48 protein-coding genes, 2 tRNA genes and 1 pseudogene (1 of these 51 running past the window's edge) are annotated in these 57,671 nt (G+C 67.7%); 20 read left to right on the plus strand and 31 right to left on the minus strand.

The features are described from left to right. A protein-coding gene (locus WS89_RS11690; RefSeq protein ID WP_059501413.1) for an NAD(P)-dependent alcohol dehydrogenase crosses the window boundary here: on the plus strand, positions 1–51 show its final stretch. Its footprint begins 1,002 nt before the window's first position; only the last 51 of its 1,053 coding nucleotides appear in the window; the start codon falls outside the window, past its left edge; the stop codon is at positions 49–51. Between the two features lie 108 nt (positions 52–159). Here the strand turns inward: WS89_RS11690 and WS89_RS11695 are convergent, their stop codons facing one another. From WS89_RS11695 to gatC, 5 genes are all read right to left on the minus strand, one after another. Continuing rightward, on the minus strand, positions 160–933 hold the full coding sequence (locus WS89_RS11695) for an exodeoxyribonuclease III (RefSeq protein WP_059791076.1): 774 nt from the start codon (positions 931–933) through the stop codon (positions 160–162). Between the two features lie 41 nt (positions 934–974). Continuing rightward, positions 975–1,814 carry a polyphosphate kinase 2 family protein gene (locus WS89_RS11700; RefSeq protein WP_059501417.1) on the minus strand — a complete coding sequence of 280 codons (840 nt, stop codon included), beginning with the start codon at positions 1,812–1,814 and terminating at the stop codon, positions 975–977. A 118-nt stretch (positions 1,815–1,932) separates the two neighbouring features. Then, the gene (gene gatB / locus WS89_RS11705) at positions 1,933–3,405 is read right to left on the minus strand and encodes an Asp-tRNA(Asn)/Glu-tRNA(Gln) amidotransferase subunit GatB (RefSeq protein WP_059791078.1); all 1,473 of its coding nucleotides are present in this window, start codon (positions 3,403–3,405) and stop codon (positions 1,933–1,935) included. Between the two features lie 2 nt (positions 3,406–3,407). Continuing rightward, entirely contained in the window at positions 3,408–4,898 is a 1,491-nt protein-coding gene (gene gatA / locus WS89_RS11710; RefSeq protein WP_059791080.1) for an Asp-tRNA(Asn)/Glu-tRNA(Gln) amidotransferase subunit GatA, read from the minus strand. Positions 4,899–4,967: 69 nt separating this feature from the next. Continuing rightward, the gene (gatC, locus tag WS89_RS11715; RefSeq protein ID WP_006485929.1) at positions 4,968–5,267 is read right to left on the minus strand and encodes an Asp-tRNA(Asn)/Glu-tRNA(Gln) amidotransferase subunit GatC; all 300 of its coding nucleotides are present in this window, start codon (positions 5,265–5,267) and stop codon (positions 4,968–4,970) included. A gap of 367 nt (positions 5,268–5,634) precedes the next feature. Here gatC and WS89_RS11720 point away from each other — a divergent pair, with 367 nt between their 5' ends. The 5 genes from WS89_RS11720 to rodA all read left to right on the plus strand — a co-directional run bounded on the left by WS89_RS11720 (position 5,635) and on the right by rodA (position 11,928). After that, complete coding sequence (locus tag WS89_RS11720) at positions 5,635–6,678, plus strand: rod shape-determining protein (protein ID WP_004189550.1); 1,044 nt, start codon at positions 5,635–5,637, stop codon at positions 6,676–6,678. 138 nt (positions 6,679–6,816) lie between these two features. After that, positions 6,817–7,872 (plus strand): rod shape-determining protein MreC, encoded by a 1,056-nt coding sequence (mreC, locus tag WS89_RS11725; RefSeq protein ID WP_059791082.1) that lies wholly within the window; start codon positions 6,817–6,819, stop codon positions 7,870–7,872. Then, positions 7,869–8,381 carry a rod shape-determining protein MreD gene (mreD, locus tag WS89_RS11730; protein WP_059501424.1) on the plus strand — a complete coding sequence of 171 codons (513 nt, stop codon included), beginning with the start codon at positions 7,869–7,871 and terminating at the stop codon, positions 8,379–8,381. The genes mreC and mreD overlap by 4 nt, the downstream gene beginning before the upstream one ends. A gap of 101 nt (positions 8,382–8,482) precedes the next feature. After that, on the plus strand, positions 8,483–10,768 hold the full coding sequence (mrdA, locus tag WS89_RS11735) for a penicillin-binding protein 2 (protein WP_059501426.1): 2,286 nt from the start codon (positions 8,483–8,485) through the stop codon (positions 10,766–10,768). 11 nt (positions 10,769–10,779) lie between these two features. After that, on the plus strand, positions 10,780–11,928 hold the full coding sequence (rodA, locus tag WS89_RS11740; protein WP_034208688.1) for a rod shape-determining protein RodA: 1,149 nt from the start codon (positions 10,780–10,782) through the stop codon (positions 11,926–11,928). 67 nt (positions 11,929–11,995) lie between these two features. On the opposite strand, the gene WS89_RS11745 is transcribed toward rodA, so the two are convergent. The 14 genes from WS89_RS11745 to def all read right to left on the minus strand — a co-directional run bounded on the left by WS89_RS11745 (position 11,996) and on the right by def (position 24,840). Beyond that, positions 11,996–12,748, minus strand: coding sequence for a tetratricopeptide repeat protein (locus WS89_RS11745; protein WP_059791083.1), 753 nt, complete (start codon positions 12,746–12,748; stop codon positions 11,996–11,998). Further along, positions 12,745–13,530, minus strand: coding sequence for an HpcH/HpaI aldolase family protein (locus WS89_RS11750; protein WP_006495381.1), 786 nt, complete (start codon positions 13,528–13,530; stop codon positions 12,745–12,747). Before WS89_RS11750 ends, WS89_RS11745 begins: the two co-directional genes overlap by 4 nt. Before the next feature lie 331 nt (positions 13,531–13,861). Next, positions 13,862–14,314: a 6-carboxytetrahydropterin synthase QueD gene (gene queD, locus WS89_RS11755; protein WP_027785754.1), complete on the minus strand. Its 453-nt coding sequence runs from the start codon at positions 14,312–14,314 to the stop codon at positions 13,862–13,864. 18 nt (positions 14,315–14,332) lie between these two features. Beyond that, positions 14,333–14,965: a 7-carboxy-7-deazaguanine synthase gene (gene queE, locus WS89_RS11760; protein ID WP_006482565.1), complete on the minus strand. Its 633-nt coding sequence runs from the start codon at positions 14,963–14,965 to the stop codon at positions 14,333–14,335. A 76-nt stretch (positions 14,966–15,041) separates the two neighbouring features. Beyond that, positions 15,042–15,776 carry a 7-cyano-7-deazaguanine synthase QueC gene (gene queC, locus WS89_RS11765; protein ID WP_059501429.1) on the minus strand — a complete coding sequence of 245 codons (735 nt, stop codon included), beginning with the start codon at positions 15,774–15,776 and terminating at the stop codon, positions 15,042–15,044. A 351-nt stretch (positions 15,777–16,127) separates the two neighbouring features. Beyond that, positions 16,128–16,203: transfer RNA gene (locus WS89_RS11770), tRNA-Phe, on the minus strand. 60 nt (positions 16,204–16,263) lie between these two features. Beyond that, the gene (gene esaR, locus WS89_RS11775; protein ID WP_006495385.1) at positions 16,264–16,965 is read right to left on the minus strand and encodes a response regulator transcription factor EsaR; all 702 of its coding nucleotides are present in this window, start codon (positions 16,963–16,965) and stop codon (positions 16,264–16,266) included. After that, positions 16,966–19,380: a sensor histidine kinase EsaS gene (esaS, locus tag WS89_RS11780; RefSeq protein WP_059791085.1), complete on the minus strand. Its 2,415-nt coding sequence runs from the start codon at positions 19,378–19,380 to the stop codon at positions 16,966–16,968. It lies immediately after the preceding gene. Continuing rightward, complete coding sequence (locus WS89_RS11785) at positions 19,370–19,960, minus strand: DUF4390 domain-containing protein (protein ID WP_059501434.1); 591 nt, start codon at positions 19,958–19,960, stop codon at positions 19,370–19,372. Before WS89_RS11785 ends, esaS begins: the two co-directional genes overlap by 11 nt. Beyond that, positions 19,957–21,348, minus strand: coding sequence for a 16S rRNA (cytosine(967)-C(5))-methyltransferase RsmB (gene rsmB / locus WS89_RS11790; protein ID WP_059791148.1), 1,392 nt, complete (start codon positions 21,346–21,348; stop codon positions 19,957–19,959). Before rsmB ends, WS89_RS11785 begins: the two co-directional genes overlap by 4 nt. A 250-nt stretch (positions 21,349–21,598) precedes the next feature. Then, positions 21,599–22,456 (minus strand): zinc metalloprotease HtpX, encoded by an 858-nt coding sequence (gene htpX / locus WS89_RS11795; protein WP_006485774.1) that lies wholly within the window; start codon positions 22,454–22,456, stop codon positions 21,599–21,601. A 100-nt stretch (positions 22,457–22,556) separates the two neighbouring features. Next, on the minus strand, positions 22,557–23,198 hold the full coding sequence (locus WS89_RS11800) for a LysE family translocator (protein ID WP_059791087.1): 642 nt from the start codon (positions 23,196–23,198) through the stop codon (positions 22,557–22,559). A gap of 120 nt (positions 23,199–23,318) precedes the next feature. Continuing rightward, positions 23,319–24,302, minus strand: a complete 984-nt coding sequence (gene fmt, locus WS89_RS11805) for a methionyl-tRNA formyltransferase (RefSeq protein ID WP_059791089.1) — start codon at positions 24,300–24,302, stop codon at positions 23,319–23,321. Positions 24,303–24,336: 34 nt separating this feature from the next. After that, the gene (def, locus tag WS89_RS11810; protein ID WP_006477461.1) at positions 24,337–24,840 is read right to left on the minus strand and encodes a peptide deformylase; all 504 of its coding nucleotides are present in this window, start codon (positions 24,838–24,840) and stop codon (positions 24,337–24,339) included. Positions 24,841–25,025: 185 nt separating this feature from the next. Here def and dprA point away from each other — a divergent pair. From dprA to WS89_RS11825, 3 genes and pseudogenes are all read left to right on the plus strand, one after another. Next, positions 25,026–26,334, plus strand: a pseudogene (gene dprA, locus WS89_RS11815) (DNA-processing protein DprA). Between the two features lie 36 nt (positions 26,335–26,370). Continuing rightward, positions 26,371–26,751, plus strand: coding sequence for a thioredoxin family protein (locus WS89_RS11820; protein ID WP_059791091.1), 381 nt, complete (start codon positions 26,371–26,373; stop codon positions 26,749–26,751). A gap of 194 nt (positions 26,752–26,945) precedes the next feature. Then, positions 26,946–29,543 (plus strand): DNA topoisomerase III, encoded by a 2,598-nt coding sequence (locus WS89_RS11825; RefSeq protein WP_059791092.1) that lies wholly within the window; start codon positions 26,946–26,948, stop codon positions 29,541–29,543. Positions 29,544–29,658: 115 nt separating this feature from the next. On the opposite strand, the gene WS89_RS11830 is transcribed toward WS89_RS11825, so the two are convergent. Then, positions 29,659–30,708, minus strand: a complete 1,050-nt coding sequence (locus tag WS89_RS11830; RefSeq protein WP_034208702.1) for a LysR family transcriptional regulator — start codon at positions 30,706–30,708, stop codon at positions 29,659–29,661. A 427-nt stretch (positions 30,709–31,135) separates the two neighbouring features. On the opposite strand from WS89_RS11830, the gene WS89_RS11835 reads away from it, so the two are divergent. Next, positions 31,136–32,149 carry a D-2-hydroxyacid dehydrogenase family protein gene (locus WS89_RS11835; RefSeq protein ID WP_034208703.1) on the plus strand — a complete coding sequence of 338 codons (1,014 nt, stop codon included), beginning with the start codon at positions 31,136–31,138 and terminating at the stop codon, positions 32,147–32,149. Between the two features lie 49 nt (positions 32,150–32,198). Here WS89_RS11835 and WS89_RS11840 read toward each other — a convergent pair whose 3' ends face one another. Then, positions 32,199–33,065, minus strand: coding sequence for a patatin-like phospholipase family protein (locus tag WS89_RS11840; protein WP_059501446.1), 867 nt, complete (start codon positions 33,063–33,065; stop codon positions 32,199–32,201). Between the two features lie 8 nt (positions 33,066–33,073). Then, the gene (locus WS89_RS11845) at positions 33,074–33,478 is read right to left on the minus strand and encodes a PaaI family thioesterase (protein ID WP_027785770.1); all 405 of its coding nucleotides are present in this window, start codon (positions 33,476–33,478) and stop codon (positions 33,074–33,076) included. 190 nt (positions 33,479–33,668) lie between these two features. Between WS89_RS11845 and WS89_RS11850 the strand changes: the two genes are divergently transcribed. Beyond that, positions 33,669–33,744 (plus strand) — tRNA-Lys (locus WS89_RS11850). Between the two features lie 323 nt (positions 33,745–34,067). After that, a complete protein-coding gene (locus WS89_RS11855) occupies positions 34,068–34,973 on the plus strand; it encodes a DUF3592 domain-containing protein (RefSeq protein WP_059791095.1) in 906 nt (301 codons plus the stop codon). 36 nt (positions 34,974–35,009) lie between these two features. Here WS89_RS11855 and WS89_RS11860 read toward each other — a convergent pair whose 3' ends face one another. After that, positions 35,010–35,624, minus strand: a complete 615-nt coding sequence (locus WS89_RS11860) for a CGNR zinc finger domain-containing protein (protein ID WP_059791097.1) — start codon at positions 35,622–35,624, stop codon at positions 35,010–35,012. 81 nt (positions 35,625–35,705) lie between these two features. Between WS89_RS11860 and WS89_RS11865 the strand changes: the two genes are divergently transcribed. Beyond that, positions 35,706–36,521 carry an alpha/beta fold hydrolase gene (locus WS89_RS11865; protein WP_059791099.1) on the plus strand — a complete coding sequence of 272 codons (816 nt, stop codon included), beginning with the start codon at positions 35,706–35,708 and terminating at the stop codon, positions 36,519–36,521. 171 nt (positions 36,522–36,692) lie between these two features. On the opposite strand, the gene phnY is transcribed toward WS89_RS11865, so the two are convergent. Both phnY and phnA read right to left on the minus strand, forming a co-directional pair. Continuing rightward, complete coding sequence (gene phnY / locus WS89_RS11870) at positions 36,693–38,147, minus strand: phosphonoacetaldehyde dehydrogenase (RefSeq protein ID WP_059791101.1); 1,455 nt, start codon at positions 38,145–38,147, stop codon at positions 36,693–36,695. Between the two features lie 27 nt (positions 38,148–38,174). After that, a complete protein-coding gene (gene phnA, locus WS89_RS11875) occupies positions 38,175–39,413 on the minus strand; it encodes a phosphonoacetate hydrolase (protein ID WP_059501510.1) in 1,239 nt (412 codons plus the stop codon). A 209-nt stretch (positions 39,414–39,622) separates the two neighbouring features. On the opposite strand from phnA, the gene WS89_RS11880 reads away from it, so the two are divergent. The 5 genes from WS89_RS11880 (at position 39,623) to WS89_RS11900 (ending at position 46,251) form a co-directional block, all read left to right on the plus strand. Next, on the plus strand, positions 39,623–40,675 hold the full coding sequence (locus WS89_RS11880) for a putative 2-aminoethylphosphonate ABC transporter substrate-binding protein (RefSeq protein ID WP_059791103.1): 1,053 nt from the start codon (positions 39,623–39,625) through the stop codon (positions 40,673–40,675). A 94-nt stretch (positions 40,676–40,769) separates the two neighbouring features. Further along, complete coding sequence (locus tag WS89_RS11885; RefSeq protein ID WP_059791153.1) at positions 40,770–41,861, plus strand: putative 2-aminoethylphosphonate ABC transporter ATP-binding protein; 1,092 nt, start codon at positions 40,770–40,772, stop codon at positions 41,859–41,861. After that, complete coding sequence (locus WS89_RS11890; protein WP_059501460.1) at positions 41,858–43,585, plus strand: putative 2-aminoethylphosphonate ABC transporter permease subunit; 1,728 nt, start codon at positions 41,858–41,860, stop codon at positions 43,583–43,585. The genes WS89_RS11885 and WS89_RS11890 overlap by 4 nt, the downstream gene beginning before the upstream one ends. A gap of 47 nt (positions 43,586–43,632) precedes the next feature. After that, the gene (locus WS89_RS11895; RefSeq protein WP_059791105.1) at positions 43,633–44,763 is read left to right on the plus strand and encodes a 2-aminoethylphosphonate--pyruvate transaminase; all 1,131 of its coding nucleotides are present in this window, start codon (positions 43,633–43,635) and stop codon (positions 44,761–44,763) included. Between the two features lie 99 nt (positions 44,764–44,862). Then, positions 44,863–46,251, plus strand: a complete 1,389-nt coding sequence (locus WS89_RS11900; protein WP_059791151.1) for an FAD-dependent oxidoreductase — start codon at positions 44,863–44,865, stop codon at positions 46,249–46,251. A 98-nt stretch (positions 46,252–46,349) separates the two neighbouring features. Here the strand turns inward: WS89_RS11900 and WS89_RS11905 are convergent, their stop codons facing one another. Both WS89_RS11905 and WS89_RS11910 read right to left on the minus strand, forming a co-directional pair. Further along, entirely contained in the window at positions 46,350–47,075 is a 726-nt protein-coding gene (locus WS89_RS11905; RefSeq protein ID WP_059791107.1) for a phosphonate utilization associated transcriptional regulator, read from the minus strand. Positions 47,076–47,282: 207 nt separating this feature from the next. Further along, positions 47,283–49,454 (minus strand): phosphocholine-specific phospholipase C, encoded by a 2,172-nt coding sequence (locus tag WS89_RS11910; RefSeq protein WP_059791108.1) that lies wholly within the window; start codon positions 49,452–49,454, stop codon positions 47,283–47,285. Positions 49,455–49,682: 228 nt separating this feature from the next. Between WS89_RS11910 and WS89_RS11915 the strand changes: the two genes are divergently transcribed. Next, complete coding sequence (locus tag WS89_RS11915; RefSeq protein ID WP_059791111.1) at positions 49,683–50,600, plus strand: LysR family transcriptional regulator; 918 nt, start codon at positions 49,683–49,685, stop codon at positions 50,598–50,600. Between the two features lie 99 nt (positions 50,601–50,699). Here the strand turns inward: WS89_RS11915 and WS89_RS11920 are convergent, their stop codons facing one another. Next, positions 50,700–52,340, minus strand: a complete 1,641-nt coding sequence (locus tag WS89_RS11920; protein WP_059791113.1) for an L-lactate permease — start codon at positions 52,338–52,340, stop codon at positions 50,700–50,702. 490 nt (positions 52,341–52,830) lie between these two features. Here WS89_RS11920 and WS89_RS11925 point away from each other — a divergent pair, with 490 nt between their 5' ends. Beyond that, positions 52,831–53,154, plus strand: coding sequence for a DUF4148 domain-containing protein (locus WS89_RS11925; RefSeq protein ID WP_059791115.1), 324 nt, complete (start codon positions 52,831–52,833; stop codon positions 53,152–53,154). A 69-nt stretch (positions 53,155–53,223) separates the two neighbouring features. On the opposite strand, the gene gshA is transcribed toward WS89_RS11925, so the two are convergent. The 3 genes from gshA to ada all read right to left on the minus strand — a co-directional run bounded on the left by gshA (position 53,224) and on the right by ada (position 57,353). After that, entirely contained in the window at positions 53,224–54,837 is a 1,614-nt protein-coding gene (gene gshA / locus WS89_RS11930; RefSeq protein WP_059791117.1) for a glutamate--cysteine ligase, read from the minus strand. A gap of 465 nt (positions 54,838–55,302) precedes the next feature. Further along, positions 55,303–56,262, minus strand: coding sequence for a DNA-3-methyladenine glycosylase family protein (locus WS89_RS11935; RefSeq protein ID WP_059501479.1), 960 nt, complete (start codon positions 56,260–56,262; stop codon positions 55,303–55,305). Beyond that, complete coding sequence (gene ada, locus WS89_RS11940) at positions 56,259–57,353, minus strand: bifunctional DNA-binding transcriptional regulator/O6-methylguanine-DNA methyltransferase Ada (RefSeq protein ID WP_059501482.1); 1,095 nt, start codon at positions 57,351–57,353, stop codon at positions 56,259–56,261. The genes WS89_RS11935 and ada overlap by 4 nt, the downstream gene beginning before the upstream one ends. Positions 57,354–57,671 lie beyond the last annotated feature (318 nt).

Raw genomic sequence — 57,671 nt, forward strand, 5'->3', positions numbered from 1 at the left:
AGCGACGTGAAGTACCGGTTCGTGATCGACATGGCGTCGCTCAAGCAGTAAGCGTCGCCCCATGCGAAACGGGCCGCCTGTCGGAACAGGCGGCCCGTCTTTCATCCGGCGACCGGGATCACTCGCCCGGCGGCTGCGCGCGCGGCGCAGCGCCGGCCATCACTTCTTGTAGTCGTAGTCGACCGTCAGCGGCGCATGATCGCTGAACTTGATGTCCTTGAAGATCGACGTGCTTTTCGCGGTACCGGCCACACCCGGGGTCGCGATCTGGTAATCGATCCGCCACCCGACGTTCTTCGCGTACGCCTGGCCGCGGTTGCTCCACCACGTGTACTGCTCGGGACGCGGGTCGAGCGTGCGAAACACGTCGACGTAGCCGACATCGTCGAACAGCTTCGTGAGCCATTCGCGCTCTTCCGGCAAGCAGCCCGAGTTCTTCTGGTTGCTCTTCCAGTTCTTGATGTCGATTTCCTTGTGGACGATGTTCACGTCGCCGCACAGGATCACCTCGCGCTTCTTCTTCAGCGCGGCGAGATGCGGCATGAATTCGGCCATGAAGCGGTACTTCGCCTGCTGGCGCTCTTCGCCGCTCGATCCGGACGGCACGTACACCGACACGATCGACAGCTTGCCGTAGCGCGCCTCGACGTAGCGCCCTTCGGCATCGAATTCGCTGCTGCCGAAACCGATGATCACGTCATCGGGCTCGCGGCGGCTGTACACGCCCGCGCCGCTGTAACCCTTCTTCTCGGCGTGGTGGAAATAGCTCTTGAAGCCGTGCGGCTCGACGAATTCGGCCGGCAGGTCGTCGGCCGATACCTTGATTTCCTGCACGCACACGCAATCGGCGTTCTGCTCGCCGAGCCAGTCGAAGAAGCCCTTCTTCGCGGCGGAGCGGATGCCGTTCAGGTTGGCGGTAATCACTCGCATCATGTCGGGTTCCGTTCAGTTCGATGTTTTTACAGAGTGGCAGCTTAACGGATCTTCACGCCTTCGAGCTCGGGCTTCGGCGGCGGGAATTCCAGCTTCATGTCGGTCATCGTGCGCAGCAGCAGCTCGGCGATCATCACGTTGCGGTGCGTCTTCGAATTCGCGGGGATCACGTACCACGGCGCGTGCTCGGCCGACGTCGCGGCGAGCGCGTCGCGGTACGCGGACTGGTAAGCGTCCCAGTGCTTGCGCGCGTCGAGATCGGAGATGTCGAATTTCCAGTGCTTGGTCGGATCGTCGATGCGCGCCTGCAACCGCGCGCGCTGCTCGTCCTTCGAGATGTGCAGGAAGCACTTGACGATGGTCGTGCCGTTCTCGAACAGCATCGTCTCGAAATCGCGGATCTGCCGGTAGCGGCGCTCGCACTCCTTGTCGCCGATCGTGCCGAGCACGCGCGGCACCAGGACGTCTTCGTAGTGGCTGCGGTTGAAGATCGCGAGTTCGCCCGCCGCCGGCACCTGCGCATGCACGCGCCACAGGAAGTCGTGCGCGGCCTCGATCGGCGTCGGCGCCTTGAACGGCACGATGCGCAGGCCGAGCGGATCGACCTCGCGAAACACCGCGCGCACGGTGCCGTCCTTGCCGCTCGTGTCCATCCCCTGCAGCACGAGCAGCACGCGCTTCTTCTGCTGCGTGTGCAGGCGCTCCTGCTGGACGTCGAGCTCGGTCGACACGACCGACAGCCGTTCGCGATCGGCCTCCTTAGAACCGGACGAAAACGGCTTCGCGGCCGGGTCGAACGCGTCGAGCTTGAATGCGGCGGCTTCCTTCTCGCGCGTGCTGTAGGGCACGCGAAAATCGTCGAGCGACGGTTGTTTCGCCATTCGTTCCTCCGTTGGACGGTGCGATGCATACGATAACGCATCCACCAAACGCAACGGGCCGCCCCGAACTGGTCCGGAGCGGCCCGTCGTCAAGCGCGGTTCAGGCGCGCGCGCATGCTCAGCCGAGCTTCTTCTTCAGCAGTTCGTTGACCTGCTGCGGATTGGCCTTGCCCTTCGTCGCCTTCATCGCCTGGCCGATCAGCGCGTTGAACGCCTTTTCCTTGCCCGCGCGGAATTCCTCGACCGACTTCGCGTTCGCCGCGAGCACTTCGTCGATGATCGCTTCCAGCGCGCCGGTGTCGGAGATCTGCTTGAGCCCCTTCGCGTCGATGATGCGATCGGCCGCGCCTTCGTCGGTCGCCTTCTCGTCCCAGATCGTCGCGAAGATTTCCTTCGCGATCTTGTTCGAGATCGTGCCGTCGGCGATGCGCTGCAGCAACAGCGCGAGCTGTGCGGCCGACACCGGAATCGCGTCGATCTCGATGCCGTCGCGGTTCAGCTGCGACGACACGTCGCCCATCAGCCAGTTCGCGGCGATCTTCGCGTTCGCCGCGCCGGCCTTCGCGACCACCGCTTCGAAGTACGCGGCCATCGCCTTGCTCGACGTCAGCACGCCCGCGTCGTACGCGGACACGCCGTACTCGTCGACGAAGCGCTGCTGCATCGCGGCCGGCAGCTCCGGCATGCCGGACTGCACGCGCTCGACCCAGTCCCGGCCGATCACGAGCGGCATCAGGTCGGGATCGGGGAAGTAGCGGTAATCGTGCGCGTCTTCCTTGCTGCGCATCGAACGCGTCTCGCGCTTGTCCGGATCGTACAGGCGCGTTTCCTGCACGACTTCGCCGCCGTCCTCGATCAGCTCGATCTGGCGGCGCACTTCGTAGTTGATCGCTTCCTCGAGGAACCGGAACGAGTTCAGGTTCTTGATTTCCGCGCGCGTGCCGAACTTCTCCTGGCCGACCGGGCGCACCGACACGTTCGCGTCGCAGCGGAACGAGCCTTCCTGCATGTTGCCGTCGCAAATGCCGAGCCACACGACGAGCCCGTGCAGCGCCTTCGCGTACGCGACGGCCTCGGCCGCGCTGCGCATTTCCGGCTCGGTGACGATCTCGAGCAGCGGCGTGCCTGCGCGGTTCAGGTCGATCCCGGTCATCCCGGCGAAATCTTCATGCAGCGACTTGCCTGCGTCTTCCTCGAGGTGCGCACGGGTCAGGTTGACCGTCTTCTCGTACGCGGGCTTGCCGGCCTTTTCGTTGGCGGGCACCTGGATCGTGATCGAGCCGCCCTGCACGACCGGAATCTCGTACTGGCTGATCTGATAGCCCTTCGGCAGATCGGGGTAGAAATAATTCTTGCGCGCGAAGATGCTGCGCGGCGCGATGGTCGAGCCGATCGCGAGGCCGAAGCGGATCGCCCGCTCGACCGCGCCGCGGTTCAGCACCGGCAGCACGCCCGGCAGCGCCAGGTCGATCGGGCACGCCTGCGTGTTCGGCTCGGCGCCGAACTGCGTCGACGCGCCCGAGAAAATCTTCGAGACGGTCGACAACTGCGCGTGCGTCTCGAGACCGATAACGACTTCCCATTGAGTCATGCTTACACCCCCGCCGGAACTTGCTTGTGCCAGTCGGTCGCGCGCTGGAACGCGTCGGCGACCTGCAGCATCCGGGCTTCGTTGAAATAGTTGCCGATGATCTGCAGACCGACCGGGCGCTTCGCGTTCGCGCCCGCTCCGAAGCCGCACGGCACGCTCATGCCGGGCAGGCCAGCGAGGCTCACCGACAGCGTGTAGATATCGGCGAGATACATCGCCACCGGATCGTCGCCCTTCGCGCCGAGATCCCATGCGACCGTCGGCGACGCCGGGCCCATGATCACGTCGCAGGACTTGAACGCTTCCTGGAAATCGTTCGCGATGATGCGGCGGATCTTCTGCGCCTGCAGGTAGTACGCATCGTAGTAGCCGTGCGACAGCACGTAGGTGCCGACCAGGATCCGGCGCTTCACTTCAGGCCCGAAGCCTTCGGCGCGCGACTTCTTGTACATGTCGAGCAGATCGCCGTATTGCGCGGCGCGGTGGCCGAAGCGCACGCCGTCGAAACGCGACAGGTTCGACGACGCCTCGGCCGGCGCGATCACGTAGTACACGGGGATCGACAGTTCCGTCTTCGGCAGCGACACCGGCACGAGCGTCGCGCCGAGCGCTTCGTATTGCTTGAGCGCCGCGTCGATCGCCGCGCGCACGTCGTCGGCGAGGCCGTCGCCGAAATACTCGTTCGGCAGCCCGATGCGCAGCCCCGCAAGCGGCTTCGCGGCGTCGTTGCCCGGCGCCCACGGCTGGCCGAGGTGGCGCGTGAAGTCCTCATCGTCGCGCTCGAGGCTCGTCGAGTCGCGCTCGTCGAAGCCGGCCATCGCGTTCAGCAGCAGCGCGCAGTCGGACGCGCTCTGCGCCATCGGGCCGCCCTGGTCGAGCGACGACGCGAACGCGATCATCCCGTAGCGCGACACGCGGCCGTAGGTCGGCTTGATGCCCGTCACGCCCGCGAACGACGCGGGCTGGCGGATCGAGCCGCCGGTGTCGGTGCCGGTCGCGGCCGGCGCGAGGCGCGCGGCAACGGCGGCCGAGCTGCCGCCCGAACTGCCGCCCGGCACCGCGTTCGTGTCCCACGGGTTCTTCACCGCGCCGAACGCGGAATTCTCGTTCGACGAGCCCATAGCGAACTCGTCCATGTTGGTCTTGCCGAGCGTGACCATGCCGGCCGCCTGCAGGCGGGCGACCACGGTCGCGTCGAACGGGCTCTCGTAATTCGCGAGCATCTTCGAGCCGGCGGTCGAGCGCCAGCCGCGCGTGACGAAGACGTCCTTGTGCGCGATCGGCAGGCCGGTCAGCGCGCCGCCCGCGCCGCGCGCGAGTTCGGCGTCGGCGGCTTTCGCCTGCGCGAGGGTGAGGTCGGCGTCGACATGGACGAACGCGTTCAGGTCGCGCGCGGCGTCGATCCGTTTCAGGTAGTGCTGCGCGAGCTCGACGGCCGAGCATTCCTTGGCGGCGAGCGCGGCGCGCAGTTCGGTCAGGCTTTTTGCGTGCATTGAGTGGTTTTCCTGGGAATTCTGGGTGGCGCGCGGCGCCGGACGGCCGGCGCGCTTGTCATCGAATGCTTACTCGATCACCTTCGGCACGAGATAGAGGCCGTCCTGGACGGCCGGCGCCGGACGCTGGTTGTCGTCGCGATCGACGACTTCCGTCACGGCGTCGTCGCGCAGGCGCTGCGCGACTTCCTGGATCTGTTCGATCGGGTGGGCGAGCGGCGCGATGCCGGCGGTGTCGACCGCCTGCATCTGCTCGACGAGGCCGAAGAATTCGTTGAGCTGGCCGAGCATGTGCTCGGCGTCGGCATCGGCCATTTCGAGTCGCGCCAGGTGCGCGATGCGTTTCACATCGGTCAGGGTCAGGGCCATGCGATCACCGGAAAAACAAGACTGCGCAGTGCGTCGAAAGCAGCACTGCGGCGGGGGGTTGGAGGGTGCGATCCCACCCTCAAAAATCGGGGCCGAAGCGGCAAAAATACCGCCCGTTTCGATTCAAATACCGAGAAATTATAAGGTATCATTACGCGTTCGACCCAAACCCGGCAGCCTTTTCCCGCACCGTTTCGCCCCTCTTCGGCAAGCCGTGCGTGCTTCGTGCGATCCCCGGTAGACATCACTCGCAGCTTCGTGCGCCGCGGCGGCCGCTTCCGCCACGCTTCCCGAGGCTGTTATTTTTTCCGCTGCCGCCCTCAGCGCTCGCTATGCAGGGCCGGCCCAGAGCGAAACAGGATTCTGAATGTTCGGTTTTTTGCGCAGCTACTTCTCCAACGATCTCGCGATCGACCTCGGCACCGCAAACACCCTGATCTACATGCGCGGCAAGGGCATCGTGCTCGATGAGCCGTCCGTCGTGTCGATCCGCCAGGAAGGCGGCCCCAACGGCAAGAAGACGATCCAGGCGGTCGGCAAGGAAGCCAAGCAGATGCTCGGCAAGGTGCCGGGCAACATCGAGGCGATCCGCCCGATGAAGGACGGCGTGATCGCCGACTTCACCGTCACCGAGCAGATGATCAAGCAGTTCATCAAGACGGCCCACGAGTCGCGCATGTTCTCGCCGTCGCCGCGCATCATCATCTGCGTGCCGTGCGGCTCGACCCAGGTCGAGCGCCGCGCGATCAAGGAAGCCGCGCACGGCGCCGGCGCATCGCAGGTCTACCTGATCGAGGAGCCGATGGCGGCCGCGATCGGCGCGGGCCTGCCGGTGTCGGAAGCCACCGGCTCGATGGTCGTCGACATCGGCGGCGGCACGACCGAAGTCGGCGTGATCTCGCTCGGCGGCATCGTCTACAAGGGTTCGGTGCGCGTCGGCGGCGACAAGTTCGACGAGGCGATCGTCAACTACATCCGCCGCAACTACGGGATGCTGATCGGCGAGCAAACCGCCGAGGCGATCAAGAAGGAAATCGGCTCCGCGTTCCCGGGCTCCGAAGTCAAGGAAATGGAAGTGAAGGGCCGCAACCTGTCGGAAGGCATCCCGCGCAGCTTCACGATCTCCAGCAACGAAATTCTCGAAGCGCTGACCGATCCGCTGAACCAGATCGTGTCGTCGGTGAAGATCGCGCTCGAACAGACGCCGCCGGAACTCGGCGCCGACATCGCCGAACGCGGGATGATGCTGACGGGCGGCGGCGCGCTGCTGCGCGACCTCGATCGCCTGCTCGCGGAAGAAACCGGCCTGCCGGTGCTCGTCGCGGAAGATCCGCTGACCTGCGTCGTGCGCGGCTCCGGCATGGCGCTCGAGCGCATGGACAAGCTGGGCAGCATCTTCTCGTACGAGTGATCGCCCAGTGATCGCCTAGGCAGTCCCGTTTGATATGACGCACCCGCGGCGTGGCCGGATCGCTCGTTCAGAACGAACCGCCGCGCCGTTTGCGCGTCTGAGCATTATTTAACCGATCACACGCGCCCGGCGCCGACCATGGAATACAGTCCGCCGCCCCTCTTCAAGCAAGGTCCGCCCGCGCTCGCGCGGCTCATCTTCTTCGTCGCCCTCGCCATCGCGCTCCTCGTGTCGGACGCGCGCTTCAGCACGCTCGAAATCGTCCGCGGCGTGCTCGGCACCGTGCTCTATCCGCTGCAACGCGCGGCGCTCGTCCCGCGCGACCTGTTCATGGGCGCGGCCGACATCGCCGTCACTGGCGCGTCGCTGCGCCACGAGAACGACGACCTGCGCAAGCGCAACCTGCAGCTGTCCACGCAGGCCAACCAGGCCGCCGTGCTCGCGCAGGAAAACGCGCACCTGCGCGCGGTGCTCGAGCTGCGCCAGCACATCGCGACGCAATCGACGCCGGTCGAGATCCAGTACGACACGAGCGATCCGTTCACGCAGAAGATCGTGGTCGGGCAAGGCTCGCAGCAAGGCATCCAGGACGGCTCGCCCGTCGTCAGCGAGGACGGCGTGGTCGGCCAGGTAACGCGCGTGTTCCCGCTGCAATCCGAAGTCACGCTGGTCACCGACCGCGATCTCGCGATTCCCGTGCAGGTGCTGCGCACCGGCCTGCGCAGCGTGATCTACGGCACGCCGAAGGGCGATTCGCTCGACCTGCGCTTCGTGCCGACGAGCGCGGATCTCGTCGCCGGCGACGAGCTCGTCACGAGCGGCCTCGACGGCGTCTATCCGCCCGGCCTGCCGGTCGCGAAGGTCGTGCGCGTCGACAAGCTCGCCGATACCGCGTTCGCCCGCGTGACGTGCGCACCGGTCGCGGCCGTGCGCGGCGCGCGCCAGATGCTCGTGCTGCATTACCGGAACGACATCCCGCCGCGCCCGGCCGAGCCCGATCCCGCCGCCGACAAGAACGCGAAGGGCAAGAAGGGCGCGAAAGCCGCCGCGAAGGCCGAAAAAGCCGACAAGGCCGAGAAGGCCGACGCGAATGCGAAACCGGCCGCCGCGGCCCAGCCGGCCGTTGCGAAACCGGCGCCGGCCCCCGCCGCGCCGGCCAAGCCCGCCGCGGGGCAATCGGGAGCCCAGCGATGAACCGCCCGCAATACATCCTGCAGCCGGTCAATCCGTACTTCATCGTCTTCAGCCTCGCCGCCGCGTTCCTGCTGAACCTGATGCCGTGGGGCCGCCTGCCCGGCGTGCCCGATTTCGTCGCGCTCGTGCTGCTGTTCTGGAACGTCCACCAGCCGCGCAAGGTCGGGATGGGCGTTGCGTTCGCGCTCGGCATCCTGATGGACGTGCATGACGCGGGGCTGCTCGGCGAGCACGCGCTCGCCTATACGCTGCTGTCGTACGGCGCGATCACGATCCACCGCCGCGTGCTGTGGATGCCGATCGGCGTGCAGGTGCTGTACGTCACGCCGCTGCTGGTCGGCGCGCAGCTCGTCCCGTTCGTGATCCGCCTGATGATGGGCGCCGCGTTCCCCGGTTGGCGCTATCTGGTCGACGGTTTCGTCGAAGCCGCGCTGTGGCCGATCGCGAGCCATCTGCTGCTGATGCCGCAACGCCGCCCGGTCGACCCGGACGATACGCGCCCGATCTGAGCCGGACCGACCTTGAATACCCGCCGCCCCCACGCCCGCCGCGCGCCGCGCTCCGGGGCGGCACCTCGCCTGCGCCTGCGCGCGGGCCAGATTGCCCTTAAATGACCGAATTCAACGACACCCAACAGCAGCTCTCGAGGTTCCGCCTGCGCGTCGCGGCGGCGGGCGTGTTCGTGTTCGTCTGCTTCGGGCTGCTCGCGAGCCGCTTCTTCTACCTGCAGCTGATGCAGCACGGCAAATACGCGCTGCAGGCCGAGGAAAACCGTATCTCGGTCGCGCCGATCGTGCCGAACCGCGGGATCATCACCGATCGCAACGGCGTGATCCTCGCGAAGAACTACTCGGCGTACACGCTCGAGATCACGCCGTCGAAGCTCGACGACACGCTCGACAACACGATCGACAAGCTGTCCGAGATCGTCCCGATCGACGCACGCGACCGCCGCCGCTTCAAGAAGCTGCAGGAAGACTCGAAGAACTTCGAGAGCCTGCCGATCCGTACGCGCCTCACCGACGCGGAAGTCGCGCGCTTCACCGCGCAGCGTTTCCGGTTCCCCGGCGTCGACGTGCGCGCGCGGCTGTTCCGCCAGTACCCGCTCGGCATGACGGCCGCGCACGTGATCGGCTACATCGGCCGGATCTCGAAGCGCGACCAGGATCGCATCGACGCGATGAGCGACGACAACGACAGCGACCAGGAACACTACGATCCGCGCCGCGACGCGAACAACTACAAGGGCACCGATTACATCGGCAAGATCGGCGTCGAGCAGAGCTACGAAACCGAGCTGCACGGGCTGACCGGCTTCGAGGAAGTCGAGGTGACGGCCGGCGGCCGGCCGGTGCGCACGCTGTCGCGCACGCAGGCGACGCCCGGCAACAACCTCGTGCTGTCGCTCGACATCGGGCTGCAGCAGGTTGCCGAGCAGGCGTTCGCGGGCAAGCGCGGCGCACTCGTCGCGATCGAGCCGAAGACGGGCGACGTGCTCGCGTTCGTGTCGTCGCCGAGCTTCGACCCGAATTCGTTCGTCGACGGCATCGACCAGCAGACCTGGGACGAGCTGAACAACTCGCCCGACAAGCCGCTGCTGAACCGCCCGCTGCACGGCACCTACCCGCCCGGCTCGACGTACAAGCCGTTCATGGCGCTCGCCGGCCTGACGCTCGGCAAGCGCACGCCGGGCTGGGGCTTCCAGGATCCCGGCTACTTCACGTTCGGCGGCCACACGTTCCGCAACGACGTGCGCTCGGGCCAGGGCTGGGTCGACATGAACAAGGCGATCATGGTGTCGAACGACACCTACTTCTACATGCTCGCGCGCGACCTCGGCGTGAACGCGATCGCGAACTTCATGAAGCCGTTCGGCTTCGGCCAGATCACCGGTATCGACATCCAGGGCGAGGCGCGCGGGATCCTGCCGTCGACCGACTGGAAGAAGAAGGCATTCAAGAAGGCCGCGCAGCAGAAGTGGTTCGACGGCGAGACGATCAGCCTCGGGATCGGCCAGGGCTACAACTCGTTCACGATCCTGCAGCTCGCGCACGCGACCGCGACGCTCGCGAACAACGGCGTCGTGATGAAGCCTCACCTCGTGAAGGAAGTCGAGGATCCGATCTCGCGCGCGCGCCACCTGACCGTGCCGAAGGAAAGCGACGTGATCCCGCTGAAGGCGGCCGACATCGACGTCGTGAAGCGCGGGATGGAGAACGTGATCGAAAACCCGTCCGGCACCGCGTACAAGGTGTTCCGCGGCGCGCCGTACCTCGCTGCCGGCAAGACCGGCACCGCGCAGGTGTTCTCGCTGCAGGGCTCGAACTACAAGGGCCACCTGCTCGCCGAACACCTGCGCGACCACGCGCTGTTCATCGCGTACGCGCCGGTCGACCACCCGCAGATCGCCGTCGCGCTGGTCGTCGAAAACGGCGGCTGGGGCGCCCAGGCCGCCGGCCCGATCGCGCGTCGCGTGCTCGACTACTATCTCGTCGAGCGCCAGAACCCGAAAAACGAAGCTGCGGCCGTGGCCGCCGCGGCGTCGGCCACCGAGCCGGTGAGCGCGCCCGTGGTCGGCGACACCTCGAAGCCCGCCACCATCGCGGCCGGCTTCACCGCGCTGCCGCAGCCGGTCGTGCCGTCGGCGGCCAGCGCGGCCGAGGCGGCATCGGCCGCATCGGCGGCCTCCGGTACGGCCGGCGCCGGCGCCACTGCCACGCCGCCGGCCGACGCGAGCGCCGCGGCGCCAATGGCCGCAAGCCTGCCGCCGATCCGGCGCCCGCACCGGCCGCGCCGGCCCGCGAGCGACGCGCAACCGCTCGTCGCCGCGCCGCGGGACGACAACCACCGTGCGACGGCCCCCGCGAAAGCGGCGGACGCCGGCACCGCTCATTGACGGAGAAAGGCATGCAATTCGACAAGCGCGCCTGGCTCGACAAGATCAAGCAGATGTTCGCGGGGTTCGACCGCCCACTCGCGCTCATCGTGTTCCTGCTGCTGTGCGTCGGCATCGTCACGCTATACAGCGCGTCGATCGACGTGCCGGGCCGCGTCGAGGACCAGTTGCGCAACATCCTGCTGACGTTCGTGCTGATGTGGGTGATCGCCAACATCCCGCCAACCACGCTGATGCGCTTCGCGGTCCCGCTCTACACGTTCGGGGTCACGCTGCTGATCGCCGTCGCGCTGTTCGGGATGACCAAGAAGGGCGCGAAGCGCTGGCTGAACGTCGGCGTCGTGATCCAGCCGTCGGAAATCCTCAAGATCGCGACGCCGCTGATGCTCGCGTGGTACTACCAGCGTCGCGAAGGCGGGCTGCGCTGGTACGACTTCGTCGCCGCGTTCGGGATCCTGCTGGTGCCGGTCGGCCTGATCGCGAAGCAGCCCGACCTCGGCACGGGCCTGCTCGTGTTCGCGGCCGGCTTCTTCGTGATCTACCTCGCCGGCCTGTCGTTCAAGCTGATCGTGCCGGTGCTCGTCGCGGGCGTAATCGCGGTCGGCTCGATCGCCGTGTTCGAAGAGCGCATCTGCCAGCCCGAAGTGCAGTGGCCGCTGATGCACGATTACCAGAAGCACCGTGTGTGCACGCTGCTCGATCCGACGTCCGACCCGCTCGGCAAGGGCTTCCACACGATCCAGGCCGTGATCGCGATCGGCTCGGGCGGCGTGCTCGGCAAGGGCTACTTGAAAGGCACGCAGGCGCACCTCGAATTCATTCCGGAGAAACACACCGACTTCATCTTCGCGGTGTTCTCGGAGGAATGGGGGCTCGCCGGCGGCCTCGTGCTGCTGACGCTGTACATGGCGCTGATCGCGCGCGGGCTCTACATCGCCGCGCAGGGCGCGACGCTGTTCGGCCGGCTGCTCGCGGGCTCGCTCACGCTCGCGTTCTTCGTCTACGCGTTCGTCAACATCGGGATGGTGAGCGGCGTGCTGCCGGTCGTCGGCGTGCCGCTGCCGTTCATGAGTTACGGCGGCACCGCGCTCACGACGCTCGGCATCGCGATCGGGATGATCATGAGCGTCGGACGGCAGCGGCGGCTGATGAAGAGTTGAGCACGCGGCCCGCACCGCGGCACACGAAAACGGCGCTCCGGCGCCGTTTTTCATTGGGCGCGGGTACTTACTGCGTCGGCGCGTGCGGCTTGCCTTGTTCCGCGCCGGCGCCCGACGCCGGCATCGGCGCCTTCAGCCGCGCGCTCAACTCCTTGAATTTCAGCTCGGCCGTCTCGTCGCCCTGCGCGGCCGCCGCCGCATAATACGCGCGTGCGATGTTCAGGTTCTGCGCGACGCCGTCGCCGCCGCGCTCGTAGAACGACGCGGTCACGTACTGCGCGATGGGCTCGCCCGCGTCGGCGGCCTGCTTGTACCACGCGAACGCCTGCCGGTTGTCGCGCGGCGTGCCGCGCCCGTCGAGGAACTGGTTCGCGAGCGACAGCTCGGCCTGCACGTGCCCCTGCTTCGCGGCCCGCAGGAACCAGCGATGCGCTTCGGCCGGGTTGCGCGCGACGAACTCGCCGTCGTCGAACATCCGGCCGTATACGTACTGCGCATGCGACATGTTCGCGTCCGCCGCCCGCTTCAGCCAGCGCAGCCCTTCGTCGACGTTCGCCGTCACGCCTTCCCCGGTCAGCAGCATCATCGCGTAGTTGAACTGCGCGAGGCGATCGCCACGCTCGGCCGCATCGTGGAATTGCACCAGCGCCGCGCGATAGTCGCCGGCGTTGTAGTCGGCGACCGCCGATTGCGTTTCGTGCGACGGATCGGGCTTCGCTTGCGGTGCGCCCTGTGCGACGGCCGCCGCACACACGGCCCACAGGCCGACCATCGCCCCGAGCCGCGCGCGCCGGCGGCACGCACCGTCTGCGCCGTTCATGACCGCACCTCCTGCAACGCCTGCCGCGTCGCGCGCAGCAGCCAGCTCACGTCGGCCGACACCGTGATCATCCGGTAACCGGCCTCGCGATACTGGCGCGCGGCCGCCGTGTCGCCGGCGAAGATGCCGACCGCGACGCCGGCCTGCTTGCCGGCCGCGAGCACGCGCGCCATCGCGGTTTCGACGTCCGGGTGACGGATATCGCCGAGATGCCCGAGGCTCGCCGCGAGATCGGCCGGGCCGACGAACAGGCAATCGACACCGGGCGTCGCCGCGATCCGCTCGACTTCGTCGACGCCGCGTGCCGATTCGACCTGCACGATCACCGCGACCTGCGCATTCGCCGTCTGCAGGTAGTCGCGACGCATGCCGAACGCCGCCGCGCGCACCATGCCTGCGACCCCGCGCAGCCCGTCGGGCGATTCGGGCGACGGAAAGCGCGTGAGCCGCACCGCGTGCGCGGCGTCGTCGGGCGTCTCGATACACGGGAACATCAGCGTGCGCGCGCCGGCGTCGAGCGCGCGCTTCACGAGCCACGGCTCCCGCGCCGGCACGCGAACGACCGGTTCGCTCGGTAGGTGCGCCGCGGCGATCGCGCGCAGTTGCGACGCCACGTCGCGACTGTCGTTCGGCGCATGCTCCATGTCGATGCAGAGCCAGTCGTAACCGGCATGCGCGAGCGCTTCCGCGGCCGAGTCGCTGCCGAGCGACAGCCACAGGCCGTACAGCGGCTCGTCGCCGTCGCGCAGGCGTTGTTTGAGGGAATTGGTGAGCGTGCTCATCGATACGGCCTCCGGAACGGAACGGCAATCGAACGGGACAAGCAACAGGCGAAGCGAAACGCGCGCCGCCGGGCAATCGAAGCATGGCGGCGGCGGATCGCGCGCCGGAGAACGTGAGTCGGATCGGGCCGGCCGATCTGACAGCGCGGGCCGCGAAATCGCTCACGCGAGCGTTTTCCGGTGCCGCACGACGATCATAGCGCGGCGGGGTGCTCGGTGCGGGAACTGACGGGGAAGCCGTACCGGCACGGCGCGGAGGAAGGCGAGCCGGCGGCGGCAGCGACGAGGCGGCCCACGCCGGACGGCGGGGCTGCCTCGCGGGAGGGCAGGGTCAGCGGCCGGGCTGGCGCTCGACGTCGGCCCAGCAGTTCGGCGTCTCGTACAGGCGCACGCGCTCGAGGCGCAGGTTCACGCCGTAGTGCGCGTCGTACACGTTCGCGAGGAGGTCGAACGCGATCGCCGCGAGGTTCTCGACGGTCGGGATCCGGTCGAGCACGACGGTCTTGTGGTCGGCCATCTGCTCGAGGAACGAGCGCACGACCTCGTCGCGCGCATAGACCAGGAACGCGTGGTCCCACTTGCTGACGAGATGCTCGACCGCGAGCGCCTTCACGTCGGCGAAATCCATCACCATGCCGCGGTCGGGCGCCCCCTCGGTATCGACGAGATCGCCGCGCAGCGTGATTTCGAGGACGTAGCGATGGCCGTGCAGGTTCCTGCACTGGCTGCGGTGATCGGGAATGCGGTGGCCCGCGTCGAATTCGAGTTTTCGGGTAATCAGCACGATGTCAAAAGCCGTGGCTCAGGGAATGTTCAGATATTTATGGGTCTGCATCGACAGCCGCCACTGCGGATGACGCTTGCACCAGTCGATCGCGAGCTTCGTGTTGAGGTCGCGCGACGGGCCGTCCATCGGCTGCACGAGAAAATACTCGAAATCGAGCTTCGCGTAGTCGGCCAGCCGCTGGTTGTCCTGCGGAACGACGACCTTCAGTTCGTTGCCCTTCGTGACGACGAGCGGCGCGTCGGCCTTCGGGCTCACGCAGATCCAGTCGATCGATTCGAGCACCGGCAGCGAACCGTTGGTCTCGATCGCGATCTCGAAGCCCGCCGCATGCAGCGCGTCGACGAGCGGCTGGTCGAGCTGCAGCATCGGCTCGCCGCCCGTGCAGACAACGAAGCGGTGCGCTTCGCCCTCCGGCCACAGGCCGGCGATCGTCGCGACGAGCGCCGCGGCGTCCTTGAACTTGCCGCCGTTCTCGCCGTCGGTGCCGACGAAGTCCGTATCGCAGAAGCGGCACACGGCCTCCGCACGATCCTCTTCGCGGCCCGACCACAGGTTGCAGCCGGCGAACCGGCAGAACACGGCCGGCCGGCCCGCATTCGCGCCCTCGCCCTGCAACGTGTAGAAAATTTCCTTGACCGCGTAAGTCATCGTGCTTCGTCCGGCTTGCGCCGCTCGTTGTCGATCAGAATCTGTTAGTCCATCAAGCGCTGCCCGCGCAGCCGCGTCACAGCGGCGCTTCGGTCACCCGCTCGCCCTTCAGGTAAGCCTCGTAGCCGCGCTTGCGCAGCTTGCAGGCCGGGCATTCGCCGCAGCCGAAGCCCCAGTCGTGCAGTTCCGCGCGCTCGCCCACGTAGCACGTGTGCGTCTCGACGCGGATCAGTTCGACGAGCGCCTCGCCGCCGAGCTGTTCGGCGAGCTGCCAGGTCTGCGCCTTGTCGAGCCACATCAGCGGCGTCTCGAGCACCATGCGCGTATCCATCCCGAGATTCAGCGCGACCTGCAGCGCCTTCATCGTGTCGTCGCGGCAGTCCGGATAGCCCGAAAAGTCGGTCTCGCACATCCCGCCAACCAGCACGCGCAGCCCGCGGCGATAGGCGATCGCGGCGGCGATCGTCATGAACATCAGGTTGCGGCCCGGCACGAACGTGTTCGGCAGGCCGTTTGCCGCCGTCTCGATCTCGATCGTGCGCGTCATCGCGGTATCGCTGATCGCGCCGAGCACCGACAGGTCGATCATGTGATCGTCGCCGAGCCGGTCCGACCACGCGGGAAACTTGCGCTTCAGCGCTTCGCGCACGCCTTCGCGACACTCGAGTTCGACGCGATGGCGCTGACCGTAATCGAAGCCGAGCGTCTCGACCGTCTGGTAGCGTTCGAGGGCCCATGCCACGCACGTGGCCGAGTCCTGCCCGCCGGAAAACAACACGAGCGCGCCGTCTTTAGCGTCTGTCCGAATCACCGTGATACTCCGTGAATGTGTAGGCTCGCGTCGCACTGCGCCCCGAGGCCGGCTGCCGCCGGGCGGCCCGACGCGGCCGGCCTGCGCCGGCTCGACCAGTATAGGCAGCGCGGTCGGCCGCGAATGCGGCGGCGCGCTTATACCGCTCATCGCGCGGCATCGTTGCCGCGCGCCACGGCAGGCGCACTGCGGGCGGCCTGCCATGCGCATGAAGCGATGCGCTAAGTCATTGAGCGGGCACGGATTTTATCATGCCCCGGCGAATGCTGCCGGGCTCGCCGCCCACGGCACGCAATACCCATCACAAACGAAAAACCCCAAGAACCTTCCGATTCTTGGGGTTTTAAATGCTGGTGGCCTGGGACGGAATCGAACCATCGACACGCGGATTTTCAATCCGCTGCTCTACCAACTGAGCTACCGGGCCAACGAAGAATGAAAGTATATCGAGCTATTCGCCCCCGAGCAAGTGCTTTCGCAAAATATTTTACAGCGCGCCTTCGGACGGCTTCTTGCCGAGCTCGACGCCGAGCTGCTTGAGCTTGCGATACAGGTGCGTGCGCTCGAGGCCCGTCTTCTCCGCGACGCGCGTCATGCTGCCGTTCTCGCGCGCGAGGTGATATTCGAAGTACGCGCGCTCGAACGCATCGCGCGCTTCGCGCAACGGGATGTCGAACGGGATCGCGGCCGTCTGGCCTGCGAGGCCGAGCGCCGACGCCATGTCGTCGCCGAGCGTCGGCAGCGCCGCAGCCGACGCGACCGCCGCCGGCCCCGCGGCCTGCCCGCCGCCCGCCTTCGCCGCCGCGTTCGCGGACACCGGCGCCGCGCCGCGTGCAAGGCCGTGCTCCACGGACTTCAGCAACTTCTGCAGCGCGATCGGTTTCTCGAGGAAATCGAGCGCGCCGATCTTGGTCGCCTCGACGGCGGTATCGATCGTCGCGTGCCCGGACATCATGATCACGGGCATCGTCAGCAGCCCCTGCGCCGCCCATTCCTTGAGCAGCGTGACGCCGTCGGTATCGGGCATCCAGATATCGAGCAGCACGAGATCGGGCGCCTGATTCAGCCGGTATTCCCGCGCGGCCTGCGCGTTCTCCGCCGCCTCGACGACATGTCCTTCATCGCTGAGGATCTCCGAGAGCAATTCCCGGATGCCCATTTCATCATCTACCACCAGGATGGTTGCCATTTACGCTGCCTTTGTCTGCTCACTTGCTTTTGTCTTGGCGGGAGTCGCCCCGTCCTGCGCACCGGATTCGGCGCCTGGCGTATCGCTCGCCATCTGCAGGAAGAGGATCGACACCTGCGCACCCTCGACGGTCTCGCCGTGCATGCGATTGCGCAGATCGATCCGCGCGCCGTGCTCGTCAACGATTTTCTTGACCGTGGCCAGCCCGAGCCCCGTGCCCTTCGCCTTCGTCGTCACGTAAGGCTCGAACGCGCGCGTCAGGATGCGTGCCGGAAAACCGGGCCCGTTGTCGGACACGGTCAGACGTACCGCGACGCGCGTTTTGCCCTCGGCGTCGGGGTCGCCATATTCTACTGTCTTGGTTTCGATCAACACACGCGGATGCGCGGACTCCGCGACCGAATCCTGCGCATTCTGCAGCAGGTTGTGAATCACCTGGCGCAATTGCGTCGCGTCGCCGCGAATCACCGGCAGCGACGGCGCGAGCTCGGCGACGATCGCGCTCTTGCCTTCGCCGACGCCGTACAGCCCGAGCACCTCGCTCGCCAGTTCGTTCAACTGCAGGTTCGCGAGCACCGCCGGCGGCGTGCGCGCGTATTCGCGGAAATCGTCGACCATCCGCTTCATCGCGGCCACCTGGTTCACGATCATCGTCGCGCCGCGCTTGAGCACGTCCGCGTCGTGCGGTGCGAGCTTGTCGGACAGCTTCATCTGCAGCCGCTCGGCCGACAGCTGGATCGGCGTCAGCGGATTCTTGATCTCGTGCGCGAGCCGCCGCGCGACCTCGCCCCACGCGACCGAACGCTGTGCGGAAATCACGTCGGAGATGTCGTCGAACACGACGACGTAACCGGACGTCTGCGGATCGTCGGCCTGCCCCTCGACCGTCGACACGAGACGCGTGCCGCGCACGAGCAGCGTCAGCGGCTCGGTTTCGCCCGGCACCTCGATCGCGAACTGCTGCTGCCAGTGGCCGCGATCGCCGCTGCCGCCGTCGGACGCCGCCTCGCGATCGGCGAACGCCTTGCGCACCATCGCGCCAAACCCGGCGGCCACGCCGATCCGGTCGAGCGTCGTACCGATCAGCGAGTTGAACGGCTGCCGGAAGATCCGCTCGGCACCGCGATTGGCCGTCGTCAGCCGGAACTGGCGGTCGAGCACGAACACGCCGGCCGTCAGGTTCGCGAGGATGCTTTCGAGATACGTCTTCGAATGCTCGAGCGCGATGCGGTTCTTCTCGACCGCGAGCCGCGCCTCGGACAACTGGCGCGTCATCGCGTTGAACGACTGCGTGAGGAAGCCGAGTTCGTCGCGCGTCTTGATCTCGCGCTTCGGCGTGTAGTCGCCTTCCGTGATCTCCTTCGTGCCCTGCGCGAGCAGGAACAGCGGCCGCGCGAGCTGCTGGCCGAGCGCGAGCGCGAGCATCATCGCGATGAAGGTCGCGAGGAACAGCGCGAGCGTCAGCGTGCCGATGTACATCTTGCGCAGGCCCGTGCGGCCGAGCGACTTTTCCTGGTACTCGCGGTACGCGCGCTGCACGGCGTCCGCGTTGTGCGCGAGCGTCGGCGGCACCGGCTGCGTGAGCTGCAGGAACCGCTCCGCCGGCTGCAGCAGCGACGTCGTCGCATCGGGAATCGGCCGCACGACGCGCAGCCGCAGCGCGCCCTTCGCGCCATGCGCGCGCGGGTCGCCGTCGACTTCGCCCTCGATCGCCGCATACGCGCCGTGTTCGCGCGCCTGGCTCAGCATCAGCGGCGTCGGCAGGTCGTCCGGAATCAGCGCCGCGAAATTGCCCGACGCCTGCGCGACGATGTGAAGGTCGGGCGCCGCGCCCGAGCCGCTGCGGCTCGGCTCGACGATCGTCGCGTCCTGCACGCCGAACTGGTCGCGCAGCCGCAGCAGCGTGAGCGTCGTGCCGTTCGTGTTCGCATCGACGCTCGCGAGCTGGTCGGACATCAGCCGCGCCTTCGTCTGCAGATCGGACAGCGACGCATCGAGCATCCCGCGGCCGAGGTTCAGCCCGGCCGTCAGCGCCGTCTCGACGTTCACGTCGAACCACGACTCGATACTGCGCGACACGAACTGGTACGACACGACGTAGATGATCCCACCCGGCACCACGCCGACGAGCGCGAAGAACACCGCGAGCTTCGCGAGCAGCCGCGTGCCGAACTTGCCCTTCCTCAGGCGCACGACGATCATCCCGATCAGCCCGAGCACCACGAGCAGGAACACGAGCGCGACGACGATGTTCGTCGCGTACAGCCACGAGTAGTAGCGGTCGAAGAATTCGGTGTTCGCGCTCGCAGCCGCGAGCAGCACGAGCAACAGCAGCGCGGTCAGCGCGACGGTCGAGACGATCACGCGGATGAGGAGGCTCTTCCCGCTGGCCGCGCGGCGTACTTTATTTAGCACGTTCGGTCACCGTGAAGTTGAAGCGCTTCCAGTCCGATCCGAGCGTCCAGTCGCGATTGTTCACGGCATCGACCTGGAACGGCTTCGGCATCAGCGCCGTATCGAGCTGCATCCGCACCGACGCCGTGTAGGTTTCGCCCGCGCGCACCTGGTTGCGGTCGATCACGTGCCACGACGTGATGTGACGAACCACCGCGAGCGCATCCTTCAGCGACGGGAAGCCAAGCTGCAGGCCACCCGTCGACACGCGGTACTCGCGCGTGAGCGGCTGGAACGACAGGCGGATCGTCTGCGTGACCGCCACCGGCTGCTCGTCGAACCAGTACCAGCGCGCGCGGCTCAGTTCGAAGTCGGTCGTGAAGTAAAGCGGGATGCCCTTGTTGACGGCATCCTCGAGGCTCGGATTCAGCTCGAAGTCGAAACGCGCGTCCAGGCTCCAGCCGCTTCCGTCCGACTGAAGCGACGCGCGCTGCACGGCGATCGATTCGGCATGCGCCGGCCGGACGACGACCAGGCACAGCGTCAACGCGACCAGCAAGACGGCCGCGAGCCGAAATGGAAAAAGGTGTTTGATCGTCACCGTTTCTGAAACCGCGCGTAGAAAAATCCGTCGTGATCGATGTTCTGGTCGAGTGCGCCGGCGGCCGCCCGCCCCTGCACGCCGCCCGGCAGCAGTTGGCCAGGGGCGTCCAATCGTACCGCATCTTCGCAGGCCGCTTCAAACCAGCGGGCCTGCCATTCGCCTTCCTCAGGAAAGATCGAACAGGTCACGTAAAGCAGTTCGCCGCCCGGCTTCACGAGCGGCCACAGCGCCGACAGGATGCGACGCTGCTCCGCGACGAGCGCCGGGATGTCGGCCTCTCGGCGCAGCCAACGGATGTCGGGATGCCGCCGCACGATGCCGGACGCCGAGCACGGCACGTCGGCCAGGATGCGATCGAACGGGCGCCCGTCGTACCACGCGTCCGGCGTGCCCGCGTCGCCGACGCACACGTTCGCTGCGAGCGACAGGCGAACGAGATTCTCGCCGATGCGCGCCGCGCGCGTCGCGTCGCTTTCGAGCGCCACGACGTCCGCATCGGCGAGCTCGAGAATATGGCCGGTCTTGCCGCCGGGCGCCGCGCACGCGTCGAGCACGCGCATGCCGTCACGCGCGCCGAGCCATTCGGCCGCGAGTTGCGCACCGGCGTCCTGCACCGACACCACGCCGTCGGCAAATCCCGGAATGCGATCCACCGGCAGCGCCGATGCGAGCCGCACGGCATGCCGGCCGATCGCGGTCGCGTCGATCCCGCTTGCGCGCAACGTGTCGAGATACGCATCGACGCTCGCACGACGCGCGTTCACGCGCAGCGTCAACGGCCCCTGACGCTCGCCGGCCGCGAGGATCGCCTGCCACGCGTCCGGCCATGCGCGCTTCACCGCATCGACCCACCACGCGCGGTAGTTCCAGTGCGCGACCGGATCGTCCTGCATCGCCGCGGCGAGTGCGTCGCGCTCCCGCAGGAAACGGCGCAGCACCGCGTTGACCATCCCTTTCGCGAACGCGAATTCGCGCCGAGCACCGATGACGGTGACGGCCTGGTCGACCACCGTGAATGCCGGGTACGCGGCCTCGTCCGCCGGGTCGAGCAGCAGCGCGAACGCGCCGGCGAGCACCGCGTGCACGTGCGCGGACGGCGCCTTGCCGACGAACTTGCCGATCAACCAGTCCGCGCTGCCAAGGCGGCGCATCGTCCGGTAGGCGACGTCCTGGGTCGCACCGCGCGCGAGCGCCTGCGCACCGGGCGGCATCTGCGCGAACACCGCCGACAGTGCCGCCGGCAACGCGGTGCCGCGTCGCACCGCATCGACCGCCTGCGCGGCCGCGTCGAGCGCGAAGCCGAGCGAATCGGGCGACAGGTGCAGCGCAGACAGGCGCGCCGGGCGGCCGGAAGAAGTCGGAGCGGAAAAACGGGGTCGTGTCATCGGTGCGGAATCGGCAAACAAGCGCCGCAATCGGGTGCGGCAAACAAATGCGGCAAGCGGCGGCGGCAAACGGCGGGATCGCGGCCGCCACATGGCCCTGCGATCCCAAACCGCGCATTGTAGCGTGCGGTCATGCCGCCCCCTTTGGCCCCTTTACGGCGCGCGCAAATGAAACACCCCGCAGCGCGAAGCATGCGGGGTGGCGGAGCGGCCCGCGCACGGCAACGGCCGCGCGCGGTACGCCGGGGCATCAATCGAAGCGGCCGGTGCGCGCCATCTCCATCAGGCGTGCGATGCGCTCCTCGGTGGCCGGGTGCGTCGAGAACAGGTTCTGCAGGCCACCGCCGTGCAGCGGGTTCATGATCATCATCTGCGCGGTGGCCGGATGCGCTTCGGCTGCCTGGAACGGGATGCCCGCCGCATAGCGATGGATCTTGTCGAGTGCGGTGGCCAGCGACTGCGGATCGCCGGAAATCTGCGCGCCGCCTCGGTCGGCCTCGAACTCTCGGGCCCGCGAAATCGCCATCTGGATCAAGGCGCCCGCAATCGGGGCGAGCAACGCGACCGCGATACCCGCGATCGGGTTGGCCGGCCGGCCGTTCTCGTCGCGTCCGCCAAAGAACATCGCGAAGTTCGCGAGCGCCGAAATCGCGCCCGCCATCGTCGCGGTGATCGTCGAGATCAGGATGTCGCGGTGCTTCACGTGCGCGAGCTCGTGCGCCATCACGCCGCGCATCTCGCGCTCCGACAGCACGCGCAGGATGCCCGTCGTCGCGGCGACCGCCGCGTGCTCGGGATTGCGACCCGTCGCGAACGCGTTCGGTGCGTCCTCGTTGATCAGGTAGACGCGCGGCATCGGCAGATTCGCGCGCGTGGCCAGCTCGCGCACCATCCGGTAGAACTGCGGCGCCGTGTTCTCGTCGACTTCCTGCGCGTTGTACATGCGCAGCACCATCTTGTCGGAGAACCAGTACGAGAAGAAATTCATGCCGAGCGCGAACAGCAGCGCGATCGTCATGCCGCGCGAGCCGCCGATCATCCCGCCGATCACGATGAACAGGGCCGTGATCGCGGCCATCAGCATCGCCGTTTTGACCCAATTGAACATACCCACTCCTTATCCGTCAGGGGACCCGCCGCGCATCACAGAGCACGGCGGAAAATTGTAAGCGATTTGTTAGATAAGGTCTCGCCGGAAAAATTCAATCTCAGCGTTGCGAACTCGCAAGCCGAAGGCCGAGGCCGACGAAAGCGCTGCCGACCGTGCGGTCGAGCCACTTCTTGACGCCCGGCTTGCCGGCAAAGCGCTGCGTGACGCTGCCCGCCACCCACGCGACGAGGCTCGTCCAGACCGTGCTCATCGCGACGAACACCGCGCCGAGGGTCAGGAATGCCCACGCCTTGTGCGGACTGTCGGCCGACACGAACTGCGGGAAGAACGACACGAAGAACAGCACGACCTTCGGATTCAGCACGTTGGTCCAGAAACCCTGCATGAAAAGCTGGCGCAGCGGCTTGGCGGCCGCGGCCTGCGTGGCTTCGGCGCCCGACGGCGCGGCGGCCTGCTTCGCGACGATCATCCGCACGCCGAGATAGATCAGATATGCGGCGCCGACCAGCTTGATCACCGTGAACGCGGTTGCCGACGCCGCCAGCAGCGCGGTCAGGCCGAATGCACATGCGAGCGCGTGGACGCAGCAGCCGGCCGAAATACCGAACGCCGACATCAGCCCCGCGCCGCGCCCCTGCGCGACGCTGCGGCCGATGATGTAGGCCGTATCGGGGCCGGGCGTGATGTTCAGCAGGAAAACCGCGAGCACGAAGAAGTCGAAATGGACGATGCCGAACATGAAAACCTCGAAACCGGAAAGCGCAGGGAAATTCTACGCGTGCCTGCGGCCCCGCGCGACTCGGCCGTCCGGCCAGTTGCGCGGGGCCGGCGAACCCGGTCGAATGACGCTCAGGCCGTGTCAGTCGACGTCGGGCAGCGCGAAACGCTGGCCTGCGGCGAGCGGCGAACCGGCGAGGAATTCGCGCGCGGGCAGCCGCTTGCCGCCCGGCTTCTGCAACTGCGTGACGCGCAGCGCGCCGCTGCCGCATGCGACCACCACGCCTTCCGGCGCGGCCTCGACGATCGTGCCGGGCGCCGCGTCGCCGCGCGCCGCCACGGGCTCGGCCGCCCACAGCTTGATGGCCGCACCGTCGAGCGTCGCGACGCCGCCCGGGAACGGATCGAACGCACGCACCTGGCGCGCGAGTACGTCGGCGGGCTTGCGCCAGTCGAGCGCCGCTTCGTGCTTGCCGATCTTTTCCGCGTAGCTCACGCCGTCGGCCGGCTGCGGCGTCGCCGGCAGCGTGCCGTCGCGCTCGAGCCGCACGAGCGCGTCGACGATCAGCCGCGCGCCGTCGGCGGCGAGCCGGTCGTGCAGCGTCGCGGTCGTATCGTCGGGCGCGATCGCGATGCGCGCCTCCTCGATCATCGCACCGGTGTCGAGGCCGGCATCCATCTGCATCAGCGTGACGCCGGTCTCGGCGTCGCCGGCTTCGATCGCGCGATGGATCGGTGCGGCGCCGCGCCAGCGCGGCAGCAGCGACGCGTGGATGTTGATGCAGCCGGCGCGCGGGATGTCGAGCACCTCCTGCGGTAGCAGCAGGCCGTACGCGGCCACCACCATCACGTCGTGCGGCGTCGTGCGCAGCAGCCCGATCGCGTCGGCCGCCTCCGCCGGATACTTGCCCGCGCGGCGCAGCGACGGCGGCTGCGCGACGGTCATCCCGTGCTCGACCGCGTAGCGCTTCACGGCGCTCGCCTGGAGTTTCATCCCGCGGCCGGCCGGGCGATCGGGCTGGGTGAGCACGAGCGGCACCGGGAAACCGGCCTCGTGGATCGCGGCAAGGGCAGCCGCGGCGAATTCCGGCGTGCCGGCAAAAATCACGCGCAACGTATGGGTCATGACAGCGTTCGGGGTCGGGCTGGGCGTACGCGCATCACATCGCGCGTTCGAGTTTCTTCATCTTCGTCTTGATACGCGTCTGCTTGAGCGGCGACAGGTATTCGACGAATACGCGACCCATCAGGTGATCCATCTCGTGCTGGACGCACACGGCGAGCAGGCCTTCGCAGTCGAGCTCGAAGGTCTCGCCCTGCTCGTTGAGCGCGCGCACGCGCACGTGGTCGGGGCGTTCGACTTCGTCGTAGATGCCCGGCACCGACAGGCACCCCTCTTCATAGATCTGCTTCGCGTCGCTCGACCACACGATCTCCGGGTTGATGAACGCGCGCAGCTCGTTCTTCTCCTCGGAGACGTCGATCACGATCACGCGCTCGTGCACGTCAACCTGCGTGGCCGCCAGGCCGATGCCCGGCGCCGCGTACATGGTCTCGGCCATGTCGGCGACGAGCTTGCGGATCCGGTCGTCGACCTTGTCGACGGGTTTGGCGACCTTGTGCAGCCGCTTGTCGGGGTAATGAAGAATATTGAGCAAAGCCATGGCGTTCGGTATTCGGTGAAGCGGCGTGCCGCATCGGCCATCCGGCCGGCTGGCGCCGCCGCCGGGATGCAATGAAGATGAGGCGGATGCGTGGCATATCAATGCCGCGGATCGCGCCTCCTGCAATCGGCCGGGCGCCTGCGCGCACGGCCCTGTCGAGTATTTCGGATGATGAAAATTTTATCATGGCGCCACGCGCTGCGCTGGCCGCCGCATTCGAGGGCCCCCTCATGTCGCCGCAAGCGCTGACGCCCTCCGCGCTGCGCGCATGGCTGCAGCTCGCGCATGCGCCCGGTCTCTCGCCCGCCGTCTTGCAGGCGCTGCTCGCGGCATTCGGCTCGCCGGCGGCAGTGCTGTGCGCGTCCGGCCAGGCCATCGCCGCCGTGAGCAGCCCCGCCGCCGCGCAAGCCGTGCGAGCGAGCGAGCGAGACGATCTCGATACGCGCACCGACGCCGCGCTCGCCTGGCTCGACGGGCCGGGCAACGTGCTCGTCACGCTGAGCGATCCGGCCTACCCGCCGCGGCTGCGCGATCTGCATGATCCACCGCCGCTGCTATATGTAAAGGGGCGGCTCGACCTGCTGCACGCACGCGGCCTCGCCGTGGTCGGCAGCCGCCATGCGACGCCGCAGGGGCTCGCCGACGCAACGCATTTCGCCCACGCGTTGTCCGACGCGGGTCTCGCGATCGTCTCGGGACTTGCGCTCGGAATCGACGGCGCCGCCCATCGCGGCGGGCTCGACGGCCGGTCGGGCACCGTCGCGGTGATCGCGACGGGCGCCGATCTCGTCTATCCGGCGCGCCACCGCGCGCTCGCCCATGAGATCGCCGCGCACGGCGCGATCGTGTCGGAATGGCCGCTCGGCACGCCGGCCCGTGCCGCGCATTTTCCACAGCGCAACCGGCTGATCGCCGCGCTCGCGATCGGCGTGCTCGTCGTCGAAGCCGCCCCGCGCTCGGGCTCGCTGATCACCGCGCGGCTCGCGAACGAACTGGGGCGCGATGTGTTCGCGGTGCCCGGCTCGATCCACGCGCCGCTCGCGCAGGGCTGCCACGCGCTGATCCGCGACGGCGCAAAGCTCACCGCGGCGCCGCTCGACGTGCTCGAGGAATACGGGCTCGGCGAGCCGGCGGTGCGCACAACGGGCGGCGCGGCCCGGCAACCCGCACGCGAATGCTGGCGAAATCCGCGCGCCCGCCACTGCCGGCGTCGCGCAAGCGGATCGCGCCGTCGCGGCCGCCGCGCCGCGCTGCGCCGAAGCCCCGCCATCGGGCGATCCGTCGGAACAAGCGGTGCTCGCCGCGCTCGGATACGGCCCCGTTACTTACGAATGGCTCGCCGAGCACAGTGGCCTGCCCGACGACGTGCTGCATGGCGCGCTGCTCGCGCTGGAACTGGCCGGCCGCATCGCGAGCGTCCCTGGCGGACGCTTCGCGCGGCTCGACGCGGCGCCCACCCCGTCCGCGCGGGGCGTGCTACATTCCCCGCCATAGGGGCGGCCCGGCCGCCGACGATATCCAAGGAATTCCATGCCCGCGCTGAATCTCGACACCGATGCGGATCGGATCGCCGAGCGCCTCGCCGATCCCGGCACGTTGCTGGTGGCCTGCCTGTGCGCCGAGTGGTGCGGCACGTGCCGCGACTACCGGAGCGCCTTCGACCGGCTCGCCGACGCGCATCCGGACGCCTGCTTCGCCTGGATCGACATCGAAACCCATGCCGACCGGCTCGACGATCTCGACGTCGAGAACTTCCCGACCATCCTGATCGAGGACGCCCATACCGCGCGCTTCTTCGGCACGGTGCTGCCGCACGCGGCGATCGTCGAGCGCATGCTGTCCGACTTGAGCGCGGTGCCCGGTGCGCCGCACGCACCGAAATTGCGCAACCTCCTGAACGTCGAAGCCTGAATTCGCGGCCCGGAGCGGCAGTTTTTGCGCATGTTTGCGCGCCCCGCGGCGCCGGGCGCTTGCCGCCGTTGCGGCCCCCCTCTATGATGAGCCGCTTTTTACACGCCGAGCCGCCGTCGCTGCGGCGTGTGCTATAAAGCGGTCGTAAAAGGGACCCACAACCGGCGAACCCGGTCTACCAACACACACCTGTCATGTCCAAAGCACTGATCATTGCGGAAAAGCCTTCTGTCGCGAACGACATCGCACGCGCTTTGGGCGGTTTTACCAAGCATGACGAGTATTACGAGAGCGACGATTTCGTCCTTTCGTCCGCTGTCGGCCACCTGCTGGAAATCGCAGCCCCGGAGGAGTACGAGGTCAAGCGCGGGAAATGGAGCTTCGCGCATCTGCCCGTCATTCCCCCGCATTTCGACCTGAACCCGATCGCAAAAAGCGAGTCGCGCCTCAAGGTGCTCACGAAACTGATGAAGCGCAAGGACGTCGACCGCCTGATCAACGCATGTGACGCGGGGCGCGAAGGCGAGCTGATTTTCCGCCTGATCGCGCAGCACGCGAAGGCGAAACAGCCGGTCCAGCGTCTGTGGCTGCAATCGATGACGCCGCAGGCGATCCGCGACGGGTTCGCGAACCTGCGCAGCGACTCGGACATGCAACCGCTCGCCGACGCCGCCCGCTGCCGCTCGGAAGCCGACTGGCTCGTCGGGATCAACGGCACCCGCGCGATGACCGCGTTCAACAGCAAGGGCGGCGGCTTCTTCCTGACCACTGTCGGCCGGGTTCAGACGCCAACGTTGTCGATCGTCGTCGAACGTGAAGAGAAAATCCGTCGCTTCGTCCCGCGCGACTACTGGGAGGTGAAGGCCGAATTCGCGTGCGCGGCCGGCTTCTACGAAGGCAAGTGGTTCGACCCGAAATTCAAGCGCGACGAATTCGATCCGGAAAAGCGCGACTCCCGCCTGTGGAGCCTGCCGGCCGCCGAAACGATCGTCGCCGCCTGCCGCGACCAGGTCGGCACGGTGTCCGAGGAATCGAAGCCGTCGACGCAACTGTCGCCGCTGCTGTTCGACCTGACGAGCCTGCAGCGCGAGGCGAACAGCCGCTTCGGCTTCTCCGCGAAGAACACGCTCGGCCTCGCGCAGGCGCTGTATGAAAAGCACAAGGTGCTGACCTACCCGCGTACCGATGCGCGCGCGCTGCCGGAAGACTACCTGTCGACGGTCCAGTCCACGCTCGAGATGCTCAAGGAGAGCCACAACTACCTGCCGCATGCGAAGCAGGTGCTCGACAAGGGCTGGGTGAAGCCGAACAAGCGGATCTTCGACAACTCGAAGATCAGCGACCACTTCGCCATCATCCCGACGCTGCAGGCGCCGAAGTCGCTGTCCGAGCCGGAGCAGAAGCTGTACGACATGGTCGTGAAGCGCTTCCTCGCGGTGTTCTTCCCGGCAGCCGAATTCCGCGTGACGACCCGGATCACCGAAGTCGCCGGCCATCACTTCAAGACCGAAGGCAAGGTGCTCGTCGAGCCGGGCTGGCTGCAGGTGTACGGCCGCGACGCCGAAGGCGCGGACGCGAACCTCGTGCCGGTACAGAAGGACGAGAAGGTGAAGACGGACGAGATCGCCGCCGTCGCGCTGGTGACGAAGCCGCCCGCACGCTACTCGGAAGCGACGCTGCTGTCGGCGATGGAAGGCGCAGGCAAGCTGGTCGAGGACGACGAGCTGCGCGAGGCGATGGCCGCGAAGGGCCTCGGCACGCCGGCCACGCGCGCGGCGATCATCGAAGGCCTGCTCGGCGAGAAGTATCTGCTGCGCGAAGGCCGCGAACTGATCCCGACCGCGAAGGCATTCCAGCTGATGACGCTGCTGCGCGGCCTCGGCGTGAAGGAACTCACGGCGCCCGAGCTCACCGGCGAATGGGAATACAAGCTGTCGCAGATGGAGCGCGGCAATCTCGGCCGCGACGCGTTCATGCAGGAAATCGCCCGCATGACGCAGCAGATCGTCAAGCGCGCGAAGGAATACGATTCGGACACGATCCCCGGCGACTATGCGACCCTCGAGACACCGTGCCCGAACTGCGGTGGCCAGGTGAAGGAAAACTACCGCCGCTTTGCGTGCACGAAGTGCGAGTTCTCGATCTCGAAGATTCCGGGCAGCCGGCAATTCGAGATCCCGGAAGTCGAGGAGCTGCTGCAGAAGAAGGAAATCGGGCCGCTGTCGGGGTTCCGCAGCAAGATGGGCCGCCCGTTCTCGGCGATCCTCAAGCTGTCGTTCGACGACGAGACGAAGAACTACAAGCTCGAGTTCGATTTCGGCCAGGACCAGGGCGGCGAGGAAGGCGAAGCGCCCGACTTCTCCGCGCAGGAACCGGTCGGCGCGTGCCCGAAGTGCAAGGGCCGCGTGTTCGAGCACGGGATGAGCTACGTGTGCGAGCACTCGGTGGCGAACCCGAAGACCTGCGACTTCCGCTCGGGCAAGGTGATCCTGCAGCAGGAAATCACGCGCGAGCAGATGGGCAAGCTGCTTGCCGACGGTCGCACGGATCTGCTGCCGAACTTCAAGTCGTCGCGTACCGGCCGCAACTTCAAGGCGTTCCTCGTGAAGCAGCCGGACGGCAAGATCGGCTTCGAGTTCGAGAAGAAGGAGCCGAAGGCCGCCGCCGCGAAGAAAACGGCCAAATCGGCGGCAAAGGATGCCGAAACCGTGACCGAAGGCGCCGAAGAGAAACCGGCACCGGCCCGCAAGACCGCCGCTCGCAAGACGACGGCGCGCAAGACGGGTTCGTGACGCCCCGGCCGCCGGCCGCCGGGCGCCGCTTGCGGCGCGTCCGGCGCCGGTACGCAGCCATAAAAAAACGCGGATCGATCGATCCGCGTTTTTTTTCGTGCCGCCCGCCGAGCCGTTACAGCGGCGACGGCACCGCCACGCGCGTGCGCGGCGAGCGTGCAAGACGCGGCTGCAGGTTCGGATCGGTCGACTCGGGCTGCTCGGCCCGCATCTCCACGCCGATCGGCGGCGGCGTCGCGCCCTGCGCGGCCCACTGCTCGCCCATCATCGCGTCGGTCGAGTGGCTGAAATGTTCGACGAGGTGGTCGATGAACGTGCGCACCTTGGCCGGCAGGTGGCGCCGGCTCGGGTAGGCGATGTTGATCTCGACCTGCGGCAGCCGGAATTCCGGCAGCAGCCGCACGAGCGCGCCGCGCGCGATGTCGCTGCCGATCAGGTAGCTCGGCAGGATCGCGACGCCCATTCCGAGCAACGCGAACTGGCGCAGCATCGCGGTGTTGTTCGCGACGATCACGTTGGTCGGGCGCACGCGCACTTCGCCGTCCGGCCCCGTGAACACACGCTCGTCGCCCCAGTATTCGGTCGGCAGGCTCAAGGCCGGGTGCTCGGCGAGCTGTTCCGGATGAATCGGCACGCCGTGCTTCTCCAGATAGCTCGGCGTCGCGCACACGGTCATGCAACCGGTGGTGAGACGCCGCGTGACGATGCTCGCGCTGCGCATCTGGCGCGTGACGACGATGCCGACGTCGAAGCCTTCCTCGACGAGATCGACCTGCCGGTCGACCAGCGTGAGATCCGGCACCACCTTGGGGAAATTCTCCGTGTACGACTGCAGCACGGGAGCGAGGTTGTGCAGGCCGAATACGACCGGCGCAACGATGCGCAGCGTGCCGACCGGCTCGTGATTGCGTGCGACGACCATCTGCTCGACGTCCTCGAGCTCGTCGAGGATCTGGCGGGCACGCTCCAGATAGACCTGACCCGACTCCGTCAGGGAGAGGCTGCGCGTGGTGCGGTTGAGCAAACGCGTGCCGAGCCGACCTTCCAGATCGGCGACGTGGCGCGTCGCGACCGCGTTGGAGATATCCATTGCGCTCGCGGCCCGCGCGAAACTGCCGAGATCTGCAACCTTGACGAACACGCGCATCGACTGCAAATGATCCATAAACGACTCCTGCCGCTGTTACAACTTCAAAAAGATGAAGCAAATGCGTAATTCTCCTACGACAGCGGAAAAGATGCAGAGTTGCTCAACAAGGGGCCGGTTGACGATAAAAATAGTCAAAAATCCTCGGCTTCCGCGGATAGTTGATCCAATTATTCTGCTTGGAGCAACAATTGGGTGAACCTCGTCGAGGAAGCGGCCGAATCAGAAAAGACGTGTTTGATGCGACACAACAGCGCACCCGTTCGCATGGCGCGCGAGTGGCGCCGGGGATGGCCGGCGCCGATTGCGGCGGAGCGTAACAACCTGTTAAAAAGACACCACGAAAGCGGCCGACGTTGCATCATGTCGGCCCCGGCCGGGCAGAGCGGGTGCGCAAGGTGCGCCGCCGCCCGTGCCGCTTTCAACGCGCGACACCCCGTTCACCATGAAAATTGCCATCCTCGACGATTACCAGGACGCCGTCCGCAAGCTGAACTGCTTCGAGATGCTCGCCGGCCACGACGTAAAGGTCTTCAACAATACGGTGCGCGGCCTGGGACAACTCGCCAGCCGTCTGGCGGAAGTCGAGGCGCTCGTGCTGATCCGTGAACGGACCCCGATTACTTCGCAGTTGCTGTCGAAGCTGCCGAACCTGCGCATGATCAGCCAGACCGGCCGCGTGTCGAGCCACATCGATCTCGACGCGTGTACCGACCGCGGCATCGCGGTGCTCGAAGGCACCGGTTCGCCGGTCGCGCCGGCCGAGCTGACCTGGGCGCTCGTGATGGCCGCCCAGCGCCGCATCCCGCAGTACGTCGCGAACCTGAAGCAGGGCGCGTGGCAGCAGTCGGGCCTGAAGACGTCGGCGCTGCCGCCGAACTTCGGCCTCGGCCAGGTGCTGCGCGGCCAGACGCTCGGCATCTGGGGCTACGGCAAGATCGGCCGGCTCGTCGCCGGTTACGGCAAGGCGTTCGGGATGAACGTGCTGATCTGGGGCCGCGAGCATTCGCTCGAAGCCGCGCGCGCCGACGGCTACACGGCCGCCGAGAGCCGCGAAGCGCTGTTCGAGCAGAGCGACGTGCTGTCGCTGCACCTGCGCCTGCACGACGACACGCGCGGGATCGTGAAGCAGGAAGACCTGATGCGGATGAAGCCGACGTCGCTGCTCGTCAACACGAGCCGCGCCGAGTTGCTCGAGGACAACGCGCTCGTCAACGCGCTGTCGCACAACCGTCCGGGGATGGTCGCGATCGACGTGTTCGAAAGCGAGCCGATCCTGCAGGGCTACAGCCTGCTGCGGATGGAAAACGTGATCTGCACGCCGCACATCGGCTACGTCGAACGCGAAAGCTACGAGCTGTATTTCAGTGCCGCCTTCCGCAACATTCTCGCGTTCGACGACGGCGACATGTCGAGCGTCGCGAACCCGGAAGCGCTGACGCCGATCCGCAAGCGCTGATCGCACGGGCTGCGCACGCCGCGCGGCCCCGCTGCTCCGCTCCCGATCGTCAGGCGGCCACGCGGCCGCCCGTCATCGCGCCGACACGCGTGAGGAAGTGCTCGCCGTCGCGCCGCCCGAGATCGTACGCATGCCGCATCTGCGACGGGCTCGTGTAATCCCAGCTCGAAATCGGCACCTTGCTCGACGGCTGCACGTACAGCCGCCGCTGGTCGCCATGCGCGACCGTGAACATCTGCGGACGCGGATACAGCCGCGTGACGAGCACCAGCACGTCGCCCGGCGCCGGGTCGAGCGCATCGACCGGCACGTTGTCGACCATCCCGCCGTCGAGCACCGGCCGGCCGCCGCGCCGCAGCACCGGCGTAAACGGCGGCGTGCAAGACGACTGCAGGATCAGATCGGCGAGTTCGTCGACTTGTGTGCAGGCCTGCGCGCGCACGAATTCGGGCCGAAAACCGAGCGTGCGCCCGAGCGTCGGGTGCAGCGTCTTGCGCACGTACTTTTCGATGTTGTACGCGACGAGGCCGGCGGCGACCGCGCTGCGCGCGCCGAGCCAGCGCGGCACGTGCGACACGCCGATGCGGATCTCGGGCGCCGCGGCAAGCTTCGCGAACGGCTCGCCGTAGATGTCGAGCAACGCCTGGCGGTAGATCCGGTAGTGCGGAAACACCGGCTCGCGCCCGAACAGGTTGCCCCAGTACGCGTTCTTCCGGTTGTGGCGCAGCGCCTCTTCGTAATAGCGCATCACCCACGCGGCGTCGCGCGTATACAGCATGCACGCGGTGGCCGCGCCGGCCGAGATGCCGGTGATCACGCGCGGGCGCAGGCCGAGGGCCGGCTGCGCGACGTCCCAGAAGCCGGCCTGCCACCAGCACCGATTGCCGCCGCCCGCAAAGACGATCTGGTCGAACATTGCGCCGCTCAGCTGACGAGCGCGTAGGTCGACGTCGCATGGACGGCCATCTTGCCGTCCTCGTCGAACAGCTCGACTTCGCCGAACACGAGGTTGCGGCCCATCCGCAGCACGCGCGCGGTGACGAGCACGTCGCCCTTGCGCACGGGACGCATGAAGTTCGTGTTCAGCGACACCGTCGTCATCGGCCGGAATTCGCCGAGCGCGGCCGAGATCGCGACCACCATCGCGGTGTCGGCGGCCGCCGTGAACACCTGACCGCAGATCACGCCGCCCGAATGGCGGAACTCGCCGGAAAACGGCAGACGCAGCGTGACGCTGTCGTCGCCGATCGACACGGGGACCAGACCGAGCGAGCGGACCCACGGGGCCAGCAGGCGATCCAGCAATTCGCGGACTGCGTTTTCGTCCATCTTCGAATGTCCAGAAAACGTTGCGCGACCGCCGCGCAACGCGTGTGGCGTCATCATACCGGGAGCGCGCAAACTGCGACCGCTCGTTACCGCGCCGACGGCCGCCGTCATCTCGACGAAATATTTTCGGGATATTTGCAGAAAGGGCTTGCCAAGCCTGAAATACTCACGCATAATCTTTCTTCTGTTGGGGGCGTTAGCTCAGTTGGTAGAGCAGCGGACTCTTAATCCGTAGGTCGAGTGTTCGAGTCACTCACGCCCCACCAGGAATTCCAAAGGCCGGTCAGCGAAAGCTGACCGGCCTTTTCCGTTTTGGCCGCCACACTCGCGGCGCGCGCCTTTCGCGGTAAGCCACCGCACGCCCGTTGTGCATCGTTTCCGCTAGAATCGTCCGACAAAATCACACGACCGGCGCGGGTATCGTCGTTTGCCCGCCGGCACTGAGAGAACATGGACGTCAGCATGGAAGCATGTGAACGAGACGCGACCATTCAGAGGGCATGGTTGCACCAATATCGGCCTGTCCGTCGCGATGGGCCGTTCACCCGGGCGCACCCGAATCCGCGCGACGCACGAACCGGATCGCGTCATGCCGGGTAAGGACGCGCTGGTCGCGCTGACGATCGGTGTCGTCCTGTCCGTGCTGGCCGGCGTACTCGCCATCACGGCAAGCCGGGAACCCGGCCATCTGGTCCGCGCGCCGGGCACGGTCGTGCGCATCGTCCAGGACAGCGATGCGATGCGCGCGTACCGGCCGATCGTCGCGTACCTCGCGAACGACGGCCAGCGCCGCGAAGTCGCCGGCAATACCGCATCGACGGTCCCCGCATACGACATCGGCGAAAACGTCGACGTCCTGCTCGATCCCGATCACCCCGAGCGCCCCGCGCTGATCGACGATTTCACGCAACGCTGGTTTCCGGTGGCCGTGCCGGCGCTGCTCGCCGTCGCGTCGTTCGCGATCGGCAGCCTGCTGATTGCCGGCGAACGTCGCCGCCGGCAAACGGAGCCGGCGCGGCCCCGCGTCGCGCGCAAGCCGGCACGGCGCCGCTGGGACGTCGCGATCGTGCTGATTCCGATCGCGATCGGCACGGGCTTTCTCGCCGGCGCCGGCGCGGCCGGCCTGCGTCAGTGGCAGATCGTCCACCACTATGCGCGCTCGACCGGCCATGTGGTCGAGATCGCGAAAAACGGGCGGTCGTCGCGGTCGCGCACGTCGCTGTATTCGGCCATCGTCGCGTTCACGACCGACAGCGGACGGCTGATCACGTTCGCGCAAGGCTCGGCGTCGTCGCAACCGGGCCTGCACAAAGGCGACGCGGTCAGCGTGCTGTACGATCCCGTCACCCCCGAGCGGGCGCTCGTCGACCGCTTCTGGGATCGCTGGGGCCTCACGGCCATCCTGTTCGCGATCGGCGCGCCGTTCCTTGCAGCGGGGCTGTTCGTCGCCGCGACGTTATGGCCCGACCACCGGCCGCACGAAGCCGCTCGATGACGCACGCGCGGCGCGGCAACCGTCGCGACGCGCGCGTCACCGCTCCCTGAACGCCTCCACCTTCGCGCGATTCCCGCACGTGCGCATGTCGCACCACCGCCGCCCGACGCCGCGGCCGCGATCGACGAAGAACCACGTACACCGGCCGCACTGCCGCACGCGCACGAAATCGTCGCTGCGCATCAGATGCTCGAAACCGAGCGCAACCGCATCGATCCAGCGCGACGCGGCGCGCGCGTCGGGCCGCCACGCGAAGCGGCCGCCGATCGCGTCGAACGCGCTGCGCCCGATCGCGTCGCGGATCGCCACCGCGAGCCGGTCCGCCGCGCGCGCGCCCGCGCTGCCGCCGCCTTCGGTCGTCAGGTGCGCGATCGCCACGTACGCGTCGTCGCGAAAGCGGTGCAGCGCCGCCAGCTCGTCCGGGCCATCCTGGCGCGGGTGACGCAGCAGACGCGCCAGATCGTCGGGCGCCAGCAACCCCGCTTTCGCGGCCCACGCGCGCACGGCCGGCCAGTCGACGAGCTTGTCTTCGTCACGCGTCTTGCCGGTATCGGCCACCGTGTTGAGGAAATCGAGCGCCGGATGGCCGCCGACGAAATCGGCCGCGCGCCATTCGTGCCCGTGTCGCGCCGGATCGGATCGAGTAACCATTTATTTCCACCTATCGGTTTCACATCCGGAAAATCCGGCGTAACCTGTTAACAACCAAAACAGGTTATCACGGAGAAGCCGATGCTCGAACTCCCGAACCGTTTCGATTTCGAAGGCCACCGGATTGCATGGGGCACGCTCGGCGAAGGGCCGCCGCTCGTGCTCGTGCACGGCACGCCGTTTTCGTCGCAGGTATGGCGCCGGATCGCGCCGTGGCTCGCACGGCGCCATCGCGTGTATTTCTACGACCTGCTCGGCTACGGCCAGTCCGACATGCCGGACGCTGACGTGTCGCTGGGCCGTCAGAACGCACTGTTCGGCGCGCTGCTGAACGAATGGAAACTCGCGCGGCCGCGCGTGCTCGCGCACGACTACGGCGGCGCAACCGCGCTGCGCGCGCACTTTCTCGACGGCATCGCGTATGCGGATCTCACGCTCGTGAACCCGGTGGCGATCGCGCCGCAAGGCTCGCCGTTCGTGCGTCACGTCGCGCAGCACGAAGCCGCGTTCGCCGGCCTGCCCGCGTACGCGCATCGCGCGCTCCTGTCGGCCTATCTCGGCAATGCGGTCACGCAGCCGTTGAGCGACGACGTGCTGTCGATCTACCGTGCGCCGTGGCTGACGCCGGCCGGCCAGGCCGCGTTCTATCGCCAGATCGCGCAGATGCGCCAGCGCTACATCGAGGAAGCGGAGGCCCGCTACGCGCCGCCGGACTTTCCGGTGCGCATCGTGTGGGGCGAGGACGACGTGTGGATTCCGCTCGAACAAGGACAGGCGCTGGCCGATCGCATCGCGAACGGCAAGCTGATCCGGGTTCCGCACGCGGGCCATCTGGTTCAGGAGGATGCGCCGGAAGCGATCGTCGCGGCCGTGCTCGACGGGTACGCGCCGGGCTGAGCCGGCACCGCGTCTCGCGTCACCACGCTGGCACGCCTGCGCCGTTCGAGAAGGCCGCGAATTCTACCGACGCGTCGCGGCCCGGCAAAAACGCGAATCGGCCAACGACATGAGCCGACCGAACAACGCCCGCGCCGGCTGCGATACCGGCGCAGGCGCGTTACACGTCGCTCACCACGGCAGCGAATACGTCTTCGTATTCGTGAAGCTCTTCATCGCCTCCTGCACGCCCTCCTTGTACCCGAGCCCCGAATCCTTCACGCCGCCGAACGGCGTCAGTTCGAGCCGGTAGCCCGGCACCTCGCGCACGTTCACGCTGCCGACTTCCAGCTCGGTGATGAAGCGCGTGATGTGATCGAAGCGATTCGTGCATACCGACGACGACAGCGCGTAGTCGGTGCTGTTCGACATCCGGATCGCTTCGTCGATGTCGCGAAAGCGCATGATCGGCGACACCGGGCCGAAGGTCTCATGCTTCACCAGCGGCATGTCGGGCGTCACGCGATCGACGACGGTCGGCGAATACAGCGCGCCGTCGCGCACGTTGCCGACCAGCAGCCGCGCACCGCGCGCGATCGCGTCGTTCACCTGCTGCTCGCAGAACTTCGCGGCCGCTTCGTCGATCACGGTGCCCATGTCGATCGACGGATCGGACGGATCGCCGTACGACCACGCGCGCGTCTTCTCGACGACCAGCTCCGTGAAGCGATCGGCCACCGACTCGTGCACGAGCATCCGCTTGATCGCCGTGCAGCGCTGCCCCGAATTCCTGTACGAGCCCGACACCGCGAGCGTGCTCGCTTCGTCGAGATCGGCGTCTTCCATCACGATGATCGGATCGTTGCCGCCGAGTTCGAGCACCGCGCGCCGGTAGCCCATCCGCGCGGCGATCGACTTGCCGATCGACACGCCGCCGGTGAACGTGATCATGTCGATCGCCGGGTTCGTGATCAGTTCGTCGGCGATCTCCTTCGGATCGCCGGTGATCACCTGCAGCATCTGCGGCGGCAGGCCGGCTTCGTACAGGATGTCCGCGAACAGGTAGCACGACAGCGGCACCTTCTCCGACGGCTTCACGACGATCCGGTTGTTGGTCGCCACCGAAGGCACGATCTTGTGCGCGACCTGGTTCATCGGGTGATTGAACGGCGTGATCGCCGAAATCACGCCGAGCAGCGGGTCGCGCTGCGTGTACACGCGGCGCTTCTTGCCGTGCGGCGTCAGATCGCACGAGAAGATCTGCCCGTCGTCCTTCAGCACTTCGCCGGCGCCGAACGTCAGCACGTCGGCCACGCGGCCGGCTTCGTACGTCGAATCCTTGATGCACAACCCGGCCTCGGCCGTGATCAGCGCCGCGATCTCCGCGGTGCGTGCGCGCACGATGTCGGCCGCGCGGCGAAGGATCGCCGCGCGATCGTGGCGCGTGAGCGTCGGCCGGTACGCACGTGCGACCGCGAACGCGCGGCGCACGTCGTCGAGCGTCGCCTTCGGCACGGTGCCGACCAGCGCGCCGTCGTACGGGTTGCGCACGTCGATCACCGCGTCGCGGTAGATCCTTTCACCATCGATTCGCAGTGCTTCACGACGAAGCGTGCGGACATCCGACGATTCTGCAATGGCGTTCATGAGTGTCTCCTGGCGGATGCGTCCGCGTCACTGCAGATGGTTGAGCGCGATGTCGATGATGTCGAAGTTGCGCAGCCGCGCACGGCCCGCGACGTCGGTCGCGACCGGCTTGCTGAAGATCAGCGGCACGATCTGCTCGGAGATCCCGCCGTGCGAGCGCAGCGGCACGTCGAGGCCCGACAGGTCGTGCTTGATGCGGCGCGTACCGAGCACGACGTCCTGCTTCGAGATCACGATCAGGTCACCCATCCGCGCGGGCGGCAACTCGAAGCGCGCGCAACCTTCGGCGCCCGTCAGCACGACCTCGATGCCGTCGACCGCGGCGAGCCGCGCGCGCAACGCATCGGCATCGGCCGTCGCCGGCACGTAGACGGTCGCGAACGAACCGAGCGCACCGTGGTGCACGACGTACGGATCGGTGATCGGCAGGATCACGCGCGCCGCATCGTGGCCGAGCCATTCGTCGAACAGCTCCTGCAGGTAGATCACGTTCGGCTCGCCGGTCGCGTCGTCGTGCTTCGCGTTCATCCCGTGATCGGCCGTGATCGCGACGATCGCGCCGAGTTCGTCGAGGCGCTGCAGGTACGTGTCCATCATCGCGTAGAACGCGTTCGCGCCGGGCGTGCCGGGTGCGCACTTGTGCTGCACGTAGTCGGTGGTCGACAGGTACATCAGGTCGATCGGGCGCGTCTCGAGCAGGCGCACGCCGGCGGCGAACACGAACTCCGACAGGTCCGCGCTGTACACGCTCGGTACCGGCTTGCCGACCAGTTCGAGCACGTTGTCGATGCCGTTTTCCTCGATGCTCGCTTCGTCGGCCTTCTCCGACGAGAAGCAGATGCCCTTCAGCCCCTTGCCGAGCAGGCGGCGCAGCTTGTCCTTCGCGGTGACGACCGCGACGCGCGCGCCCTGTTCGGCGAAGGTCGCGAGTACGGTGGGCGCAACCAGGTATTTCGGATCGTTCATCAACACCTCGGCGCCGGTGTCGCGATCGTAGAAGTAATTGCCGCTTATCCCGTGGATCGCCGGCGGCACGCCGGTGACAATCGACAGGTTGTTCGGGTTCGTGAAGCTCGGCACCACGCACTCGCCCTTGAGCGCCGTGCCCGGCTTCAGCAGCGTGCGCAGGAACGGCGCGACGCCGGCCTCGGCGGCCTCTTCCAGATATTCGTATGCGCAGCCATCGACGCAGACGACCACCACGGGCCGGCTCATCCAGTTGTAGCGGCGGCCGTTCACTTCCACGGATACAGGCGTTTCAGTCATGACGTTCATTCCTTTCAGGTCGAAGGGGTGAGCCGTCGGCGCCCGCGCCGCGCCGAAGGGAGGGTGTTTTCCATGCTTGACATTAAAATTGAGGATTTGTAGATTGTCAACAACATGCAGAGAACAGAAAGCAAAACAACGGTGCAACAAGAGGGCTGGTCTCCACTCATCCGCCGCGTGCCGCGGCGCCACAGTCAAGGGGTCTGAAGATGAACGAAGTGCCGGTACACAAGCGTTTCGATGCATGGAGGGGCGCGGCCCGTGTCGCGCTGGCGGTGGCCGTCGCGCTCGGCGCCGCCCAGGCCGCGCACGCGAAGACGTCGCTGCTCGTCTACACCGCGCTGGAAGACGAGGCGATGAAGCCCTACAAGGACGCGTTCGAGAAGGCGAACCCCGATATCGAGATCCGCTGGGTGCGCGACTCGACCGGCTCGGTCACCGCGAAGCTGCTCGCGGAAAAGAGCAACCCGCGCGCGGACGTCGTGCTCGGTCTCGCCGCGTCGAGCCTCACGCTGCTCGATCTGCAAGGCATGCTGATGCCGTACGCGCCGAAGGGCTTCGACCAGCTCACGCGCAAGTACAGCGACGCGAACACGCCGCCGCACTGGGTCGGCATGGACGTGTGGGGCGCGACGATCTGCTACAACCGCGTCGCCGCGCAAGCGAAGAACATCCCGAAGCCGACGTCGTGGGAAGACCTGACGAAGCCGGTCTACAAAGGCGCGATCGTGATGCCGAGCCCGGTGTCGTCGGGCACCGGCTACCTCGACGTGACCGCGTGGCTGCAGACCTTCGGCGACGATAAAGGCTGGAAATTCATGGATGCGCTCGACAAGAACGTCGCGCAGTACGTGCACTCGGGTTCGAAGCCGTGCACGCTCGCCGGCACCGGCGAATTCCCGATCGGCATCTCGTTCGAATTCCGCGGCCACGAACTGCAGGCGCAGGGCGCGCCGATCGATCTCGTGTTCCCGAAGGAAGGGCTCGGCTGGGACATGGAAGGCACGGCGATCATGAAGACGACGAAACAGCCCGACGCCGCGAAGAAGCTCGCCGATTTCATGGCGAGCAAGGAAGCGAACCAGATCACCGCGCGCTGGTGGGCGATCGTCGCGTATCCGGGCGTGGCGCGAAAGCTGGCCGGCATCCCCGACAACTACCCGGACCTGCTCGTGAAGAACGACTTCGTGTGGTCGGCGAAGAACCGCCAGTCGATCCTCGATACGTGGCAGAAGCGTTACGGGGCGAAAGCGCAGCAATGACGCTGCCCGCGGCGGGGTCGCGCCGCGCGCCGCCCCGCGTCACCCTTTCCGTCGTCGAACCCGGCCCCCGGGCCGCCCCTCCATGGAGGCGCGCATGGCACCTTATCTGAGCGTAGAACGCATCGAGAAGCGGTACAACGACACGCAGGTCCTCACCGACATCGACCTGAACGTGATGAAGGGCGAGATGATCTGCTTCCTCGGGCCGTCCGGCTGCGGGAAGACCACGCTGCTGCGGATCATCGCGGGGCTCGAGACGCAGAACGCCGGCCACATCATGCAGGACGGTCGCGACATCTCGCGGCTGCCGCCGCAACTGCGCGACTACGGGATCGTGTTCCAGTCGTATGCGCTGTTCCCGAACCTCACCGTGTACGACAACGTCGCGTACGGGCTCGTGAACCGCAAGATGAAGCGCGACGCGATCCACGAGCGCGTGCACACGCTGCTCGCGCTGGTCGGCCTGCCCGACAGCCATCGCAAGCATCCGGGCCAGTTGTCCGGCGGCCAGCAGCAGCGCATCGCGCTGGCGCGCGCGCTCGCGACGTCGCCGGGCCTGCTGCTGCTCGACGAGCCGCTGTCCGCGCTCGACGCGCGCGTGCGCGTGCGGCTGCGCCAGGAAATTCGCGCGCTGCAGCAGCGGCTCGGCGTGACGACGATCATGGTCACGCACGACCAGGAAGAAGCGCTGTCGATGGCCGATCGCATCGTCGTGATGAACCACGGCGTGATCGAACAGATCGGCACCCCGCTCGAAATCTACCGGCAGCCGGCATCGCCGTTCGTCGCGGATTTCATCGGCCGCGTCAACACGATTCCCGCCGAAGTCGCGCAGGACGGCACGCTGCGCGCGGGCGCGGTCGGCCTCGATTGCCGCCATGGTGCGGCCCGCCCCGCGCAGGGCGCGGCGGTGTCGGTCTACGTGCGGCCCGAGGACCTGCGCATCCGCGTGCCGGGCGAGACGGCCGACAACGTGCTGGCCGGCCGCGTCGAGAAGCTCGAATTCCTCGGCGCGTTCTGCCGCGTGAGCTTCCGGATCGACGGGCTCGACGGCCAGGAGATCGTCGCCGACCTGTCGTATCGCGACGTCGACCGCACCGGCGTGCAGGCCGGCGCGCGCATCGACCTCGCGCTCGATCGCGAGCATGTCCGCGTGTTCCCGTGCGCGAAGGAGCGACTGCAATGAGCACCGTCCTGACCGAGCGCCGCCGCGGCGCGTCCGCCCCCGCCGACGTGCGACAGATCACGCACTGGCACGACCGCATCGCCCAGCTCGCACTCTTCGCGATGGCCGCGCTGATGTCGCTGTTCCTGCTGCTGCCGCTCGCGCTCGTCGTGCAGAAATGCTTCGTCGACGCCGACGGCCGCTTCGTCGGCGCGCACAACTTCGTCGAGTATCTGGAGGACAGCGGCGTGCTGCGCTCGATGCTGCATTCGCTGACGGTCGGCGCGCTCGTCACGGCGATCGTCGTGCCGATGGCGTTCACGTTCGCGTATGCGCTCACGCGCTCGTGCATGCCGCTGAAGAACGCCGCGCGCACGATCGCGCTGCTGCCGCTGCTCGCGCCGACGCTGCTGTCGGCCGTGTCTTTCATCTACTGGTTCGGCAACGCGGGGCTGCTCAAGCCGCTGCTGCACGGCCATTCGATCTACGGGCTGCCGGGCATCGTGCTGAGCATGGTGTACGCATCGTTCCCGCACGTGCTGATGATCCTCGTCACCGCGCTGTCGCTCGCCGACGGCCGGCTCTACGAGGCCGCCGACGCGATGGGCACGCGCCGCCTGCGCAAGTTCTTCACGATCACGCTGCCCGGCGCGAAGTACGGGCTGATCAGCGCGACGATGGTCGCGTTCACGATGTGCATCAACGACTTCGGCGTGCCGGTCGTGATCGGCGGCTCGTACAACGTGCTGTCGACCGACATCTACAAGCTGATCATCGGGTTGCAGGACTTCAACCGCAGCGCGGTGGTGAGCCTGATGCTGCTGTGCCCGGCGCTCGTCGCGTTCGGCATCGACTTCTTCGTCCGCCGTCGCCAGCAGTCGCAGCTCGGCGCGCGCTCGACGCCGTACCAGCCGAAGCCGTCGCGCGGCTTCGACGCCGCGATGCTCGCGTACTGCGCGCTCGTGTGCGCATTCTTCATCGCGGTGGTCGGCATCTCGGTGTTCGCGTCGTTCGTGAAGTTCTGGCCGTACCAGATGAGTCTCGGGCTGCAGCACTACCGGATGGGATTGATCGCGGCCGGCATCTTCGACGCGTACAAGAACAGCTTGCGGATGGCCGCGACGGTGGCGCTCGGCGGCACGATCGTCGTGTTCGGGGGTGCCTACCTGATCGAGAAGACCCGCGGCGCGCGCTGGCTGCGCGGCTTCATCAGCCTGTGCGCGATCTTGCCGATGGGCGTGCCGGGGCTCGTGCTCGGCATCAGCTACATCTTCCTGTTCAACGCGCCCGGCAATCCGCTGAACGGGCTGTACGGATCGCTGTGGCTGCTCGCGATCGTCACGGTCGTCCACTACTACGCGTCGAGCCACCTCACCGCCGTCACCGCGCTCAGGCAGATCGACGGCGAGTTCGAGGCCGTATCCGCGTCGCTGAAGGTGCCGTTCTACAAGACCTTCCTGCGCGTGACGGTGCCCGTATGCCTGCCCGCGATCCTGCTGATCGCGCGCTACCTGTTCGTCAACGGGATGACGACGGTGTCGGCCGTCGCGTTCCTGTACTCGCCGGACACGCAGCCTGCATCGGTCGCGATCCTGAACCTCGACGACGCGGGCCAGATGGGTCCGGCCGCCGCGATGGCCACGCTCGTGCTCGCGACCTCGTCGTTCGCATGCGTGCTGTTCGCGTGCATCTCGCATCGCCTGCTGCGCCGTACGCAGGCGTGGCGCCATCCGCATCGCCGTTGAGTTCCTGCCGCATTCCCGTGACGTCCCGACTTCATCAAGGAGACACCATGACGCTCGCCGCCCAGCCCATCCTGCTCACCCCCGGCCCCCTGACGACCTCCGCCCGCACGCGCGATGCGATGCTGCGCGACTGGGGCTCGTGGGACGGCGATTTCAACGCGATCACCGCGCGGCTGCGCGAACGGCTGCTGCAGATCGCGCACGGCGAGGGCACGCACGAATGCGTGCCGCTGCAAGGCAGCGGCACGTTCTCGGTCGAGGCGGCGATCGGCACGCTCGTGCCGCGCGATGGCCACGTGCTCGTGCCGAACAACGGCGCGTACTGCCAGCGCATCGCGAAGATCTGCCGCGTGCTCGGCCGCGCGCTCACGACGATCGACTACCGCGAGGATCGCCGTGTCGATCCGCTCGACGTCGAGCGCGCGCTCGCGGCCGATCCGTCGATCACGCACGTCGCGCTCGTGCACTGCGAAACGGGCGCGGGCGTGCTGAATCCGCTGCACGACGTCGCACAGGCCGTCGCGAAGCACGGCCGCGCGCTGATCGTCGACGCGATGAGCTCGTTCGGCGCGATCGACATCGACGCGCGCACGACGCCGTTCGACGCGGTGATCGCGGCATCCGGCAAGTGTCTCGAAGGCGTGCCGGGGCTCGGTTTCGTGATCGCGAAGCGCAGCGCGCTCGAACGCTGCGAAGGCAACAGCCACTCGCTCGCGATGGACCTGTACGACCAGTGGGTCTACATGCAGCGCACGACGCAGTGGCGCTTCACGCCGCCGACGCACGTGGTCGCCGCGCTCGACGCGGCCGTCGCGCAATACGTCGACGAAGGCGGGCTCGCCGCGCGCGGCGGCCGCTACCAGCGCAACTGCCGCGCGCTGATCGACGGGATGCGCGCGCTCGGCTTCCGGCCGTTCCTCGATCCGGCGATCCAGGCGCCGATCATCGTCACGTTCCATGCGCCGGACGATCCAAACTACGATTTCAAGCGGTTTTATCAGGAGGTCAAAAAGCGCGGCTACATTCTGTATCCGGGCAAGCTGACCGAAGTGGAGACGTTCCGCGTCGGCTGCATCGGCCATTTCGGCGAGGCCGGGATTCCGGGCGCCGTCGCGGCCATTGCCGACACGCTGAAAGCGATGGGCGTGCGCCGCGTATCGGCCGAAGCGGCGGCGTGACGAGGTGACGCGATGCACCGGCCGCGTGCGCATGCGTACGCGGCCGCCCGTTTTTTTCCCGGCCGTGCGCCGCACGGCCCCTTATCGACGAACCTTCCGATGCGACCCTTCTGGATCGAACAAGCGCTGTTCAACGACGGCGATCTCGCCCCCGCGCTGCAAGGGGCGACGCAGGCCGACGTGTGCATCGTCGGCGGCGGCTTCACGGGCCTCTGGACCGCGATCCAGGCGAAACAGCAGCACCCCGCGCTCGACATCGCGATCCTTGAAGCCGACCTCTGCGGCGCCGGTGCGAGCGGCCGCAACGGCGGCTGCCTGCTCACGTGGTCCGCGAAATTCCTGACGCTGCGGCGTCTGTTCGGCGAAGCCGAGGCGATCCGGCTCGTGAAGGCGTCGGAAGCGGCGGTGCAGCACATCGCCGATTTCTGCCGCGCGCACGGCATCGATGCCGAATTGCGGCTCGACGGCACGCTGTACACCGCGACGTCGCGCGCGCAGGTCGGCACGCTCGCGCCGGTGCTCGACGCGCTCGCCGCGTGCGGCATCCACAGCTACGAGCCGCTGCCGCCCGCCGAAGTCGCGCGCCGCTCGGGCTCCGCGCGCAATCTCGACGGCGTCTATTCGCCGATCGCCGCGACCGTGCACCCCGGCAAGCTCGTACGCGGGCTGCGCCGCGTTGCGCTCGACATGGGCATCCGGATCTACGAACGCACGCCGATGCTCGACTTCACGCCGGGGCAGCCGGCCGTCGTGCATACGCCGTCCGGCAGTGTGACGGCCGGCAAGCTCGTGTTCGCGATCAATGCGTGGATGGCGAGCCGCTTCCCGCAGTTCGAACGGACGATCGCGGTCGTGTCGAGCGACATGGTGATCACCGAGAAATGTCCGGCGTTGCTGGAGCAGACCGGGCTCGTGGACGGCGTGTCGGTGCTCGATTCGCGGATCTTCGTCTACTACTACCGCACGACGGCCGACGGGCGGCTGATGCTCGGCAAGGGCGGCAACACGTTCTCGTGGCGCAGCCGAATCGCGCCGGTGTTCGACCGCCGCTCGCCGTACGAGGCGCAGCTCACACGGAGCCTGCGCGCGTTCTTCCCGTCGCTCGCGGACGTGCCGATCACCGCGAGCTGGAACGGGCCGTCGGATCGTTCGGTCACGGGCTTCCCGTTCTTCGGCCGCCTCGACGGCGCGCCGAACGTGTTCTACGGGTTCGGTTATTCGGGCAACGGCGTCGGGCCGACCTACATGGGCGGGCAGATCCTGTCGTCGCTCGTGCTCGGCCTCGACAACGCGTGGACACGCAGCCCGATCGTACGCGGCCCGCTCGGCCATTTTCCGCCGGAGCCGATCCGCTACGTCGGCGCGCACGTCGTGCGCAACGCGATTCGCCGCAAGGAACGCGCGGAAGACGAGAACCGGCAGCCGTCGGTCGTCGATACGTGGCTCGCGAAATTTGCGAGCGCGGCGGGGAAGGCCGACAAGGCGTGACGATGTGTTGACCGGCTGAACTGAAGCGCATCGGCAAAGGGACGCGGCGACGCGTCCCTTTGCCGATGCGCGGCAGCCCGCGCGACCGTCGCCGGCGCTTATGCGCCGGCCTTCTCCCGCGCCGCCTTGCCCGCCGCAGGCAACCCCTGCTCGTGCGTGCGGCGCATCCGCGCGAGGCCGTGCGCGACGTGCTCGCGCACGAGCGCGACGGCCTTTTCCTCGTCGCCGGCCGCGAGCGCCTGCACGATCTTGTCGTGCTCGGCCGCCGACACGGCGATCGCATCCTCCTCGGCCTCGATCGCCGCCTGACGCAGCAGGCCGAGCTGGCGCACGAGCCGCCGGTAGGTATCGGTGAGATGCGTATTGCCGACGCCGACGACCATCGCGTCGTGGAACTGCACGTTCAGCTCGGTGTAGCGCGTGACGTCGTGCGCCTTCGCGGCGTCCTTCATCGACTGGATGATGCCCTTCAGCACCTTCAGCGTCTCGGGCGAGATACGCTTCGCGAGCGCGCGCGCGACCGATTCGTCGAGCATCGCGCGCACTTCGTAGATCTCCTCGGCCTCGCGCAGCGGCACGACGCGCACGGTCACGCCGCGGTTCTTCTCATTGCGCAGCAGGCCGGCCTGCTCGAGCGCGCGGAACGCTTCGCGCACCGGGCCGCGCGACACGTTCAGCCTGGTCGCGATCTCGACTTCGTTGAGCTTCTCGCCCGGTGCGTATTCGCCGGAGACGATCGCGCGCTCGAGCATGTCCTGGACGATCATCGCGAGCGACTGGCTTTGCAGGAGTTCGATGGCGCTGAGCGCGTTCGGGGCAGTCATGGTCGGGCAGCGGGCTGGGGGTGAAAACGACGGCGCCATATCGGCGAATGATCCCTGTATACCCTCGCCCCGGCATATTGTCAACAGTTTTCAGTTTCCAAAAGCCAATCCCGCGTGCCCGCACGTGGGCAGACCCCAGCCGGCATGCAACCGGCACGCGGCGCTCGCGCGATGCGGGGAACCGCCCGCGCGACGCCGGCGCAGCCGTCAGGCCGTGCGCTTCACCGGCCCCGGATCGCTGTGGCTCGGCCGGCCCGTCTCGACGTGGCCCGCGAAGCGGCGCACGACCTTGTCGTCGCCGCCGCGCAGCGTGGTCGCGGTGATCGTCAGATCGTACCAGCCGTGGCTCGACGACAGCTCGAAGTGCCCTTCGACGCGCTCGCCCGGCTCCAGCGTGTAGGTGCGCGCCGGCGCATGGCTGTACGCGTTGTCGACCGTCACGCGGCAGGTCGCGCGCCCGCTGTTGCGCAGTTGCAGGTACACGTGACGGTTGCGCACGTCGTAGCCGATCTTCGCTTCGGGGTTCGCGTGGCGGCCGTCCGCGGCGAGCCGCGTGTTGCCCTGGAACTCGCACAGATAGCCGTTCGGGCCGTAGGCGGCCAGATGGTACTCGCCGCGCGCGGCCGACGTGCTCCACGTATCGACGAAGCGGTCGTGCGCGGACACCGCGTAGCGGCGCGGCGGCGTCGCCGGGTTGCGCCGGTCGTACACGTAGAACGCGGCACCGGCGTCGCCGGTGTTCGCGAAGTCGAGCGACACGGTATCGTCATGCGCGCCCACGCGGCTGTGCACGAACAGCTCGTACGGCAGCGCACGCGCCGGACGCGTGCCGGGTTCCTGCGTCGGCATCGACTGCTGCGCGGGCACCTGGTACGCCTGGCCGGCCGTCGCGATGTGCTGCGGCACCGTGAAGCTCACCGTGCGCGTGTCGGGGCGCGCGGAGAAATCGAACGCCGACGTGAGGTCGCCGCAGATCGACCGGCGCCACGCGCTGATGTTCGGCTCCTTCACGCCGAAACGCGCTTCGAGGAAACGCAGCACCGACGTATGGTCGAACGTCTCCGAGCAGACCCAGCCGCCCTTCGTCCACGGCGAGATGATGATCAGCGGCACGCGCGGCCCGAGGCCGATCGGCTGGATGCCGCCCGGATCGGCGCCCGGCACGAGCGGGCTCATTTCGCCCGGGTACTTGTTCAGGTCGAGCAGCTCGTCGCCGAGGTTCGACAGCAGGTTCGACGACACGATGCCCTGGCCGCCCACGCCGCTCGTGACCGGCGGCACCGGCGGCACGACGTGGTCGAACAGCCCGTCGTTCTCGTCGTAGTTGAGGATGAACACCGTCTTCGCCCACACCTCGGGGTTCGACGTCAGCGCCTCGAGCACCATGTTGATGTAGAACGCGCCGTCGGTCGGCGACGCCTGCGGGTGTTCGCTGTACTTGTACGGCGACACGATCCACGACACCTGCGGCAAGCGGTTGGCCTGCACGTCGGCCTTCAGTTCGGCGAGCGTGTGGTTCGACGCGCCCTTGTCGACCAGCGGGCCACTCGCGCCCTCCTTCACCTGGAACTTCTTGAAGAACATCAGCGAGTTGTCGGTGTAGTTGTCGGTCGGGTCGCCCGGGATGCCGGTGCCGCCCTGGTACACCTTCCAGCTGATCTTCGCGTCCTCCAGGCGTTCGGCGTAGGTCGTCCACGTGTAGCCGTTCACGTCGTTGCGCTCGCCGATGCCCGGGCCGTTCGGCGCGCTGCCGTAGACGTTGCGCGAGTCGACCGTGCCGGTCCACAGGTAGATGCGGTTCGGCGCGGTGTCCGCATGCGCGGAGCAGAAGTACGAATCGCAGATCGTGAACGCGTCGGCGAGCGCGTAGTGGTACGTGAGATCCTGGCGCTTCAGGTAGCCCATCGTCAGCACGTCCTGCTTCTGGTTCACCCACTGATCCCACTGGCCGTTGTTCCAGGACAGGTGGCCGCTGCTCCAGCCGTGGTTCGTGCCCGGCTGGAATTCGGTCGTCTGCTTCGGATCGAGATAGAACGGCAGCACGTACGGCGCCGACGGATCGAGCCCGCGCGAATGGTAGTTCTTCGTGAACACCGACGCCGGCGGTTGCTGCCACACCGGCGCGCCGTTCGGCAGCAGGTGCGGACGCGGATCGTCGAAGCCGCGCACGCCGCGCAGCCCGCCGAAGTAATGGTCGAACGAACGGTTTTCCTGCATGAAGATCACGACGTGCTCGACGTCGCGGATCGTGCCGGTGCGATAGGCGGCCGGCATCGCCAGCGCATTGCGGATCGCGGGCGGGAAGCCCGCATAGGCGGCCATCGCGCCGGCCGACTGCGCGGCGAGGCGCAGGAAATCGCGTCGATTGTTCGAGGACATGAAGAGAGCCTTGTGGTCGGGGGAGTGGGGGCGCCGGGCGAGCGGGGCCGGCGATCTGCGTCGCCGTTATTACCCCGCACCGGCATGTCCCGGCCGTGACCGGTTCCCGCAGGTTTCTTGCGCTCACCCCCAGCTTTTTTTCGAAGCCGCGCACGCCGCGCCTTTCATGCGGCCGACACATGCACGCGCTACGCTGACGCGCGATGAAGAGGGGGGAGAAGCCGACACGTGTTCGATCAGCTGAAGGCGTTCCACGCGACCGTCCGGCAGGGCAGCATCACGCGCGCCGCGCGCCACCTCGGCGTGAGCCAGCCGACGATTGCCGCGCAGATCCGGCAGGTCGAGCAGTTGTACGGCGTCGAGCTGTTCTACCGCAGCGGCCGCAAGCTCGAAGTAACCGAGACGGGCATCGAGCTGCTGCCGCTCGTCGAGAAGATGATCGCGCTCGAGGCGCAGGCCGACATCATGCTGCGCAACGTCGGCGGCCTGTTCGAAGGCCACCTGCGGATCGGCGCGACGGGCCCGTACTACATCATGGATGCGGTCGGCCGCTTCTCGAGCGCGCATCCGTCGATCGCGCTGACGTGCCGGATCGGCAACTCCGAGGAAATCCTGCAGGCGCTGCAGGAGTTCCGCATCGATCTCGCGGTCTCGTCGCAGCGCAACGACGCCGACGGCCTCGAACGCAAGGTGATCTCGACCGATCCGCTGGTGCTCGTCGTGCACCGCCGTCATCCGCTCGCGCGGTTCGATTCGATCGCCCCGGCGCAACTCGCCGACGTGCGGCTGCTGATCCGCGAGGAAGGTTCGGTCACGCGCCGCTGCACGGAGACGATCCTCGCGGCGGCCGGCGTCGCGGCCGCCTCGGTCGCCGAGATCGGCAGCCGCGAAGCGATTCGCGAGGCGATCCTGCATGGGGTGGGCGGCAGCCTGTTTCCGCGCGGCGAAGCCGAGCGCCATCCTGACCTGCGCGTGATCGCGCTGCGCGGTGTCGATACGACGATCGACGAATACGTGTACTACCTGAAAGCGCGCCGCCAGAGCCCCGCGATCGACGCGTTCCTCGCGTGCATCCTGCCGGACGACGGCGAAGCGGCCGGCGCGGTCGAACCCGGACGAACGATGCGGCGGGCGAACGCGCGCTGAGCCACCGCGCGCTCGCCGCTTCCGCATACTACGTGGCGCTTTTCCCGCGCCTTCCCTCGTTGCTTTCCTCGTGCCTTCCTTCTGTCGTGGCGCCGCGCGTCACTTCGGCAGCGCCGGAATCATCCAGGTCAGCACGTGCTGCTGCAGGAACACCAGCACGCCGAGCAACAGCGTGAGGATCACGCTGTGCCAGAAGGTGCGCGCGAACACGACGCCCTCCTGCCCTTTCAGGTCCGTCGTCGACACGCCCGTCGCGATGTTCTGCGGCGAGATCATCTTGCCCATCACGCCGCCCGACGAGTTGGTCGCGGCCATCAGCACCGGATCGAGGCCGAGCTGCCGGGCGGCGACGACCTGCAGGTTGCCGAACAGCGCGTTGCCCGACGTGTCGCTGCCGGACAGGAACACGGCGATCCAGCCGAGCGATGCGGACACCAGCGGGAACAGCGCGCCCGTCGACGCGACGCCGGTGCCGAGCGTGTAGCTGATGCCCGAGTAGTTCAGCAGGTACGCGAGCCCGACGATCATCATCACCGTGACGATCGCGATCCACGTCTGGCGCCACGTCTTCACCACGCATTCGACAAACGCGCGGGGGCCGGTGCGCGTCAGCGCGGCCGTGACGATCGCCGACACGAGGATCGCGGTGCCCGTGCCGAGCGGCTGGAAATCCCAGATCGCCGCATACGGCTTGTGGTACAGCGACACGTACACGGCGTTGTGCAGCCCCGGCCACTTGATCTTCACGTCGCCGATCGCCGCGATGTTCGCGTGCACCCAGACGATCACGACCACCGACACGACGAGCCACGGCAACCAGCCGCCGAAGCCCGCGCGCGCGGCGCCGGCCGCGGCCGGCACGCTGCGCGCGAGCGCGTATTGCGGATCGGGCTGCGGCTTCCACAACTGCAGGAAGCCGATCGTCACGATCAGCGACGAGAGCGACGACAGCACGTCGGTTAGCTGGTAGCCGAGGAAGTTCGACGTGACGAACTGCGCGATCGCGAAGCTGCCGCCGGACACGAGCAGCGCGGGCCACAGCTTCGCGATCGAGCGCAAGCCGCCGTATGCGCCGACCACGTAGAACGGCAGCAGCAGCGCGAAGAACGGCAACTGGCGGCCGACCATCTGCGCGAGCGTCGCGGGCGGCAGCGACGTGACCGCACCGAGCACGGTGATCGGCACGCCGAGCGCGCCGAACGCGACCGGCGCCGTGTTGAACAGCAGCGTATAGGTGAGCGCTTCGAGCGCGGGAAAGCCGAGCGCGATCAGCAGCGCGCTCGTGATCGCGACCGGCGTGCCGAACCCGGAGATCCCTTCGAGCAGACAGCCGAACGAGAACGCGACGACGAGCAGCACGAGGCGGCGATCGTCGGGCAGGTTGTCGAGCATCCACTGCCGGAACTGGTCGAAGCGGCCGGACTTCACCGCGATGTTGTACAGCAACAGCGCGTTGAAGACGATCCACATCACCGGCACGACCGCGAGCGCCATGCCGGCGCCGACCGCGTTGAACGCGAGCCCGGCCGGCATCCCCCACGCGCCGATCGCGACCGCGAGGCCCGCGACGAGCCCGGCGAGCGACGCCTGCCACGCGGGGCGGCGCAGCACGCCGAGCGCGACCAGCGCGACCGCGATCGGGATCGTCGCGACGAGGAACGACAGGAACAGCGAGTGGGCGACCGGCGTCAACGGTTGCGCGAAGACGATGCCGGGCGGTAGGGCGTCGGTGGGATTCATCGTGTCTCCAGATGTCGACCCGAGTTGGCGCTTCAGCGCGTACTCGGGTCCCATGCCTTGTGCGGCCGGCCCGGGTTCGCATGTCGATGCGCCGGGCTCGGTACAAGTCGATGTCCTGCAGTCGCGACTACGATCGGGCGCTTGCGCACGCAACGACGTTGCGCGGCCAACCGATCGGTCGCTTAAAAGAGGTTAGGAGGCGCGACGCGCTTGTACAAGGGGGGAGAAGCCCGATGCGGGCGAGTCGATGCGGATCCGCCGCCGCACGATGGCCGGCAGATGGCGTGCCGCTGTCGCGTTCGACAGAAAACCCGTCGCGGCCGGCTCGAGGGTGGCCGCGCGATGCCGGTACCCGCGCAATGTTGCGCGACCGGAAAAGGTGACTGCCAGCCGCGAGGATGTTTCGTTTGGCGTCCGAAGCCTAGACTGGCTGCACGTTTCCGGCCGCGCCGGCGATGGCGCGGCACCGGAACCCCACGGAGCAAATACGATGATGATGAAGAAACACGCGGCATGCGCGCTCGTGCTGATCGGCGCAGCGTTCGCCGCTCACGCGCAAGCCGCGTCGACGCTCACGCGCGCGCAAGTCCGCCAGGAACTCGCGGAACTGCAGGCCGCCGGCTACCGGACGAGCCTCGCAAGCAGTCCCGACTTTCCGCGGAACATGCAGGCGGTCATGCAACGTGCGGCGCAGGCGCGCGGCGAGGGCGGGGGCGACGCTGCCGGTTACGGCAGCGATGGCCAGGCCCACGCGGAATCGGCGAAGCCGGCGCTACCGCACGCGGCCGATCGCGGCACATACGCCCATCACTGATCGTCGACGGAACCGGATTGCAATCGCATCGCGGCGCGGCGCACCGTGCGCCGGCCGCATGCGCGATCGTCACACGCTGAAGCGGTTCAGCGTATAGGCGCGATAGGCGGCGACGAACGCGTCGAACGATCCGGCCTCCTTCGCTTCAAGCTCGGCCTGCTCGGCCAGCGACTTCGCGGCGAGCGCCTGCTCGGTGCGCAGCATCTCGGCCGAAGGCGGGTGCGCGCGGAAATGCGCGGCATGCGCTTCGCTTTGAGCGAGCGCGAAGGCGAGGAACGACTGACCGTTCTCGCGCATCGTGCGCAGCACGCGCGCGGACGGCGTGCGCTCCGGGTCGGCGAGCTTCTCGCGTTGCGCGGCAATCGCGCGCGCATGCTCGTCGCCGCCGCGAATGTCGTCGAGACGGCGGCCGACGATGTCGATATCGGCCATCAGCGCGTCCGCCCACGCCTGCAGCGCGACCGGCTGGCCGTCGCGCATCAGCGTGAGCCCCGGCTTGCGGCCATCCAGCGTCACGCTGCCGAAGTTCGCGTTCGCTTCCTTGTACGCGTCGCAGTCGAGCGGCGCGCTTTCGTCGAGCGCGCAGGCGAGCAGGAACGCGTCGAGGAAGCGCGCGGTCTCCAGTGCGATGCCGGTCGGTTCGAACGGATCGATGTCGAGACAGCGCACCTCGATGTACTGCACGCCGCGCGACGCGAGCGCATGCAGCGGCCGCTCGCCCGAATACGTGACGCGCTTCGGCCGGATCGTCGAGTAGAACTCGTTCTCGATCTGCAGCACGTTCGTGTTGATCTGGATCCACTCGCCGTCGCGATGCGTGCCGATCGCCTCGTACGCCGGATACGGCTCGCTGACGGCCTTCGACAGCGCGTCGAGATAGCCGGGCAGCGTGTTGTAGTCGACGTGCAGCGCGGCCTGGGCCGTCGTGTTCGAGTAGCCGAGATCGCTCATCCGCAGGCTGGTCGCATACGGCCGATACAGCGTATCGGCGTCGAACGTGTCGAGCTTGTGCGGCTTGCCGCGCAGGAACTTCGTGTCGAGCACGGGCGACGCGCCGAACAGGTACATCAGCAGCCAGCTGCGGCGGCGGAAGTTGCGGATCAGCGCGAGATAGCGTTCCGACTGGTAATCGACGAGCGTCGCCGTCGACCCTTCTTCCGCATGCAGGCGCCGCCACACTTCCTCGTGCAGCGAGTAGTTGTAGTGGATGCCGGCGATGCATTGCATCGTGCGGCCGTAGCGATACGCGAGGCCGCGCCGGTACACCGTCTTCAGGCGGCCGATGTTCGACGTGCCGTAGTCGGCGATCGGGATCTGATCGTCGGCCGGCAGCAGGCCGGGCATCGAGTCGCTCCACAGCATCTCGTCGCCGAGGGATGCATAGACGTAGCGATGCAGATCGTCGAGGCGTTCGAGCGTGAGCGCGGCGTCGCGCTCCGCGGGCGTGATCAGTTCGATCAGCGCTTCGGAATAGTCGGTCGTCAGCGCCGGATGCGTGAGCGCCGAACCGAGCGCGCGCGGATGCGGCGTGAACGCGATCATCCCGTCGCGCGTCACGCGCAGGCTTTCCTTTTCGATGCCGCGCAGGCCGTCGGGCAGATGCTGCCGCGTCGGGCCCGAGCTCAGCGCGTCGAGGCGATTCAGCAGCAGTTCGGACTGGCGGTGAGTCATGGTGTTCGACATGGAGACGCAAGTGCGTGACGGCCGCGCGCAGAACGCCGCGCGCGGCCGGCTGGATTGTTGGTCGCTTCGTTGGTAGCGGGCACTTTAACATCTCGCCGGAACCCGCGCTTGAGGTGGCCGCGGGCACGGCGCGCGGGCCTGAGCGGGCCGTCGGACGGGCCGGGCGCGGCCGTCCCGGCCGGTATCGCCGGTTCCGGACGACGCCGATCGGCACGCCGGCCAGCGCCATTCGTCGGACGGAACGCGAACGGCGAACGAGCAGCGGCAAGTGCAACCTTGTCGGCGATTGGATCGCGAAACGACGCGTACGCACGCATCGCACGCGCAACGTCCGGCCGACGCCGTTCGCGCGAACTCGCCATGACGGGCCGCATCACGCCGGCGCTTGCCGCATGCCGGCGCCGTGTGCGCAACGGGTTGCAGCCCGGCCGCGTTGCGGTCGCGCCCGGTGGCGGGCCGCCGCGCTTACCCGCCGCGCGCGCCGCCCGCCCGGTCGGCCACTTCGTTCCACAGATGCAGCGCCGCATACGCACGCCACGGCCGCCAGCCTTCGGTGCGGCGCTTCTGGCTGGTGAGCCGGTCGAGCGCCGGGTCGCGCGCGGCGATCGACTGCATCAGCACGAGATCGGATGCCGGCCACGCGTCCGGGTCGCGCCACGCGCGCATCGCAATGTATTCGACGGTCCACGGGCCGATGCCGGGCAGCTCGAGCCATGCGCTGCGCAGCGTCGCGAGATCGGCATGCGCGCGGTCGACCGGCACGTCGCCCGCCGCCACCGCGCGCGCCACGCCGGTCAGCGCCGCCACGCGCTTGCCGGGCATCCCGATCTTGTCGAGATCGCACGCGGCCAGCGCGTCGGGTGTCGGGAAACGCCACGCGGGCGCGCCGTCGTCTTCATGAATCACGCGTTCGCCGGCCCGTTCGACGAGCCGGCCGACGATCGTCGTCGCGGCCTTCACGCTCACCTGCTGGCCGACGATCGCGCGCACGGCCAGCTCGAACCCCGACCACGCGCCCGGCACGCGCAGCCCCGGCGCGGCCTCGACGAGCGGCGCGAACCAAGGGTCGCGCGCGAGCCCGCCGCCGATCGCGGCCGGATCGGCGCCGAGGTCGAACATCGTCGCGACGCGTGCGGCGAACGCATCGTCGACGTGACGCGCGAGCGCCCCTTCGACGGTCGCGATCAGGCAATGCTTGCGCGGGTGTTTCGCGACGGTGAGCCGGCCTGCAATGCCGTGCAGGTCGACGATGCGGCGATACACGCCGTCCGCGACCTGCTCGACGCCCGGAATCGCGCGCCCGCTGAAGAAGCGCAGCACGCGCGCCCAGTCGTACGGCGCCTTGTAGCGCAGCTCCATCTGCGCGGACGGCGGCACTGGGCCGCCGTTCGCGAGGGACTTGATCGTCGTCGTCTCGATACTCAAACCGCACTGCCCTCCGTCTCGGCTTCGGCTTCATCGTTGTCGTGGATATGACGCGCCTCGGCCGCGAGCAGCGTCGCCTTGCGGCGCACGCCCCAGCGATAGCCGGCGAGCGCACCGCCCTTTTGCACGACGCGGTGGCACGGGATCGCGAGCGCGACCGGATTCGACGCGCACGCGGACGCGACCGCCCGCACCGCGCGCGGCGAGCCGAGCGCCTCGGCGATCTCCGAATAGCTGCGCGTTTCGCCGTACGGGATGTGCGTTAGCGCTTCCCACACGCGCTGCTGGAACGCGGTCGGCGCGATGTCGAGCGGCAGGTCGAATGCGTGCCGCGTGCCGTCGAGGTACGCGCGGATCTGCGTGACGAACGGCGCGAGCCGGGCCGGCGATTCGACCAGTTCGGCCCGCGCGAACGCCGCCTTCAGCTCGCCGACGAGCGACGCCGCGTCGTCGCCGAACGCGATCCGGCAGATGCCCTGTTCGGTGGCGGCGACGAGCACCGTGCCGAGCGACGTCGGCGCGGTCGCATAGTCGATCCGCAAGCCCGCGCCCTGGCGGCGGAAGGACGACGGCGCCATCCCCAATTCGCGCGGCACCGACGCATAGAGCCGCGACGGCGAATTGAAACCCGCGTCGACGGCCGCCTGCGTGACCGGCTGCCCGCTTTGCAGCGCCTGCCGCAGCGCGGCGCCGCGCTGCGCGGCCTGGTACTGCCGCGGCGACACGCCGACCACGCGCTTGAAGAGCCGCTGCAGGTGGAACGGGCTCACGTGCACGGCATCGCTCAACTGCTGCAGCGTGAGCCGCTCCGCGTGCGCGTCGAGCACCGCGCACGCGCGATTGACGATTTCCAGCTCGCGCGGCAGCCCTTCCGGCTGGCAACGCTTGCAGGGCCGGAAGCCGGCCGCGCGCGCGGCCGCCGGATCGGCGAAAAAGGACACGTTCTCGCGGCGCGGCTGGCGCGACGCGCAGGTCGGCCGGCAGAACACGCCGGTCGTGCTGACGGCATAGAAGAACGCGCCATCCGCATGCGGATCGCGTTCGGTCACGGCGGCCCAGCGGGCCTCGTCGGTCGGATAGGCGGTTTTCATTTGAACCTCGCACTCTCTAGTGTAGACGGTGCCTACTCTAGACATCGGCACATGCCGTCGCGCCCTGAATCTTGCTCTGTGATTCGTACCGATGAATCGGGGCCGCATCGCTAAAAATAAATCCGACGAAACGCGCGCGACAGCCGCTCCCGCATGGCTTTCGTCATCGTCGCGTCATCATTTTGCTGCAGTGCGGATGCGACAAATCGTCGTCCTGACGTTTTTTTGCAATCGGAATATTGCGTCGCACCATCGCCGTGTGTATAGTTGGAACTGTCTCCTCCATGTCTCCTCCTGATATGGATTAAGCCCGTTCCG

The sequence above is a fragment of the Burkholderia sp. MSMB1072 genome (genome assembly GCF_001524725.1).
In the GTDB taxonomy this organism is placed as follows: domain Bacteria; phylum Pseudomonadota; class Gammaproteobacteria; order Burkholderiales; family Burkholderiaceae; genus Burkholderia.

Excerpts from the sequence above, each read along its gene's own strand:
- gatC (WP_006485929.1), bottom strand. The coding sequence starts at position 5,267 with ATGGCCCTGACCCTGACCGATGTGAAACGCATCGCGCACCTGGCGCGA.
- WS89_RS11840 (WP_059501446.1), bottom strand. The coding sequence starts at position 33,065 with ATGTTCGACCAGATCGTCTTTGCGGGCGGCGGCAATCGGTGCTGGTGG.
- WS89_RS11910 (WP_059791108.1), bottom strand. The coding sequence starts at position 49,454 with ATGTCCTCGAACAATCGACGCGATTTCCTGCGCCTCGCCGCGCAGTCG.
- WS89_RS11900 (WP_059791151.1), top strand. The coding sequence starts at position 44,863 with ATGCGACCCTTCTGGATCGAACAAGCGCTGTTCAACGACGGCGATCTC.
- rodA (WP_034208688.1), top strand. The coding sequence starts at position 10,780 with ATGCAATTCGACAAGCGCGCCTGGCTCGACAAGATCAAGCAGATGTTC.
- WS89_RS11890 (WP_059501460.1), top strand. The coding sequence starts at position 41,858 with ATGAGCACCGTCCTGACCGAGCGCCGCCGCGGCGCGTCCGCCCCCGCC.
- WS89_RS11905 (WP_059791107.1), bottom strand. The coding sequence starts at position 47,075 with ATGACTGCCCCGAACGCGCTCAGCGCCATCGAACTCCTGCAAAGCCAG.
- WS89_RS11925 (WP_059791115.1), top strand. The coding sequence starts at position 52,831 with ATGATGATGAAGAAACACGCGGCATGCGCGCTCGTGCTGATCGGCGCA.
- WS89_RS11845 (WP_027785770.1), bottom strand. The coding sequence starts at position 33,478 with ATGGACGAAAACGCAGTCCGCGAATTGCTGGATCGCCTGCTGGCCCCG.
- mreC (WP_059791082.1), top strand. The coding sequence starts at position 6,817 with ATGGAATACAGTCCGCCGCCCCTCTTCAAGCAAGGTCCGCCCGCGCTC.
- WS89_RS11895 (WP_059791105.1), top strand. The coding sequence starts at position 43,633 with ATGACGCTCGCCGCCCAGCCCATCCTGCTCACCCCCGGCCCCCTGACG.
- WS89_RS11825 (WP_059791092.1), top strand. The coding sequence starts at position 26,946 with ATGTCCAAAGCACTGATCATTGCGGAAAAGCCTTCTGTCGCGAACGAC.
- WS89_RS11880 (WP_059791103.1), top strand. The coding sequence starts at position 39,623 with ATGAACGAAGTGCCGGTACACAAGCGTTTCGATGCATGGAGGGGCGCG.
- gatA (WP_059791080.1), bottom strand. The coding sequence starts at position 4,898 with ATGCACGCAAAAAGCCTGACCGAACTGCGCGCCGCGCTCGCCGCCAAG.
- WS89_RS11820 (WP_059791091.1), top strand. The coding sequence starts at position 26,371 with ATGCCCGCGCTGAATCTCGACACCGATGCGGATCGGATCGCCGAGCGC.
- queE (WP_006482565.1), bottom strand. The coding sequence starts at position 14,965 with ATGACTTACGCGGTCAAGGAAATTTTCTACACGTTGCAGGGCGAGGGC.
- WS89_RS11855 (WP_059791095.1), top strand. The coding sequence starts at position 34,068 with ATGCCGGGTAAGGACGCGCTGGTCGCGCTGACGATCGGTGTCGTCCTG.
- WS89_RS11865 (WP_059791099.1), top strand. The coding sequence starts at position 35,706 with ATGCTCGAACTCCCGAACCGTTTCGATTTCGAAGGCCACCGGATTGCA.
- WS89_RS11700 (WP_059501417.1), bottom strand. The coding sequence starts at position 1,814 with ATGGCGAAACAACCGTCGCTCGACGATTTTCGCGTGCCCTACAGCACG.
- htpX (WP_006485774.1), bottom strand. The coding sequence starts at position 22,456 with ATGTTCAATTGGGTCAAAACGGCGATGCTGATGGCCGCGATCACGGCC.
- mrdA (WP_059501426.1), top strand. The coding sequence starts at position 8,483 with ATGACCGAATTCAACGACACCCAACAGCAGCTCTCGAGGTTCCGCCTG.
- gatB (WP_059791078.1), bottom strand. The coding sequence starts at position 3,405 with ATGACTCAATGGGAAGTCGTTATCGGTCTCGAGACGCACGCGCAGTTG.
- WS89_RS11860 (WP_059791097.1), bottom strand. The coding sequence starts at position 35,624 with ATGGTTACTCGATCCGATCCGGCGCGACACGGGCACGAATGGCGCGCG.
- ada (WP_059501482.1), bottom strand. The coding sequence starts at position 57,353 with ATGAAAACCGCCTATCCGACCGACGAGGCCCGCTGGGCCGCCGTGACC.
- WS89_RS11750 (WP_006495381.1), bottom strand. The coding sequence starts at position 13,530 with ATGAGCACGCTCACCAATTCCCTCAAACAACGCCTGCGCGACGGCGAC.
- rsmB (WP_059791148.1), bottom strand. The coding sequence starts at position 21,348 with ATGACACGACCCCGTTTTTCCGCTCCGACTTCTTCCGGCCGCCCGGCG.
- fmt (WP_059791089.1), bottom strand. The coding sequence starts at position 24,302 with ATGACCCATACGTTGCGCGTGATTTTTGCCGGCACGCCGGAATTCGCC.
- mreD (WP_059501424.1), top strand. The coding sequence starts at position 7,869 with ATGAACCGCCCGCAATACATCCTGCAGCCGGTCAATCCGTACTTCATC.
- WS89_RS11800 (WP_059791087.1), bottom strand. The coding sequence starts at position 23,198 with ATGTTCGGCATCGTCCATTTCGACTTCTTCGTGCTCGCGGTTTTCCTG.
- esaR (WP_006495385.1), bottom strand. The coding sequence starts at position 16,965 with ATGGCAACCATCCTGGTGGTAGATGATGAAATGGGCATCCGGGAATTG.
- WS89_RS11920 (WP_059791113.1), bottom strand. The coding sequence starts at position 52,340 with ATGAATCCCACCGACGCCCTACCGCCCGGCATCGTCTTCGCGCAACCG.
- phnY (WP_059791101.1), bottom strand. The coding sequence starts at position 38,147 with ATGAACGCCATTGCAGAATCGTCGGATGTCCGCACGCTTCGTCGTGAA.
- WS89_RS11835 (WP_034208703.1), top strand. The coding sequence starts at position 31,136 with ATGAAAATTGCCATCCTCGACGATTACCAGGACGCCGTCCGCAAGCTG.
- def (WP_006477461.1), bottom strand. The coding sequence starts at position 24,840 with ATGGCTTTGCTCAATATTCTTCATTACCCCGACAAGCGGCTGCACAAG.
- WS89_RS11885 (WP_059791153.1), top strand. The coding sequence starts at position 40,770 with ATGGCACCTTATCTGAGCGTAGAACGCATCGAGAAGCGGTACAACGAC.
- WS89_RS11695 (WP_059791076.1), bottom strand. The coding sequence starts at position 933 with ATGATGCGAGTGATTACCGCCAACCTGAACGGCATCCGCTCCGCCGCG.
- phnA (WP_059501510.1), bottom strand. The coding sequence starts at position 39,413 with ATGACTGAAACGCCTGTATCCGTGGAAGTGAACGGCCGCCGCTACAAC.
- gshA (WP_059791117.1), bottom strand. The coding sequence starts at position 54,837 with ATGTCGAACACCATGACTCACCGCCAGTCCGAACTGCTGCTGAATCGC.
- WS89_RS11720 (WP_004189550.1), top strand. The coding sequence starts at position 5,635 with ATGTTCGGTTTTTTGCGCAGCTACTTCTCCAACGATCTCGCGATCGAC.
- WS89_RS11745 (WP_059791083.1), bottom strand. The coding sequence starts at position 12,748 with ATGAACGGCGCAGACGGTGCGTGCCGCCGGCGCGCGCGGCTCGGGGCG.
- WS89_RS11830 (WP_034208702.1), bottom strand. The coding sequence starts at position 30,708 with ATGGATCATTTGCAGTCGATGCGCGTGTTCGTCAAGGTTGCAGATCTC.